This window comes from Ruegeria sp. BHSA118, from assembly GCF_059613405.1.
Map to the genome: position 1 here is coordinate 1 of NZ_JBXWSM010000026.1, position 52,324 is coordinate 52,324.

The following is a 52,324-nucleotide window of genomic DNA, read 5'->3' on the forward strand; positions in this document are numbered from 1 at the left end:
TCGACCTTGTCGGAATGCTCTTCCATCGACTTTTCGGTCGAATGGATAAGGCTTTCCGCCTGGTTCTTCGCCTCGATCAGCTCGCGGCGTTCCTTGTCGGCTTCCGCGTTCTCTTCGGCGTCCTTGACCATCTTTTCGATGTCTTCGTCGGACAGACCGCCCGATGCCTGGATGGTGATCTTCTGTTCCTTGCCGGTGCCTTTGTCCTTGGCCGAAACCGAGACGATGCCGTTGGCGTCGATGTCAAAAGTCACCTCGATCTGAGGCATACCGCGCGGTGCCGGTGGGATGTCTTCAAGGTTGAACTGACCGAGGATCTTGTTGTCCGCAGCCATTTCACGCTCACCCTGGAACACGCGGATGGTCACGGCGTTCTGGTTGTCTTCGGCGGTCGAGAAGACCTGAGACTTCTTCGTCGGGATCGTGGTGTTGCGGTCGATCAGACGGGTGAACACGCCACCCAGCGTTTCGATCCCCAGAGACAGCGGGGTCACGTCCAGCAGAACCACGTCTTTGACGTCGCCTTGCAGAACACCAGCCTGAATGGCGGCGCCCATGGCAACCACTTCGTCCGGGTTCACGCCCTTGTGGGGCTCTTTGCCGAAGAATTTGGTGACCTCTTCGATCACTTTCGGCATCCGGGTCATACCACCGACCAGAACAACTTCGTCCACATCGCCAGCCGACAGGCCCGCGTCTTTCAGAGCGGCCTGGCACGGCTTCAGCGACTTCTTGATCAGGTCGCCAACCAGCGATTCCAGCTTGGCACGGGTCAGTTTCATGACCATGTGCAGCGGCTGACCGTTCGAGCCCATCGAGATGAACGGCTGGTTGATTTCGGTTTGCGAGGTCGAGCTGAGTTCGATCTTGGCCTTCTCAGCGGCTTCTTTCAGACGCTGAAGGGCCATCTTGTCAGCAGACAGATCGACGCCGTGTTCCTTTTTGAACTCATCCGCCAGGTAGTTGACGATGCGCATGTCAAAGTCTTCACCACCCAGGAAGGTGTCACCGTTGGTCGATTTGACCTCGAACAGGCCATCGTCGATTTCCAGAATGGTCACGTCGAAAGTACCACCACCAAGGTCATAAACCGCGATGGTTTGGGTTTCTTGCTTGTCCAGACCATAGGCCAGCGCAGCCGCTGTCGGCTCGTTGATGATCCGCAGCACTTCCAGACCGGCGATTTTACCAGCGTCCTTGGTGGCCTGACGCTGTGCGTCGTTGAAATATGCCGGAACTGTGATAACCGCCTGCGTGACATCTTCGCCCAGATAGCTTTCGGCGGTTTCCTTCATCTTGCCCAGAGTGAAGGCCGAGATCTGGCTTGGAGAATACTTTTCACCGCGGGCTTCAACCCACGCATCACCATTGCCGCCATTCACGATGGAATACGGCACCATTTTCTTGTCTTTTTCGACTTCTGCATCATCCACGCGACGACCGATCAGACGTTTGACGCCAAAGATCGTGTTGTCGGGGTTGGTGACCGCCTGACGTTTTGCAGGCTGACCGACCAGTCGCTCATCTTCGGTGAAGGCGACGATCGAGGGCGTGGTCCGCGCCCCTTCGGCGTTTTCGATGACCTTCGGCTGCGAGCCTTCCATGATGGCCACGCAGGAGTTCGTGGTTCCGAGGTCAATCCCGATTACTTTTCCCATTTTTGCAATCCCTTTCTCTTCAAGGCGATGTCCCGAGGGTCGGACCCTTTATGGCATCCCACCCCCGATCTGATGTGCGCGACAGCACTACCATCGCGCGTCCCGGCGTATATAAGGGCGAGGCAAGAGGCCTGCAAGCACCGTAGAGTGCAGGTTTTCGGGAATTTGAGGTCTTTTTTGGCAAGGAATTGGAAAGGTTTGGGGTTTCCGGAATGACGCGGGTGATCTTGCGAGGGTTCGAAATCAGGAAAGGCTATATTGATCCTGCGGCCCAGGCACGGCTGATCGCGGCCCTTCGACCGATTCTGAAGGCAGCACCTTTGTTTCGACCCGTCACGCCGTCGGGCAAAGAGATGTCGGTGCGCATGACCTCGGCCGGGGATCTGGGATGGGTGACCGACAAGACAGGCTATCGCTATCAGGACAAGCACCCGAGAGGCGGGGTCTGGCCCGAAATTCCCCCGGTCATTCTTGATATCTGGGACGATCTGGTCAGCACCGAGCGCGCGCCGGATTGCTGTTTGATCAACTACTATGGGGAAGGCGCCAAAATGGGCCTGCATCAGGACAGGGACGAGGCAGATTTTTCCTGGCCCGTTCTGTCGGTTTCCCTGGGCGATGACGCCCTGTTCCGAATTGGCAACACGACCCGTGGCGGCAAGACCGAGTCGATCTGGCTGGGCTCGGGCGACGTGGTGATCATGGGCGGCCCGGCACGGCTGGCCTATCACGGGGTCGACCGGATCAGATACGGATCATCCCGGCTGTTGCCAAAAGGCGGACGGATCAACCTGACGCTGCGGGTCGCACGTTAGCGGCGCGCGTTCCAGCTTTGTGAAACATGCTGACGCGTGAAAAACTCACCCATCAAGCCGATCATCAGCAGCGCGATCCCCACCCACAATGCGTAATCCCAGCTCGTGTTTCGCGGAAAATAGTTTCGAAAGATGAAGCCCCGGCACTGGTCGATAATATGAAACAGCGGGTTCCAGGCGAACATCATCAGCAATCCGCCGCCCAGCGTGTTTGCGACGAACATCTTTCCCGAAAACACCATGTTCAGGCGACGGTAGATATTGGTGAGCATTCCCACGGTCGTCGGAAACCAGGGTTTCATCGCCATGAACACCAAACCCACGGCGCATCCGGTAAACCAGGCCAATATCAGCATCGCGAAAGCACCGCCGGGATCCTGCACCTCGATCGGGGCGACCGCGACGCTGTAGATGAACAGGATCACGAACATGGCCAGCAGTTGCTTGTAGAGAATACCGAGCGCCGCAGACAGGATCGTCACCATCACATTCATCGGCGAATGGAGCATCATCGGATTGTTTGCCGACCCAACCCCTGAAATTGCACCTATCGACTGGATGTGCAGCATAAAGGGGAACACGCCGGACAGAACATACAGCAGAAATTCGCCCCTGATCTTTGGAATTCCGCCCCGGCCCATCAATGACATGAGCAGGTAGAAAGTGGTTCCCATCACCACAAGCTGCAAGACATTGATCAGGATGGCGACTATTGCATTCGGATGTTGCGAGCGCACCTTTCGCACGGTGGCATGGAACACCAGCTCAGCCGTCGTGAAAGCGCCGCCCAGCAGCGTTTGGTTGCGCTTGAAATAGAACATTCAAAGGGTCTTTTCTGCTTCGTCGCCTCTAAACTGGCATGAATATCTTGCCGTTCCGTAACCGCCGCATCATAAGTCGATCGCGATTTTGGATCAACAAACCACAGGAACGGAGCTTTTTTGTGACCTACGACGCGCTTATTCCCGTCATCCGGCGACTGGCTCTGGAGGCGGGCGACAAGATCATGGAAATCTACGAGGCGGATGATTTCGATGTCAAAGTCAAATCCGACTCCAGCCCTGTGACCGAGGCAGACGAAGCCGCTGATGCATTGATTTCGGCAGGCTTGCGTGCGGCATTCCCGGATATTCTTCTGGTCACCGAAGAACAGGCCGCTTCGCATTCTGAAAAAGGCGACACTTTCCTCATTGTTGATCCGCTGGACGGCACCAAGGAATTCATCAACCGCCGCGGTGACTTTACCGTCAACATCGCACTTGTCGAGAACCGAGTGCCAACCCGGGGTGTGGTTTATGCCCCGGCGCGGGGTCGTATGTTCTTCACGCTGGCTGATGGACGCGCGGTCGAGGAAACGGGCGCTTTCGACAAAAACCAGACCGGTCCTTTGACGCCCATATCAGTCTCTGAACCGGATAATTCCGGGCTGCTGGTTGTGGCGTCGAAATCCCACAGGGATCAGGCCACCGAGGACTACATCAACAAATATCATGTGAAGGACAGCAAAAGCGCGGGTTCGTCGCTCAAGTTCTGTCTGGTTGCCACGGGCGAAGCGGATATCTATCCGCGCGTCGGACGCACGATGGAATGGGATACGGCGGCAGGCCATGCGGTACTGGCCGGGGCCGGTGGCCAGGTTGTGCGTTTTGACGACCATACTCCGTTGCTTTATGGCAAGGATGGCTATGCAAATCCGTTCTTTATTGCTTACGCTCCGGGTGTTGAATTGAAGGAAGCCTGATGTCTGTTCTGATTGCCATTCCCGCCCGCTATGCCTCGACCCGCTATCCCGGCAAGCCTCTGGTTCCCCTGACCGGTGCAAAAGGCGCGTCCATGACATTGATCGAACGGTCCTGGCGCGCAGCCATGTCAGTTTCAGGTGTCGATCGCGTTGTTGTTGCGACGGATGATGAACGAATTCGCGACGTGTCCGAGGGCTTTGGGGCCGAGGTCGTGATGACCTCGGAAAACTGTCAGAACGGCACCGAACGATGCGCCGAGGCACATGAAGTTCTGGGTAGCGGGTACGAAATCATCGTCAACCTGCAAGGCGACGCTCCGCTGACCCCGCATTGGTTTGTCGAAGATCTGGTTTCCGGCCTGCGCGAGGCCCCGGATGCCGGTGTTGCGACCCCTGTCCTGCGCTGTGACGGCAGTGCGTTGAACAGTCTGCTGAACGACCGCAAGCATGGCCGTGTCGGTGGCACGACGGCAGTGTTCGGACGCGATCACAGTGCGATGTACTTTTCGAAAGAGGTCGTGCCCTTCACGTCGCAGACATACGCCGGCGATGAAGCGACACCCGTGTTTCACCATGTCGGCGTTTACGCCTATCGGCCCGACGCCCTTGCGGCGTATCCGGGCTGGCCAGCCGGGCCTCTGGAACAGCTGGAAGGCCTGGAACAGCTCAGGTTCATGGAAAACGGGCGCAAGGTTCTGTGCGTCGAGGTCGAGGCAAGGGGCCGTCAGTTCTGGGAACTGAACAACCCGCAGGACGTGCCCAAGATCGAAGAGATGATGGCAGCCATGGGGCTGGAGTGACGTCTTTTCCCCATGACTCTGACGGCGCCCTTGGCGAAACTGTTCCTCAACCAGCCCCGATGGATATGCCATGAAGACAATTCTTGTCACCGGTGGTGCCGGGTATATCGGCTCACATGCCTGCAAGGCGCTTGCGCAGGCAGGCTATCTTCCTGTGACCTATGACAACCTGATCACGGGTTGGCAGGATGCGGTGCAATTTGGCCCTTTTGAACAAGGCGACCTTTTGGATCGGGACCGCCTGGATGAGGTGTTCGCGAAACACAAACCAGATGCGGTGATGCATTTCGCGGCGCTCAGCCAGGTTGGCGATGCCATGCGTCAGCCCGGCGTGTATTGGTCGAACAATGTCACGGGCTCACTGACTCTGATTGAAGCAGCCGTTGCGGCCGGCTGTCTGGATTTCGTATTTTCGTCCACATGTGCCACATATGGCGAGCACGACAATGTGGTTCTTGATGAATCCACGGCACAGCATCCGCTGAACGCCTACGGAGCATCGAAACGCGCGATCGAAGATATCCTCAAGGATTTCGAGGCGGCTCATGGGCTGCGCCATGTCATCTTCCGGTATTTCAACGTTGCAGGTGCTGACCCCGAAGGGGAGGTGGGCGAGTTTCACCGCCCTGAAACCCATCTGATCCCGCTGATGTTGGACGCGATTGACGGCAAGCGGGACGGCCTGACCGTCTTTGGCACGGATTATGACACGCCCGATGGCACCTGTATTCGCGATTATGTACATGTTTGCGATCTGGTTGACGCGCATATTCTGGGGTTGGGCTGGCTGGAACAGGGCAAAAGCAGCCGTGTCTTCAATCTGGGCACCGGGTCCGGGTTTTCCGTTCTTGAGGTGATCGAGCAATCCAGGTCCGTCACCAACCGTCCCGTGCCGTATACTGTGGGCCCTCGTCGGGCCGGAGATTGCACCAAGCTGGTATCCGGCTCTGTGCGGGCTGAAAACGAACTGGGATGGAAGCCCAAAAGATCAACGTTAGAGACGATGATTGCAGATGCCTGGCGCTGGCACCAGAACGGCCACTACGAAAAATGAGGACCCGGTGACATCCAGCACTGCGTTGACACTTCCCCGGATCGGATGGGAACGGAAGTACAGGATGCGCTGGAAACGCCGGCGGCTGCTCTGGAGGTCGCTGCGCAGCCGACATCAGTTGACCTGCCAGAAGGATCAGACATCCCAAATCCAGCGAGGTGACCTGTTGGCCTTTGTCACCTTGCGCAATGAAATCATCCGCCTGCCCTGGTTCTTTCGTCACTATCGCGCTTTGGGCGTCGATCATTTTCTGATCGTCGACAACGGCAGCCACGATGGATCATCCGAGTATCTGCAAGATCAACCGGATGTCTCGGTGTGGAGAACCCATTCCAGCTATCGTGGATCGCGGTTTGGCCTGGACTGGTTGACCTGGTTGCAGATGCGCTATGGCCACCGCCACTGGTGCCTGATGGTGGATGCGGATGAACTGCTGGTCTATGCCCATTGCGATACCCGGTCCCTGCATGACCTGACAGCCTGGCTGGACCGGCGCGGGAAGATCGGGTTCGGGGCGCTGATGCTGGACCTCTATCCCAAGGGCCCTTTGGGGGATGCGGCTTATGACCCGGACACCGACCCCACAAATCTGCTGTGCTGGTTCGATGCAGGACCGTATCGCGCGCAGCGGCAAAGCCCGATGGGCAATCTGTGGGTGCAGGGCGGCGCGCGGGAACGGATGTTCTTTGCGCAAACCCGGCAAAGATCACCCACGCTGAACAAGATCCCGCTGATGCGCTGGTCGCGGCGCTATGCCTATGTGAACTCATGCCATTCCGCCCTGCCGCGCCGCCTGAACGAAACCTATGATGGACCGGGCGGCGATACCCCGTCGGGCGTGTTGCTGCACACGAAGTTCCTGCCGGACGTTATCGAGAAATCCAATACCGAAAAGCAGCGACGCCAACATTTTCATGATCCGGACCAATTCGGGCCATACTACGATGGAATAATCAACCAGCCGGACATGTGGACCTCACAGTCGGTGCGCTACACCGGGTGGAGCCAGCTGGAACAGTTGGGTCTGATGAACGGCGGAGGCTGGGATTGAAAACGAAATCAAGGGCATCAACCGCACGTTTACAGTTTGCGGGTTTTAAAGACGTTGCGTCAGAAGATGCAAAGATGGCATAAACCGGTAATGCCATGTCGTGCCATCGGTCACGACTGGTTCGGGGAAAGCTCGCGTTATAAAAAGGTTGGGCAGTCACGTGAGCCTGTTTGAGTCCTACAAAATGAGATTGCGGCGCAAGCGCCGTATTCTGCGCTGCCTCAGACGACGCCGCGAGCTCAAGCCGGTCAGCAACAACACACAGGCCATACGGCGTGATGATATCCTGCTGATGAGCGTTGTGCGGAACGAGAAAATTCGCCTGCCCTTCTTTCTTGAATATTATCGCAAACTGGGCATCAACCATTTTCTGTTTGTCGACAACAACAGCGATGATGGCAGTTTTGAGTTTTTGAAAGAACAGGCTGACGTTTCGGTCTGGCGGACGACGACCAGCTACAAACGAGCAGGCTATGGTCTGGACTGGTCGAACTATCTGCTGCGCAAATACGCGCACGATCACTGGGTGCTGAGCGTCGATCCCGACGAATTCTTCATCTATCCGTTCTGCGACACCCGCCCAATCCGTGCCTTGACGGACTGGCTGGATGGCAGTGCCGTGCGCAGTTTTGGCACGATGCTGATCGACATGTACCCCGAAGGTCCGGTGGACGCCGAACCCTATGCCGAAGGTCAGAACCCGTTCGAAATCGCGCGCTGGTTCGACCCCGGGAATTACATGATCACCAAGAACCCCGAGTACAAGAACCTTTGGATTCAAGGGGGTCCACGGGCGCGCGTGTTCTTTCAGGACAACCCCTCCAAGGCACCGGCGCTGAACAAGATTCCGCTGGTAAAATGGAACCGGCGCTATGTCTATGTCAGCTCGACCCATTCGCTTTTGCCGCGCGGGCTCAATCAGGTTTACGACGAATGGGGCGGCGAAAAGGCCAGCGGGTCACTGCTTCATGCCAAGTTGATCAACACACTTGGTGAAAAAGCCCGCGAAGAATTGCAGCGCGGCCAGCATTACCGGGGCTCGGGCGAATACAAGGCATATGCAACCCGGCTTGAGGACAAGCCTGTTTTCGGGTGCGAATGGTCCGAGACCTATATCAACTGGCGACAGCTTGAGATCCTGGGCCTCATGTCGAAAGGAAACTGGGCATGAGCGGTCTGGGTATTGTCATGTTGGTTCATACCTCGCTGGACCGTGCCGAGCAGGTCGCGCGCCACTGGACAGCAGCGGGGTGCCCGGTGGTCATCCATGTGGATCGCAAGGTGCCAGACCCTGTTTATTCCCGGTTTGTCGCGTCCTGTTCGAACAATCCATCGATCGTGTTTTCTGACCGACATCGCTGCGATTGGGGTGGCTGGGGTATCGTTGCCGCCTCGCAAAGCGCATCCGAGTTGATGCTGGAGCGTTTCCCCGAGGTTCGGCATGTGTTTCTTGCCTCGGGGGCCTGCCTGCCCTTGCGACCGGTTCAGGAACTGATCGATTACCTGTCAGACCGGCCGCGTGTCGATTTCATCGAAAGCGCGACGACATCCGATGTCAGCTGGACCATTGGCGGGCTGGATCATGAACGGTTCACCCTGCGGTTTCCGTTTTCGTGGCGCAAGCATCGCAAACTATTCGACGCATATGTAAAACTTCAGCGTCTGATGGGGTTTCGCAGGAAAATCCCCGACGGCCTGGTTCCGCATATGGGAAGCCAGTGGTGGTGTCTGACCCGCCAAACGCTGTCGGCGATCCTTCAAGACCCCAGGCGCAAGCTGTATGACAAGTATTTCCGTCATGTCTGGATTCCGGATGAAAGCTATTTCCAGACGCTGGCGCGCTTGTATTCCACACATATTGAAAGCAGGTCCCTGACCCTGTCCAAATTCGATTACCAGGGCCGCCCGCACATCTTCTATGACGATCATCTGCAATTGCTGCGCCGATCGGATTGTTTTGTCGCCCGAAAAATCTGGCCCCGCGCAGAGCGATTGTACCAGGCATTCCTGACAGATCAGGCCGGGGCGATGAAACCGGCGGAACCCAATCCGGGCAAGATCGATCGCGTATTTTCCAAAGCGGTGGAACGGCGAACCCGTGGGCGCGACGGGCTGTATATGCAAAGCCGGTTTCCCCGTCATGGCAGTGAAAACGGTCTGACATCGTCACAATATTCCGTGTTCCAAGGCTTTTCGGAACTTTTCGAGGATTTCGAACCTTGGTTGGCCGCAACTACGGGAGCCAGAGTCCACGGGCATCTATTCGGGCCGGAACGCGCCGAATTTTCGCAAGGAGAAGCCATAACAAATGGTGCCCTCAGCGACAGTGCAGCGCTGCGGGATTATAACCCGACCGCCTTTCTGTCGAACCTGATCTGGAATACGCGGGGCGAGCGACAGTGTTTCCAGTTCAGTCCGCGGGACACTCAGGAAATCAACTGGTTTCTGGCGCGGGACAAGAACGCTCAGATTTCGGTCATCACTGGCGCTTGGGCGATCCCATTGTTCCGGTCCAATATGAATTTCTCGGAAATCCGGAGTGAGGCGGCGCGCCTGCAACAAATTGAAACCAAGCAGCTGGAGGTGCTGACTTCGGTCTGGACCAAGGCGCGGATGCGCAGTTGGACGCTGGCCGACTTCATTGAATCTCCGATGGATGCCTTGCAGGGCATCCTAGAAGAAACCGGCTTGCAGCAGACCAGCCATCTGACCGAAGTCCCGACCATGGTCGATCTGTCCGGATTCGGGAAGTTCCTGCAAAACCTCAAGAACCAGGGAATGCACCCATATCTGATGGGTGATTTCCCGGCGGACGATGTGTTCGGTCGCCAGCAAAAGCCATACCAAAAACCGTATCTGGTGCAGTGATTGCCCATGTCAGCCCATTTTGATTACTTCGTGATTCTGGCCGCCATGCGCACAGGTTCTAACCTGCTAGAAGCCAACCTGAACGCGCTGGACGGGGTCACCTGTCACGGAGAGGCGTTCAATCCGCATTTTGCGGGCAGCCTGAAATCCGATCGTTTGCTTGGCCTGGGGCTGGAAGACCGGGATGCGGACCCCACGCGAATGCTCAAGGCGATCAAATCAGCACCGGGTGACATCAATGGGTTTCGATATTTCGAAGACCATGACCCACGTGTCCTGAAACCCATGTTGAACGACCCGCGCTGTGCCAAGATCATTCTGACCCGCAACCCATTGGACAGCTACCTGTCGCTGAAAATAGCGCGGAAAACGCAGCAATGGCTGCTGAAGAACGTGAAACGCCGTGTCGACGCGCAGGTTGACTTCGACGCAAACGAGTTTTCGGATTACCTGAACCAGTTGCAAGACCATCAGCTTATGGTGCAACGGCACCTGCAAAAGACAGGCCAAACCGGGTTCTTCATTCACTATGACGACCTTACCGAGCTGGAGGTCATCAACGGGCTGGCTGCATGGCTGGGGGTTGAGGGGCGGCTGACCCGACTGGATGATACCCTGAAACCGCAAAACCCGGCGCCGGCTTTGTCGAAGGTCACCAATCCTGAAGAAATGAAGCAGGCCCTGTGCGATCAGGATCGGTTCGGATTGCATCGGTCAACAAGCTTTGAGCCACAGCGCGGCGCGGCTGTACCGCTTTATGTTGCCGCTGCAAGGTCTCCTTTGATGTATTTGCCCATTCGGGGCGGAATAGAGCCTGTTATCGTGCAGTGGTTGGCTGATCTGGACGGATGTCAGACTGACAAGCTGATCACGGATCGAAATCGCAAACAGGTCCGGTCATGGAAGCAGGGCCATCCCGGTCATCGGCAATTCACCGTCCTGCGTCACCCTCTGGCCCGGGCACATACGGCGTTTTGCAGTCATATTCTGAATACGGGGCCGGGCAGCTACAAGATGGTGCGGAATTATCTTCGCAACCGGCTCAAGCTGCCGATCCCGGGGCAAGTACGGGACAACAATTATTCTGTCGAACAACACCGCGAAGCGTTTTCGGGCTTTCTGGACTTTCTGCGCCTCAACCTCAACGGGCAGACACCGGTCCGTGTGGACGGCACGTGGTGCAGCCAGTCCAGGACGTTGGAGGGAATCGCATCCTTCACCCTGCCGGATCTGATTCTGAGAGAGGAGGATCTGATGACGGCCCTGCCGGATCTGGCGCGCAGCATGGGGCATTCAAACCCGCCTCAACCTGGCTGCTGCGCACCGGATGAACCCTACGCTTTGCACCAGATCTACGACGAAAACCTCGAAGCGCTGACGGTTGAAGCCTATCAGCGCGACTATGAAGCATTCGGGTTCAGTGACTGGGTGCCAAGATCGGCCTAAGGGCGCAGGGTAATTAGCGTACCTTTGTTGACCATCGCATAGATCTCTTCGATTTCGTCATTCTTGACCGCGATGCATCCTGCTGTCCAATCCCGCTTCTTTTTCGCGCGTCTCCGCTCGGAGCGCAGATTGGGTTCACCGTGGATGAAGATATCTCCACCCGGATCAACGCCCGCAGCCTTGGCTTTGGCGACATCCTGCGAGTTGGGATAAGAAATGCCCAAGGACAGATGATACCGGCTTCTGGGGTTGCGACGGTCGATCAGATAGGTGCCCTCGGGCGTTCGGCCGTCACCGCGCTGGTTCTTTGTTCCATTCGGCGCAAACCCCAAATCGACGTCATATTCCCGTAGGATCTTTTCGTTGTGTAACAAGTAAAGTTTGCGCGTGCCCTTGTTGACCACCAAAGAGGTCACCTCGGGTCCGTTATAAGTCAGAAATCTTGGGCTGCCAGAGGCACAAGCCGAAAGGCTAAGCGTTGCCAACGCCCCCAAACCGAATACTCGACGATCCATGTTTCACTGCCTGCTCTGCTTTTTTTCGATCATTATGCCAAAAATGGAAAAAACTGAAATCACTTTTTGATGTTCGACTGCTCCGCCAGTCGACGTTCAATGCTTTCCAGCCGCACAAGAACCTCATCACGATAGGCATCGGTTTTAACCTCATCCTCGGCGTGGTGGGCATCCTGCATCGAATTTACGATCAGACCCACCAACAGGTTCACCACGGCAAAAGTGGTGACCATGATGAAGGGAACAAAGAAGACCCAGGCATAGGGATAGACCTCCATCACCGGGCGCACGATGCCCATCGACCAGCTTTCCAATGTCATGATCTGGAACAGCGTATAAGCAGACAGGCCCAGATCGCCGAACCAATCCGGGAACGATGTCGAGAACAGCTTGGTCGAGATAACCGCCCCGATATAGAACAGAATTGCCATCAGCAGAAACACGCTGGCCATTCCGGGAAGGGCCGAGATGAACCCTTCGACCACGCGACGCAGACGAGGCGCCACGGAAATCACGCGCAATACCCGCAGAATTCGCAGGGCGCGCAGCACCGACAGACCTCCGGCGCTGGGAACCAGGGCAATTCCAACGATCAGGAAATCGAATATGTTCCAACCATTTGTGAAGAACCTGCGCCCGGTGGCAATCAGCTTCATGGAAATTTCAGCTACAAAGATCGCCAGGCAAAGCCTGTCCAGCGCCACGATCAAAGGGCCTGCCAGTTCCATCAGGGTCGGCGATGTCTCCATCCCCAAAAGAATGGCATTGAAAATGATCACGGCCGTAATGAACCGACCGAAAACGGGCGCTTCGATAATATTCAGCAAACGCTGTTTGGACCCCATGTGTCAGCTTCCCCAGTAAGATCAAGATGCGGCGTTCAGAACAAACCGCGCAGCGAGTTCCGTATGTGACGACCATCGAAATTGGTCAACGACCTGTACCCATTCAAGGGTGTAACCCGCGTTAACCAGTGTTTTTGCATCGCGCGCAAAGGTGACGGGATTGCACGAGACATAGGCGATCACCGGGCGTTGCGCCTGTGCTATCTCGTCTACCTGCGCTTCGGCACCGGCGCGAGGCGGGTCCAGGACAATGGCGTCGAAAGATTTCAGCTCGTCCGGCATCAGCGGGCGGCGGAACAGATCACGGGCCTCGGTCGTGACGCGTTTCAACCCCTGTGCCTTGCGCCAGCCCTGATCCAGCGCCTCGACCATGGCGGCCTCGCCTTCAACCGCGTGAACTTCGGCAATTTCCGCCAACGGCAAAGAGAACGTTCCGCTGCCTGCAAACAGGTCAATGATACGTTTCGCCCCCCGTGTAGCCGCGGAAACTGCCTTTAACAGAGCCTTTTCTCCGTCCTTTGTTGCCTGCAAGAAGGCTCCGGGAGGTGGCGTGACTCCGGCTGCTCCAAAGCGCTGAACCGGCGCATGCCGCATGGCAATAACCTCCTTATCCCAGCTGAGCCGGGCCAGTCCATGTTTCTCGGTCGCCTGCGCCAACGCCAGTTCCAAGGAGCCGTCCAGCGGTTTGCCACCTGTTACGGCCACATCCAGACCCCCTTCGGACAGCGTGAGTGTGACAGCCAGAACGCCCTTGCGGCTTGCGCCCAAGGTGGCCAGGGCCTCGGCCACGGGAATGGCCGCGATCAAGGCCGGGTCAAGCAACCGGCAATCGGGTATCTCGGTGATCGTGCCGGATGCACGACCGTGAAACCCCGCCAACGTGCCCTTTTTTGTGCGCCTTACAGCAATCGTAGCCCGCCGACGTGACCGTTCGGGCGATGTATGTATCGGGCGTACTGGTGCTTCGAGATCCTGCGCCATCAGCGCCTTGCGGACGATTTGCAGTTTCCAGTCGGCCACAAATGCATCGGATGCGTGCTGCAACTGGCAGCCACCGCACGCTTTGTAGTGGCGGCAAGGCGCTTTGACACGGTGTTCGGAAGGTGTCTCGACCCGGATATCGGTCAATTGCTGGCCAACAAGGGTGCCGCTGACGATTTCGCCGGGAAGGGTACGAGGGGCGTAAACAGGGCCATCGGCAATGCCGTCGCCCTGATGTCCAAGCCGTGTGATTGTGAATTGCTGCGTCATGAGAGGCCTGATAGCCGGGCTTTCGCAGCAAAAAAACCCTTATTCCGCAGCTTCTGCCTGAATGAACCCGCCCGACTGGCGGTGCCAGAACCGCGCATACAGCCCACCCTGGTCCAGCAGCGCCTCATGCGTTCCGGTTTCGGCGATCCGGCCCTGATCCAAAACAACAATCCGGTCCATTTCGCTGAGTGTCGACAGCCGGTGCGCAATGGCCAGCACTGTTTTGCCCTGCATCACCCGATGCAGCGCGGTCTGAATCGAAGCTTCAACCTCGGAATCCAGCGCCGATGTCGCCTCGTCGAGAACCAGAATTGGCGCATCTTTCAGAATGGCGCGCGCCAGAGCGATCCGTTGTCGCTGCCCGCCGCTGAGTTTCACGCCCCGCTCCCCTAGATGAGCATCATAGCCTTTTCGACCATGAGCATCTTCAAGACTCAGGATGAAGTCATGCGCTTCGGCCTTTTTTGCGGCTTCGATCATCTCGGCCTCTGAGGCGTCCGGCCGGCCATACAGAATGTTCTGACGAGCGGACCGGTTGAACATCGCCGTTTCCTGCGTGACCATACCGATCTGTCGGCGCAGGCTGTCCTGCGTCACCTGTGACACGTCCTGGCCGTCGATACGAATGGCGCCACTTTCCCTGTCATAGAGCCTGAGTAACAGCGAGACGAGCGTGGATTTCCCCGCCCCTGATGCACCGACGATGCCCAATTTTTCGCTCGGGTTGACGGTCAGGGTCAAATCCGTGACGCCACCGATATCGCGCCCGTAAGCAAAGCTGACGCCTTCGAAGGAAATCGACCCTTCGGTCACATCAAGGCCCTTCGCCCCGTGCATATCTTCGACCCGGTCACGCTTGGCCAGCGTTTTCATCCCGTTTTCGATTTCACCGACATTGGCATACAGCCCCATCAAGGTGAAACTGACCCAACCGGTCATCTGAGCAATACGGATCGAAACCGCCCCGGCAGCCACGATATCCCCGGCGGTCGCCATGCCGCCCTGCCACAGCCACAAGGTCGCGCCCAGCAGCAAGACGGGCAGGACACCGGCCAGTGTCATGAGGATGAACCGGAAACTGGCCGACAACTTGCCGAAGTCCAGCGATTTTTCACGCAGATCCACCATCGATTCACGCGCCGCCTGATCTTCGAATTCTGAGTGGGCGAACAGCTTCACGGTTTTGATGTTGGTGATCGTATCGACCACCTGCCCGGACACCATCGCCCGCGCCCCGGCCCGTGCTGCGGAACGTTTGCGGATGCGCGGCAGATACCAGCGTACCAGCATGAAATACACCGCCAGCCATGCCGCGAAGGGCAGCATCACCAAAGGGTGAATAGACCCTAACAAAAGCAAAGACCCCACCAGAGACGCCAGGGCAAACACAATCGCGCTGATCGTTTCCGACACAACCGAAGCCATGGCGTTCGATGTCTGCATCTGCTTTTGCGCGATCCGACCGGCAAAATCATCGTCGAAATAGGTCACCGACTGACCCAAGGTCCAACGGTTCAGCTTGGCCAGAACCAAAGGTGTGATGTTTGGCATGACAATGTAATTGTTCGACAAGGATGACAGGCCAAACAGGATCGGGCGAAGCAACATGAAGAAGGCGACCGCACCGAGGATCATCCACATATTGGCAGCGGTCAGAAAATTCTCGGGCCCGCTGGAGGTCGCCACATCGATCACGCGGCCCAACATCCATGCCGTGACCGCCTCCATCGCGCCTGCAATGGCCGAGAAGAACGCCGCAACAAACAACATCGGCCAAGCCCCGGACAGGCTCCAGCGGATGAACGCCCCCAACGTCTGCGGTGGGGGCGTTTCGATGTTCCTGAACGGATAGATGAGGTCGGCAATCCTCATTCAGCGGCCTCCGGGTTCATGAAACCACCAGATTGCCGTGCCCAGAATTGGGCGTAAAGGCCACCTTGCGCCAGAAGATCGGAATGCGTGCCTTCTTCGACAATACGGCCCGCATCCATAACCAGAATGCGATCCATCTGCGCGATGGTACTGAGCCTGTGGGCAATGGCAATCACGGTTTTTCCTTGCATCATGCCGTAGAGGGTTTCCTGAATTGACGCTTCGACCTCGGAATCTAGGGCGGATGTCGCCTCATCCAACAACAAGATCGGCGCATCCTTCAGGATCACCCGCGCCAGCGTCACGCGCTGCCGCTGGCCACCTGACAGTTTCACCCCCCGTTCACCGACATGCGCGTCATACCCGGTCCGACCCTGCGGATCTTGCAAATCGAGGATGAACTCGTGCGCTTCAGCCTGTTTGGCGGCGGCGATCATCTGCGCCTCGGACGCATCCGGACGGCCATAAAGGATGTTGTCTCGGACCGAGCGATGCAGCAAGGCGCTGTCTTGTTGAACCATACCGATATGGCTGCGCAGGCTGTCCTGGGTGACATGTGCAATGTTCTGACCGTCAATATAAATCGCACCGCGTTCGACGTCGTAGAACCGCAACAGCAGCTTTACCAGGGTCGATTTGCCAGCACCGGAGCGACCGATCAAACCAATCTTTTCGCCGGGTTGGACGGTCAGGTTGATATGGTCCAAACCGCCGGTCTCGCGACCATAGTGATGCGAGAGGTCGCGGATCTGGATCTCACCCTTGCCAAGCCGCAAGGGTTTCGCATCAGGCGCATCAAGCAAATCGATGGGCTGGGCAATGGTCTCCATCCCCTCGGACACGATACCAAGTTGTCGGAAAAAGCTGGTCAGGGCCCACATGATCCATCCGGTCATGGCATTCAGGCGCAGGGTCAAGGCCGTAGCCGCCGCAACCACACCGACCGAAGCGCTGCCTTGCATCCACAAGGCAATCGCCCAGCCCACAACACCCACGATCAGCATGCCGTTCAAAGTGACCAGAACGGCATCCATAATAGTGAAAATCCGCATTTCGATCTGAAATGTCCGACGGGTTTCCGCGATCGCCTCGCGGGCATAGTCCAGCTCTTGCGGGCCATGGGCAAACATTTTGACCGAATGGATGTTGGTATAGCTGTCCACCACCCGCCCCGTGACCGTCGAACGCGCATCCGAGGCCGCTTTTGACGCCGGACCAACACGCTGAACGGTCCAGCGCACCAGCATGGCGTAAAATCCGAACCAGATCAGCAACGGGATCAACAAACGCGGATCCGCCGCATACAGCAGGATCGCCGCACCGATCAAATAGGCCAGCGAAAAGGAAATCGCGTCAAAAACCTGAAACACCACTTCACCCGCCGCAGGAGGTGTCTGCATGATCCGGTTTGCAATCCGCCCGGCAAAGTCGTTTTCGAACCAGCCAACCGACTGACGCAACACGTGTTTGTGCGCACGCCAACGGATCAGCGTACCAAAGTTCGGCAAAATCGTATTGTTCAGTAGAAGTACGTCGACCAAATGCAGAAGCGGACGCAACAGCAACACAAAGGCTGCCATCATCAGCAACTCCGTTCCGTGATTTTGCCAAACCTCTGCCGGCGTGCCGCCCAGCAGATCCACTACACGACCCATGTAGTAGATCAGCCCGATTTCAACGCCCGCGACGATTATGGAAACCAGCGCCGCCCAGATAAAAACCCGAATGAAGGGCCGCGAATAATCCAGCATGAAGGGCCACAACCGCGTCGGCGGTGCGTCAGCCTCACGGTAGGCAACAAAAGGGTCAACAAGGTTTTCGAAATAGCGAAACATGGAAAGTGCTCCGATTGAGCAGGAAAATAGACGTGCGAAGAAAGATGGCGCCTGAACACCACCCTTTACGGGGCAGGTGTCCCGGCTTTAGCCGAACCAGATCCCGTAATACATTCGCATTCCTCCATCCATGTGACAGGCGCACCTAAGCACAATGAATCCGAGTTGTCATCCCTTTTTGAGACTTCGCGCTAATGTGCCAGCAACTCTTCGCGTGACAGTGCAAAACCGGATGCGATCCAGCGTTTTTCCAACTCGGCCAGCTTCTTGCCCAGCGCCGGGCCGGTGAAGTTGGGGATCAGATCCCTGGCCTGGACAGGGAAACGCGCTGCTGCGCCTGCATACAGATCGCGCCGCATATCTTCGGACCAGGGTTGTTCCAGAAAGGCGCAGCGCAAAAGCGTCTCGTGCAATCCCCCTTCATCGCCATAGCGGTATCCCAGTTCAGCAATACTGGTTGTCGCCTGTGCCTCTTCACGCATCCTGATCAGGCGTTGCAACTGCGAACGGCTCAACCGCAATGTCGCGGCATCATCGGGCGTGGCAATAGCTGCCAGGCGACGCACCGGATCGGGATCGGCGCCAGCCGCCTGTTCCAGCGCAATCAAAGGGGCCAAAGACCGATCGTCCGCACCCGGCAACACCCGGGCCAAAACACCGGTACTGCGCATGGTCGCAATGGCGGGGGCCGGATCAGGCGATGCCAGCAATTTCAGCAGCTCTGCCCCGACCCGCTCGCGCGACAACGACTCCAGCCCGTCAAGATTGGCGCCGATGGCGGCCAGCGCATCGGGGTCGAAACCGCCATCCGGATTCCCGTACCAGGCGTGAAAACGAAAGTAGCGAAGCGAGCGGAGATAGTCCTCGCGAATGCGGTTCTCGGCGGTTCCGATGAACCGCACCAACCGGGCCTCGAGGTCGGGAAAACCACCGAGAGGGTCCAGCACTGTGCCATCGGGTTGGGCGTAGAGCGCGTTCATGGTGAAATCCCGTCGCGCCGCGTCTTCTTCGACGTGATCGGAAAAAGCCACGACCGCGCGGCGGCCATCGGTTTCCACGTCACGGCGGAAGGTGGTGACCTCGTGCGGGATGCCCCCGCTGACCACTGTGATCGTCCCATGCTCGATGCCGGTCGGAATGGCCTTGAGCCCGGCAGCCTGCGCCAATTCGACGATCTGCCCGGGCTTTGCATCGGTGGCAATGTCGATATCCGACACTGGTGCGCCAAGCAGCGCATTGCGCACGCATCCACCCACGAAAAGCGCCTGGGCCCCGGATGAGGTCAGCGCCGAACAGACCTTTTGGGTCGCTGGTTCACTGATCCAGGCTTCGTCAATCAGCATCATTCATTCACCCGTGCTGCAAGCCCGCGCAATATGCGGGCGGTCGCGCCCCAAATGTAATAGGGGCCGTACGGAACTGCGTAGTATCTGCGTCTCTGGCCGCGCCATCGGCGCGACTCGACCAGATAATTCTCAGGTTTCAAAAGATGGGCAAGAGGGGTCGAGAAAACTTCGTCCACTTCGCCGGGTTCAGGCACGGGTTGGAACCTGTCCCGCAAAACTGCGACAACCGGTGTCACCGTGAACGAGGTCACGGTTTCATGCGTCGGCAGAAACCCCAAAACCTCGGGCATTCCCGGGGGCAGGCCGATCTCTTCCTGAGCTTCCCGCAGAGCCGCAGCCGTAACATCAGCATCGGTTTCGTCCTGTTTGCCACCGGGAAAGGCGATCTGGCCCGGGTGATGTTTCAGCGCGGATGAGCGTTTGGTCAGGATGACCTGCGGTGTGTCATCAGCCAGGGAAATGGCCACCAGAACACCGGCGGGTCGCAACCTTCGTCCGGGCGGCAGAACGGTATCCGGGTTCAGGTCAAAGTCGCTGGACCCTTGACCGGGGCGGCGCAGGGCCGCCCGGATCTTTTCCACCGGGTCATGCACCTTTGGGGTCTTCGGCATCGAACCCGACAGTTGCCGGGTCCAACACATAATGAGCCCCGCAGAACTGACAATCCGCGGTGACCTCGCCCTCGGGCGTTGTCATTTTTTCGATATCCTTGGCCGAATAGATCGACAGGCTCTGTCGCACACGATCCTCGGAACAGGTGCAGCCAAATTGCACAGATTGCGCATCATAGACACGTGGCTGTTCCTCGTGAAACAGGCGAACCAGAAGGTCGGTCGGCGCAACAGAGGGGCCGATCATCTCCAATTCCTCGACAGTATCCAGCAGGATATTGACGCGACCCCAGTTTTCGCCTTCTTCGCCATCGACCAGGTCGGCAGCCGTCAGGATGTCGCCGGTTCCTTCGCCCGACGCGGCAAAGGGCGACGCTTTGGGCATGTGTTGCAGCATGATGCCGCCTGCACGCCAATGCTCGCCCACGCCCGGCTCGGTCGATTTGCCGAAGCTCAGCGAAAACCGCGTCGGCAGCTGTTCGGATTGTGCAAAATACGCCTCGGCGCAGGCACTCAGCGATCCACCGGCCAGTGGGGTAATGCCCTGATACGGCTGCGTGCCCTCACCCTGATCGATCATGATGGCAAAATACCCTTCACCCACCTGATCGAAAGGCGCGGAATTGGAAAGCCGGTCCCGGTCAAAGCTGGCATAAGCCCGAATCTGGGCGGGCTGGCCCTCTTCCCGCGGCGCATAATAGTCGGTTGCGATCATGCGCACCGCCCCTTTGGACTGTACCTGCAACGACAGTTTCCAGCGCAGCGCAACCGTTTGGCCGATCAACGCGGTCAGCAAAGCCATCTCGGCCACAAGCGCCTCGACCTGCTCGGGATAGTCATGCTGTTTCAGGATACCATCCAGCACACCATCCAGACGGGCCACGCGACCGCGCATGTCGGATGCATCAAGTTGAAAGGGCAGGACAGTATCGTCCCACGCGATTTTTGTTCCAAGAGACATGGGGTTTCCTTACACGCCGCGGGTTGGCATACCGGCACCATATAGGTCGTACAGATCGGGTTGAAAGGGGCCATACATGATCAGGCGGTTCGGTGAAACCCCCGAGACGGGGCGGAAATACACCCGAAGGGTTGGCGTATATGCCCTTTTGCCACGTGGCGGCCAGTTGCTGTTGACCTGTCAGACCGAGCCGGGCCCGGATCTGCAATTGCCGGGCGGAGGCATCGATCCGGGCGAATCACCGATTTCGGCCTTGCATCGCGAAGTCTATGAAGAAACCGGGTGGCACGTTGCCAACCCGCGTCGCGTCGGTGCTTTTCGCCGGTTTACCTATATGCCCGAATACGATCTGTGGGCCGAAAAGGTCTGCCTGATCTACCGCGCCCGTCCCGTACGCCGCAAAGGCCCGCCGAGCGAGGCATTCCACGAAGCACTGTGGATGGAAACCGCCGATGCCGTTGAATTGCTGGGCAATGACGGTGACCGGCACTTTGCGGAAATGCATCTCAGTTCGCTTTAAGGCCCGTTATATTCAAAGAAAACGGCGGATACGTCATCCCCAATGCCATCTTTGGGCGAAATCTCCTGGGTCAATCGCCAGAACATGTCGTCCAGAAACTCCGACCCGCCCTTTTCAGAAATGCACTGCTGGGCCATCTGTCGCAAACCGTCTTCCTCCAGCAAACCGCCTTCGGCAAGCTGACATTCGGTAAACCCGTCCGAATACACCAACAGCTTGTCGCCGGGTTTCATGTGAATCTCGATTTGCTGAAAGCTCGCGTCTTCGATCAGCCCGATCGGCAACCCGCCATCACCCAGAAATTCAGTGCTGCCATCCTGCCGCAGCAGAAGCGGATGCGGATGCCCGGCCTGCACCATCTTGAGATGCCCGTTTCGAAGATCCACTATGGCGTAGACCATCGTGAAATATTCCTCGATCCCTTCATCCGCCATCAATCGGGAATTGAGCATGCTTGCGACGTCTTCCGGAGGCAGCAATGCGTAGAATTTGTTGAACCTCTTCTCCATTGCGACATTTTGATCGAAATGCTTGCTGGAAAGATAACCGCCCAGACGCGCCGTCATCATGGCCGAAGTGATACCATGCCCGGATACATCTATGCTGTAGAACCCCAGCCGATTGACCCCGGGCGAGAACATGCCAACAAGGTCCCCACCGATATGGCCACAGGGTTTCAACAACAGGCTGACCCGGGATTTTCCAAAGCTCCGCGTAAATTCCGGGACCAGCGATTCCTGGATTTTACGGGCCTGCATGAGGTCCTTGTCGATCGCGTCATGCGCCAGCCTGAGTTCTTCCAGCGCGGATTCGATCAGGCGGTTTTTCTGTGAAAGCTCGCGCTGCATATCCAGAATACGCGCACCTGCGGATATGCGCGCCCGCAACTCATCGGCCTCAAGGGGTTTGATCAGAAAATCGTCCGCCCCGGCATCCAGTCCGCGCGCAACCTCCTGCTTTTCACTTTTGGAAGTCAGGAGGATGAAATAACAATATTGATCGGTATCCAGGGCGCGAAACGCATTGCAGAACTCAAGCCCGCTCATCCCCGGCATGACCCAATCGCTGAGAACAAGATCGGGCGGATCGTCCAGACAATGCGCCAGGGCGGCATCGCCCGTATCGGCCTCAACCACCTCAATGCCCCATTTTCTGAGCGATGCGACCAGGATGCGCCGCTGCAGACGGCTGTCATCAACCACCAGCACCTTACGGATTGCGCCGAAATCCAGATCTGATCTGGTTTCCTCAAACCTCGCCCTTGGCACCATTTACCCTCTGACCTGATGCATCCATTCACACAAGGCGATCCTAATGGCGACGGTTTTAACATCCGGTGAAGACCGAAGGCAGCAATCCCGCTTGGCCGTTAACCCGGTTTTTACTGGTGTTGCCTATTCCAGAAAACGCATGTTCAACGGCAGGTGACGCAGTATGATCCATTGGGGCAGAGTCCGACAATTGCGGGACGAGGTTGGCCCGGATGAGTTTGATGAGGTGGTCGACATCTTTCTGGAAGAAGTGCAGGAGGTCATCGCCCGCCTGCATCAGGATACAAGCCGGTCCGAACTGGAACAGAATCTGCATTTCCTGAAAGGCAGCGCGCTCAGTCTTGGATTCGACCAGTTCTCGAAACTCTGTCAGGACGGCGAACGGCAGGCGGCCGCGGGTCAGGGCAAGGATGTCGATCTGCCCGCTATTCTGACTGTATTTGACAGCTCGAAACAGAAATTCGAGGCTGAGCTGCGCCAGAACCTGGATTAAATCACGAACTGCGCCAGCGTTTCGTCTTCGGTTATATCGGTGTAGGTGAACCCCGCCTCATCCAGATGCGCGAACAGACGCATGAAGTTTTCAGGCTTGCGGGTTTCAATCCCGATCAGGACCGAACCGAAATTGCGCGCCGATTTTTTCATGTATTCAAAGCGGGCGATATCGTCCTCGGGGCCGAGAATACCCAGAAACTCTTTCAACGCGCCGGGGCGCTGCGGCAGACGCAGGATGAAATACTTCTTCACACCGGAATACCGTTGAGCACGTTCCTTGACCTCGGGCAGGCGTTCGAAATCGAAATTGCCACCAGATGTCACACAGACCACAGTCTTGCCCCGCACAAAGCTTTGAATATCGCCCACCGCTTCGATCGCCAGCGCGCCAGCGGGCTCAAGAACGATGCCTTCGACATTCAGCATCTCGATCATGGTGGTGCAGATTCGGTCCTCGGACAGAACTAGCACATCCGACAGATGGCGTGATTTCAACAATTCGAACGGTTTCTCGCCAATGCGGCCGACCGCAGCGCCATCGACGAAGGTATCCACATGATCCAGCGATACAGGATGCCCCGCAGCCAAAGCAGCGCGCAAACAGGCACCTCCGGCCGGTTCGACAAACAGACAATGGCTGCGATCCCCGAACCACGTGGCCACGCCCGAGGACATGCCGCCGCCGCCAACCGGCAAAACGACGTGGTCCGGTACACCGCCCAATTGCTCTTCGATCTCGACCGCCAAAGAAGCCTGGCCTTCAATGACATCAGCGTCGTCAAAAGGAGACAGGAAATACCCGCCCTGCTGCGCGCACCATGCTTGCGCGGCGGCCAAAGTGTCGTCGAAATAGTCGCCGGTCAGGTGGATCTCGATATTGTCGCCGCCGAAGATCCGGGTCTTTTGAATTTTCTGCTGCGGAGTGGTAACCGGCATGAAGATCACGCCTTTCACCCCCATATGCTGGCACATATAGGCCACGCCCTGCGCGTGATTGCCCGCGCTGGCACAGACGAACAGCTCCTGTCCCTGTTGCTTGCGCATGGCGTTAAAGGCACCGCGAATCTTGTAGGAGCGCACCGGGCTCAGGTCTTCGCGCTTGAGCCAGATATCCGCCCCATAACGTTCGGACAGGTGGGCATTGCGCTGCAGCGGCGTTGCCGGGAAGACAGAGCGCATCGCCTCTTCGGCGGCGCGGGCGCGGGTCATGAAATCTCTCATGCCGGTTTCCCTGCCCCATCACCAACGAAAGGGCAAGGAATACATATGTGTACGGGCGTCAGGCGAGTTCGCGCTTTTCGATGAAGACGCCATAAATCGTTGTCAGGATGCTGACGTTGATCAGTGGCACAATCAACATGTTTGCGAACACAACGATCAACACGCCAATGATCGGGATGAACAACAACAATGACGATAGAAATTGGAGAAGCATTTGGAACAACACGGACAAGATAACCAATACTGCAATTGCTCCGCTTGCCCCAGCGGTCGATTGCCAAGCTTGGGAAAGTGTCAAAGTATTTCCGATGGCTGCACCGGGTAGGATGGGTGATACCCGATAGAATCCGATGGATAGAAATATGACCAAGGCCAACCAGAACAGGATTCCCATCAGGACGGAAGTCTGAGCCATTGCTCCCATAATCAGTGACGCAGGGAAATATATGATCGCCGCCAATACACCAAGCATCAAAAGGCGGCCGAAATACGCCAGTACTCTATCGAACCGGAATGGTGGGAACATTCCGGTTGGATATTCTTCAAGCAGCACGAACCTATGCCAAGATACGACGATCCAGAGCATGACGACTAGCATCACAATCAACAAACAAAACAAGAACCCGAGTATCGTCGCCACCGCAGCGGGGTCTGGTGATGAAGCCGTGGCATCCGCGAATTGCTTTTGAGGATTGTCGAATAAGAAAAACAATAGAACGGCAACCACACTCCCCATCAATGCCGGAACCAGCGATACCTGCATTGCCTCTTTCAGGTTTCGCAGAACCATCCGCACCGAATGCACAAATATTTGCCATCCCAACATATGAATCCGCCTCTTCAACCAATGCTTGTTATTCTCTGCACCCGTTTCACCCCAATTCAGGTACTGCGTCAATCCTCACAACTTGCCCCCGCGCGTAAAACCCGCTAGGGGCCAATCGTCTTACGCATAAGGGGAAGTCAGATGTCCGCGCCCAAGAAAGTTGTTCTGGCCTATTCCGGTGGCCTTGATACCTCGATCATTCTGAAATGGTTGCAGACCGAGTATGGCTGTGAGGTCGTGACCTTCACTGCCGACCTGGGTCAGGGTGAGGAGCTGGAGCCCGCGCGCAAAAAGGCCGAGCTGCTGGGGATCAAGCCCGAGAACATCTATATCGAGGATATCCGCGAGGAATTTGTCCGCGATTTCGTCTTCCCGATGTTCCGCGCCAACGCGCAGTACGAGGGTCTGTACCTGCTGGGCACGTCCATCGCGCGGCCGCTGATCTCGAAACGCTTGATTGAAATCGCCGAGGAAACCGGTGCCGATGCCGTTGCCCATGGTGCAACCGGCAAGGGCAACGATCAGGTGCGGTTCGAACTGGCGGCTTACGCGCTCAACCCCGACATCAAGGTGATCGCACCCTGGCGCGAGTGGGATCTGACCAGCCGCACCAAGCTGCTGGAGTTTGCCGAACAGAACCAGATTCCGATTGCCAAGGACAAGCGTGGTGAGGCCCCGTTCTCGGTCGATGCCAACCTGCTGCACACCTCGTCCGAGGGCAAGGTTCTGGAAGACCCCGCCGATATGGCGCCCGACTATGTCTATCAGCGCACCGTCCACCCCGAGGATGCGCCGAACGAACCGGAATTCATCGAGATCGGCTTTGAAAAAGGCGACGCGGTCAGCATCAATGGCGAGGCGATGAGCCCGGCCACCATCCTGACCAAGCTGAACGAATATGGCGGCAAGCACGGCATCGGCCGCCTGGACCTTGTTGAAGGTCGCTTTGTTGGTATGAAGTCGCGCGGCATCTACGAGACGCCGGGCGGCACCATCCTGCTTGAGGCGCATCGCGGCATCGAATCCATCACCATGGACCGCGGCGCGATGCACCTGAAAGATCAGTTGATGCCGCAATATGCGGAACTGATCTATAACGGCTTCTGGTACTCGCCTGAACGTGAAATGCTGCAAGCCGCCATCGACAAGAGCCAGGAACACGTCACCGGCACCGTCCGCGTGAAGCTGTACAAAGGTCTGGCCTCGACCGTGGGCCGCTGGTCGGATCACTCGCTGTATTCCGAGGCGCATGTGACCTTCGAAGAAGACGCGGGTGCCTATGATCAGAAAGACGCCGCGGGCTTCATCCAGCTGAACGCGCTGCGGCTGAAACTGCTGGCCGCGCGCGACAAGCGGTTGTCCAAGTGACCGAAGATGACGGTCTGAACGATGAACTGGAAATGTTCATCGAAGCGCAGGATACGGTCTGGGCCGATGTCTTGCGCGAACTGGAACAGGGGCAGAAGACCAGCCACTGGATGTGGTTCGTGTTTCCGCAACTGGCCGAGCTGGGCCAATCGCATATGGCGCAGCTTTATGGCATCGAAGATCTGGACGAAGCCACGCGCTATCTGAACCACCCGGTACTGCGCCACCGTCTGACGCAAGCGGCCTCGTTGATGTTGCAGCATCAGGGGCGCGACGCCAGCGACATTCTGGGCGGGGTTGACGCGAAAAAGCTTCGCTCTTCTATGACATTGTTTTCCTCGGTGGCAGATGCTCCGGCAGAGTTTCAGACCGTTCTTGACGCTTTCTACGATGGCAAGCCTTGCGCGCGAACCGCTCAGAGCCTTGGCGCATCGTGATCGGAAGTTCCAGTCGGGTCAGCCTTGCCTGTTCGATACCTGACGTTTTACGCATTCGGAAACTGCGAAAGGGACCCGGATGCTTCAGCATATCGCCGACGAAATTCAAAAAGGCCTGAACGGCAAAACCTTTGACGGCTCGTTGAAATTCGATTGTGGCGCGGACGGCGTGATTGTTCTGGCCGACAGTCAGGCATCGACACAGGACCAGGAAACGGATTGCACGATCCGCATCTCGCAGGACAACCTGACCAAGCTTTTGACCGGAAAACTGAACCCGATGACAGGTGTCGCTTTGGGCAAGCTCAAAATCTCGGGCAATATGGGCGTTGCGATGAAACTGGGGCAGCTGCTGGGTTAAGCCAAAGGCAGGTTCACCGCGGAATTCCCCCTTGCCGGGGCGCCCTGTCCCACCGCCAAGACGGCCCGGCGCAAGGTGTTCCACCGACATCCTCCGCCGATAAACTTGCCTCACCAGCCCGTGACATCAGATGTCAGGCAATTGAATGTCATGCGGGTTCGGGTCACCTTGGTGCCGAAAGGAGACCCGACATGTCACGGACTGCTTATCTGGATGCCTTCAAACCGGCCATTCTGTTTACGCTGATCACATTTGCGATGATGCTGCGCGCCCTGCCCGCCCCCGCAGCAGGGGCCGAAACGCTGACAGTTGCGGGGGGCTGTTTCTGGTGTGTCGAGTCCGATTTTGAATCGGTACCGGGCGTTGTCGGGGCCGTGTCGGGCTATACCGGCGGCAACTCCGCCAACCCCACCTATGATCAGGTCTCCAAAGGTGGCACCGGCCATTACGAAGCGGTTCAGATCACTTTCGATCCGGCCCGGGTGTCACGTGAAACGCTTCTAAACATGTTCTTCCGCTCGGTTGACCCCACGGATGCCGGTGGTCAGTTCTGCGACCGGGGCGACAGCTATCGAACCGCAATTTTCGTCTCTAACACGGGCGAAAAGGCGTTGGCGGAACAAGCGAAGCATGACGCAGAACGTGCATTGGGCCAAAAGGTGGTCACCCCGATCCTGAATGCGGGCACGTTTTACCCTGCCGAGGCCTACCATCAGGATTACTACAAAGGGAACAAGCTGATCTTTACCCGCTTTGGGCCCAAACGTCAGCACAACGCCTATAAAGCATATCGCAAAGCCTGTGGCCGTGATGCGCGTGTCAAACAGCTTTGGGGTTCAGATGCGCCTTTCGCCGGTTCTTAATCGAAGGACGCGTCGCGTACTTCTCTCAGATCGGGAATGACATCCGCTGTCCCGTGCCGCGTGACCATCAGGGCAGCGGCGCGGTTCGCTTGCAGAATGGCCTGCTCCATCGGCATTCCGCGATCCATTCCAGCCAGTACGTATCCGGTAAAAGTATCACCTGCGCCTGTGGTATCCACGGCCTGCACCTTGTGGGCTGAAAACTCTACCGGGTCACTGCCCTGCTGCAAATACCGGGCACCTTTTGAACCCAGCGTGACAATGACATGCCGCACGGGCAGGTCAGCCGCACCCATCCCGGTTTCCTGCCGCAATTGTTCGGCCTCGATCTCGTTCAGGATCAGGAAATCCAGATAAGGCAGAACCGCCTGAACCGCCTGTGCCTGAAACGGTGCGGCGGCATAACACACGGTCAATCCAAGTTTGCGCCCGAATTGCACGGCTTCGACCTGTGCGTTGGTTTCATTCTGCAAGATCAGCAGATCACCGGTGCTTGCCGATGACAGAGCCCGCCCCAGATCGCTGATATCCAAGGCATGGTTGGCCCCCGGATACAGGATGATCAGGTTCTCACCCTCGGCGTCCACCGCAATGATCGCGTGGCCCGTCGGCAGATCCACCTCAGAGATATAACGTGTATCCACGCCATATTCCGTCAGTCGATCCTTCGCCCAGCGCCCATCATGCCCGACGGCGCCGATATGGCTGACGCGAGATCCGGCCCGCGCAGCCGCCACTGACATATTGGCACCTTTTCCGCCAAGGAACCGGTCCAGCCCGCAGGCGGCCAGAGTTTCCCCTGGCGCAGGCAGATGCGGCAGGTCATAGACCATATCCGCGTTGATCGAGCCGAGGTTCCAGATTGTCATGGGTTACCCGATGTCGCACGAGGCCAGAATGGCCATGTTCAGAATATCGTTCGCGGTCGAGACGGTCGAGCAAATCTGAATCGGCTTGTCGACGCCCGACAGAATCGGCCCGATCACGGTGGCACCGCCCATTTCCTGCATCAGCTTGGTCGAGATGCTGGCCGAGTGCCGTGCGGGAACGATCAGGATATTCGCCGGACCGGTCAGACGCGAAAACGGATAGGCCGCTTGCTGTTCGACGTTCAGGGCAACATCCACTGTCATTTCACCCTCGTATTCAAAGTCGACGCCGCGCCGATCCAGAACAGCCGGGGCGCGGTGCATCTTTTCAGCACGTTCTGACACCGGATAGCCAAAGGTTGAGAAGCTGACAAAAGCCACGCGCGGCTCCAGCCCCATATGCCGGGCAACTGCGGCCGAACGCTCGGCAATATTCGCCAGATCGTTTTCGTCGGGCCATTCATGTACCAAAGTGTCGCCAATCAGGACAATCCGACCTTTATGCAGCAAAGCTGTCACACCAGCGGCACCGTTGGCGGCATCGGCATCAAACACATGGTTGATCCGGTCGAGCACATGCGCGGACTTGCGGGTTGCGCCAGTGACCAGACCATCACCATGCCCATGGGCCAGCATCAGCGACGAAAACACGTGCCGGTCCCGTGCAGCCAGACGGTGAATATCTTTGCGGTCAAAGCCCTTACGCTGCAAGCGCTGATACAGGAAATTCGAATAGGTTTCGAGATGCGTGGTATTGGCCGCATTCACGACTTCGATTTCACGCACAGCGTCGCCCAGGCCCGTGGCTTCCAGTTTGGTCTTAACATCGTCTGGCCGACCCACCACAAGCGCCTTGCCGAAACCTGACCGCTGATACATGACCGCTGCACGCAGCACGCGGGGATCATCGCCCTCAGCAAAAATCATGCGGCTTTGCGCCTGTCGCGCCCGAGCGTTCAGCCCGCGCAGAATGCTTGCGGTCGGGTCCATCCGGGACTTCAGGCTCAGCTCATACGCGTCCATGTCGATGATCGGACGGCGGGCTGCGCCAGTATCCATTCCTGCCTTGGCAACAGCGGGCGGGATACGGTGGATCAGGCGCGGATCAAAGGGCGTGGGAATGATGTAATCGCGCCCAAAGGTCAGCGATTTGCCATAAGCCATCGCGACCTCATCCGGTACGTCTTCGCGCGCCAGATTGGCCAGTGCATGGGCGCAGGCGATCTTCATCTCGTCATTGATGGCGCGGGCGTGAATGTCCAGCGCTCCGCGGAACAAATAGGGAAAGCCCAGTACGTTGTTGACCTGATTCGGATAGTCGCTGCGCCCGGTGGCGACAATCGCATCCACGCGAACCTCGTGCGCTTCTTCCGGAGTGATTTCCGGATCGGGATTGGCCATTGCAAAGATGACAGGATTGTCGGCCATGCTGGCAACCATATCCTGTGTGACCGCACCCTTGACCGATACGCCCAGGAACACGTCCGCGCCCTTCATCGCGTCTTCCAATGTGCGCAGGTCGGTTGTGATCGCATGCGCCGATTTCCACTGGTTCATGCCCTCAGTCCGGCCCTGATAGATCACGCCCTTGGTGTCGCAGACGATGCAGTTTTCATGGCGGGCGCCCATCGCCTTGAGCAATTCGATACAGGCGATTCCTGCCGCCCCGGCCCCGTTCAGAACGATCTTCACATCCTCGATCTTCTTGCCCGAGATATGCAGCGCGTTCAGCAGGCCCGCAGCACAGATCACGGCCGTACCATGTTGGTCATCATGAAAGACGGGAATGTCCATCTCTTCCTTCAGGCGCTGTTCGATGATGAAACACTCGGGCGCCTTGATGTCTTCCAGATTGATGCCGCCGAAGGTCGGCCCCATCAGCCGCACGGCGCGGCAGAACTCATCCGGGTCCTCGGTATCCAGCTCGATATCGATCGAGTTCACGTCGGCGAACCGTTTGAACAGAACGGATTTCCCCTCCATCACCGGTTTCGAGCCCAGCGCACCAAGGTTGCCAAGACCCAGCACCGCCGTCCCGTTCGAGATCACAGCGACCAGATTGCCCTTGTTGGTATAGTCATACGCGGTTTCCGGCGCCTCGGCGATGGCTTCACATGGGACGGCCACGCCTGGGCTGTAGGCCAATGACAGATCCCGCTGCGTGGTCATCGGGACGGTGGCCTGCACCTCCCACTTGCCGGGGGTCGGGTCGAGGTGAAAGGCCAGCGCCTCTTCTTTGGTGATCTTCGCTTTGGGCATCGGATATGTCGTTTCTTTACATCTGTTGGGCTTTTGCCTCATAGCGCAGGCAAAGGCGCGTCTCAACGACAATACGTTTTCACCTTTCGTCGCAGGGGCCGGGTTTGTAAGGTCGCGCCGGAATACGCCAGAGGGGAGCAGCCTTGTCCAACGTCACGCCGATGATGGCGCAATATCTGGAAATCAAAGATGCACACGCGGATGCCCTGCTGTTCTATCGCATGGGCGATTTCTACGAGATGTTCTTTGAGGATGCCGTCGACGCCGCCGAGGCGCTGGACATCGCCCTGACCAAACGCGGCAAACACAATGGCGAAGATATTCCGATGTGCGGCGTGCCGGTGCATTCCGCCGAAGGCTATCTGCTGACGCTGATCCGCAAGGGCTTTCGCGTTGCCGTCTGCGAACAGATGGAAAGCCCGGCCGAGGCCAAGAAAAGAGGCTCTAAATCAGTCGTAAAGCGCGATGTCGTGCGACTGGTGACACCCGGCACCCTGACCGAAGACGCCCTGTTGGAGGCCCGCCGCCACAACTTTCTGGCCGCCTATGCCGAGGTACGTGATGAGGCCGCGCTGGCTTGGGCCGACATCTCGACCGGGGCGTTTCACGTGATGCCGCTGACCTCGGTCCGGCTGAGCCCCGAGCTGGCCCGGCTGGCCCCGTCGGAACTGATCGTGGCAGACAGCGTGCAGGAAAAACTGAATGAGCCGGTCCGTGATTTGGGTATTTCTCTCACCCCTGTCGGACGGGCCAGTTTCGACAGCACGGCGGCTGAAAAACGTATCTGCGGGTTGTTTCACGTGGGCGCACTGGATGCGTTCGGAAGCTTTGGACGCGCCGAAGTGTCTGCGATGGGCGCACTGATCGACTATCTGGAGATCACTCAGAAGGGCAAATTGCCCCTGTTGCAAACGCCGCTGAAAGAATCCGAAGATCGCGTCGTGCAGATCGACGCGGCCACCCGCCGGAACCTGGAACTGACGCGCTCGCTTTCAGGCGGGCGGGCCGGATCGCTGCTGTCGGTTGTGGACCGCACTGTGACCCCGGGCGGCGCGCGCCTGTTGGAACAGCGCCTGTCCAGCCCCTCGCGCAATCTGGATGTGATCCACGCGCGACTGGATGCGGTCGATTTTGCCGCCCAGGACAACCTGATCGCCACCGATCTGCGCGAAGCGCTGCGCAAGACGCCCGATCTGGACCGCGCGCTGTCGCGCCTGTCGCTGGACCGAGGCGGCCCGCGCGATCTGGCCGCCATCCGCAACGGGCTGGCGCAGGCGCAGGCAATTGCCGAGCTCTGCGCCGATCAGGATCTGCCCGTGCTGCTGGCGACCGCGGTGCAGAACCTTGTGGGCTTTGACGATCTGCTCGACCTGCTGGATCAAGCACTGGTCGCCGACCCGCCGCTGCTGGCGCGGGATGGCGGCTTCATCGCGCCGGGATTCGACGCCGAACTCGACGAGGCCCGCACCCTGCGCGACGAAGGCCGCTCGGTCATTGCCGGGTTTCAACAGAAATATGCCGAACATACCGGCATCACCTCGTTGAAGATCAAGCACAACAACGTACTGGGCTATTTCATCGAAACCACGGCCACCCATGCCGAAAAGATGCTGAACCCGCCCTTTTCCGAGACCTATATCCACCGTCAGACCACCGCCAACCAGGTGCGTTTCACCACGGTTGAACTCAGCGAGATCGAAACCCGCATCCTGAACGCCGGCAACCTGGCGCTCGAGATCGAAAAACGGCTCTATAACAGGCTTTCTGGTGAAATTTTGAACCTCGCTGCGCGCCTGAACCAAGCCGCCCGAGGGCTGGCCGAACTGGATCTGACCACCGCGCTGGCAGATCTGGCGCGCGGAGAAAACTGGTGCAGACCGCTGGTGGACGCCTCCCGGGCGTTCAACGTTCAGGGCGGTCGCCATCCGGTGGTAGAGCACGCGCTGCGCCAGCAAAGCGGTGATGCCTTCATCGCCAATGACTGCGACCTCAGCGCCGAGGACGGTGCGGCCATCTGGTTGCTGACCGGCCCCAACATGGCCGGTAAATCTACCTTCCTGCGCCAGAACGCATTGATCGCCCTGTTGGCCCAGATGGGCAACTACGTCCCGGCCGAGCAGGCGCATATCGGCGTGGTCAGCCAGCTTTTCAGCCGTGTGGGCGCATCCGACGATCTGGCACGGGGCCGGTCGACCTTCATGGTCGAGATGGTGGAAACCGCGGCCATCCTCAACCAGGCCGATGACCGGGCGCTGGTGATCCTCGACGAAATCGGACGTGGCACCGCCACCTATGACGGCCTGTCCATCGCCTGGGCCACGCTGGAACATCTGCACGCCGCCAACCGCTGCCGCGCGCTGTTCGCCACCCATTACCACGAGCTGACCGCGCTGGCCGGCAAGCTGGAAGGCGTCGAAAACGCCACCGTCGCGGTCAAGGAATGGGAGGGCGAAGTGATCTTTCTGCATGAGGTCCACAAGGGTGCCGCCGACCGCTCCTATGGCGTGCAGGTCGCGCAATTGGCCGGGCTGCCCGCATCCGTGGTCGAGCGCGCACGCGTGGTTCTGGACCAGTTGGAGAAGACCGAGCGCGAGGGCGGCAAGCAGAAGGCGCTGATCGACGATCTGCCGCTGTTTTCCACCGCACCGCCCCCGCCGCCTGTCCCGAAAACGTCGCCCGCCACCGATATGCTGGACCAGATCCTACCGGACGAGCTGACCCCGCGCGAGGCCTTGGATCTGATCTACAAATTGAAAGAGGCGGCCAGATCCTGACCGCCCCTTCATCTTTTCCCAAATCCTCTCGCCGAAGGCACGCGCCCAAAGGGCGCGTTTCAGCTTGCCGGGGTTGACGACACGCCCACCTGTGCCGGCCGCAGCAGGCGATCGTGCAACATAAATCCTTCGGCGGACACCTGAATGATGTCTCCTGCCTTGGTTCCGGGAACAGGCGCCTCGAACATGGCCTCGTGCACGTTGGGATCAAACCGGTCGCCCACTTCGGGTGTGATCACTTCGATTCCGTGCTTCTGGAACACGTCCTTCAAAGCGCGCATGGTCAATTCGACGCCTTCCAGCAGACCGGCAGCCACTTCTTTCTGCTCATCCGTCGCAGCTTCTAGGGCGCGTTTCATGTTGTCATAGACTGGCAGCATATCGCGGGCCAGCTTGGACCCGCCATACTGTTCCGCATCGCGGCGCGCCTTGTCGCTGCGCTTGCGCATGTTTTCGGCATCCGCCAGCGCGCGCATGAACTTGTCTTTATAGTCATCCCGTTCGGCCCGCAGCGCGTCCAGTTCCAGCTCTTCTTCGCTGATATCCATCAGCTCTTCGGCCAGCTCCTCGGCCTCGGCGGTTGCGATATCGTCCAGAAAATCTTCGTTCTTCGGCTCTGCCATCTTTTACCCTCTAGCTCCGGTCGGATATCAGCTTGCCGACCAGTTGCGCCGTATAATCCACAATCGGTACGATCCGCCCATAATTCAGACGTGTGGGTCCGATAACCCCCACTGCACCGATTATCTTTCGATCAGCGTTCATATAAGGAGACACCACCAAAGAGGAACCCGAAAGTGAGAAAAGTTTGTTCTCAGACCCGATAAAAATGCGCACACCCTCGCCTTCCTCGGTCAATTCAAGGAATTCGGCGATGTCTCGCTTGCGCTCAAGGTCATCGAACAGAGTGCGGATGCGGTCAAGTTCCTCGGCCTGACCGGGTTCGTTCAAAAGATTCGCGCGCCCGCGCACGATCAAACGGGCCGAGTCGCTTCCGTCTCCGTCCCAAACGGCCATTCCGCTTTCGACCATCTCACGCGCCAGAGTGTCGATTTCCTGCTTGCGCGCATCGATCTGCGTCTGCATTTGCCGCCGCACTTCGCTGAGTGTCCGCCCCTCGATAAGTGCGTTCAGGAAGTTCGCGGCCTCGCGCATTGAACTGGGTGTTTGCCCTGGCGGCGGCGTGAACAGCCGGTTTTCCACATGTCCGTCCGAAAAAACCAAAACCACCAAAGCCCGATCATGGCCTAGAGAAACAAATTCGATATGTTTGATTTCCGATTCATGCTTGGGCGTCAGAACCAGCGAGGCCCCTTGTGTCACGTTTGACAAGGCAGAACCGACACGGTCCAGCATTCCACCGACATCACCCGTGTTAGAGCCTAATGTCTGCTCCAGTTTCTGCCGGTCATCGGCACCCAGATCGCCGACCTCAAGCAATCCGTCCACAAACATTCGCAGGCCTTGCTGCGTCGGGATTCGGCCCGCGCTGACATGGGGACTATCCAGAAGGCCCAGAAACTCCAGATCCTGCATCACATTGCGGACAGTTGCGGCGCTGACTTTTTCTGACAATGTACGCGTCAATGTACGGCTGCCGACGGGCTCTCCGCTTTCCAGATAACTCTCGACAATCAGCCGGAACACTTCTCGTGACCGGTCGTTCATCTCGTCCAGAATCTTGCTCGCTTCGCTCATCCGTGTTCCCCTGCTCGTTCGTCATTAAATAGCAGGCAAATGAAAGGTCAATCGGGGTTGCATCGTAACGCTGCGGGGCGTTATCCCCAACCTAGCAAACAAAGGAATTCCGATGCGACCCTCAGGACGTGACTTAAACGAAATGCGCGCCGTTTCAATCGAGACGGGCTTTACCAAACATGCCGAAGGTTCGTGCCTGATTAAGATGGGCGATACCCACGTGTTGTGCACCGCAACGATCGAGGATCGGGTGCCGCCGTTCATCAAGGGTTCGGGCCTGGGTTGGGTCACCGCGGAATACGGCATGCTGCCCCGCGCGACCAACACCCGGATGCGGCGAGAAGCGGCCAGCGGGAAACAGGGCGGCCGCACCGTCGAAATCCAGCGCCTGATCGGTCGCGCCCTGCGCGCGGGCGTCGATCGCGTTGCCCTGGGTGAGCGTCAGATCACCGTAGACTGTGATGTGATCCAGGCAGATGGCGGCACCCGCTGCGCCTCGATCACCGGCGGCTGGGTTGCGCTGCGTCTGGCGGTGAACAAGCTGATGAAGACAGGTGACGTGATCACTGATCCGCTGGTCGACCCCGTGGCCGCGGTGTCTTGCGGTATCTACGCCGGACAGCCGGTGCTGGATCTCGATTATCCCGAAGACAGCGAAGCTGGTGTTGACGGCAACTTCATCATGACCGGATCAGGCAAGCTGATCGAAGTTCAGATGAGCGCCGAAGGCTCGGTCTTCAGCCGCGCCCAGATGGATCAACTGATGGACCTCGCTGAAAAAGGCGTGGCCGAGTTGGCCGCTGCGCAAAAGGCCGCCACCGCATGACCCGCAGGTTCGACGGCGACAGGTTGCTGGTCGCCACCCACAACAAGGGCAAGCTTGAGGAGATGGCGCATCTGCTTGAGCCCTTCGGAGTGACGGTCGTGGGCGCGGCCGAGATGGACCTGCCCGAGCCGGAAGAGACCGAGGATACATTTGTCGGCAATGCCCGGATCAAGGCCCACGCCGCCGCAAAAGCCACCGGGCTGCCTGCCCTGTCGGACGATTCCGGGATCACCATAGACGCGCTGGACGGCGCGCCGGGCGTTTACACTGCCGATTGGGCCGAGACCGGAAATGGCCGTGATTTTCTGATGGCCATGACCCGCGCCCACAATGAGCTCGAGGCGAAGAACGCACCGCATCCGCGCCTGGCTCAGTTTCGCAGCACGTTGGTTCTGGCCTGGCCGGATGGCCATGACGAAGTGTTCGAGGGTGTGGCCCCAGGCCATCTGGTGTGGCCTATCCGTGGCGAGGGTGGTTTCGGCTATGACCCAATGTTTGTCCCCGACGGCTACGACATTACCTTTGCCGAGATGGATCGCTGGGAAAAGAACAAGATCAGCCATCGCGGCCGCGCGGTGGAGATGTTCGTGAAAGGCTGCTTTGGCGGATGATTGGCGCAACGGGGGCTTTGGCCTGTACGTGCATTGGCCCTTTTGCGAGGCCAAATGCCCCTATTGCGACTTCAACAGCCATGTTTCAAAAAATATTGATCAAAAACAATGGCTTGACGCCTATCTGTCCGAGCTTCAGCGATCTGCTGCCGAAACGCCCGATCGGGTCCTGAACACGATCTTCTTTGGCGGCGGCACCCCGTCGCTGATGGCGCCCGAAACCGTCGCCGCCGTGATCGACACCGCCCGCGCCCTGTGGCGGCCCGCCAATGACATGGAAATCACGCTCGAGGCCAATCCCGGTTCGGTCGAGGCCGGACGGTTCGCCGCCTATCGCGATGCGGGCGTGAACCGGGTTTCGATGGGCATTCAGGCGATGGATGACGAAGATCTCAGGCGGCTGGGTCGCATCCACACCGTGGCCGAGGCACGCGCCGCCTTTGACATCGCCCGCAACTGTTTCAACCGGGTCAGCTTTGACCTGATCTATGCGCGCCAACACCAGACATTGGACGCCTGGCAAGAGGAACTGACCCAAGCGCTATCGATGGCCGTCGATCACCTGTCGCTCTATCAACTGACGATCGAAGATGGGACGGCCTTTGGGGATCGATACGCCGTAGGTAAGTTACGCGGCTTGCCCGAAGATGACAGTGCCGCCGACATGTATCTGATCACTCAGGAAATCTGCGAAGCACATGGCGTACCGGCCTATGAAGTTTCGAACCATGCTCGCCCGGGCGCAGAATCGCAGCACAACCTGATTTACTGGCGGTATGGCGACTATGTCGGCATTGGCCCTGGCGCCCATGGGAGGATCACACTGAAGGGTCAGAAATACGCGACCGAAACCTATCTGAACCCCCAGCGTTGGCTTGATGCCGCCAATCAAGGCAATGGTGAAAAGAACCGCAGCGCGTTGCCACTTGAAGATCAGGCAAACGAATACCTTATGATGGGTATGAGAATTGCTGAGGGACTAGATATGGATAGATGGCAAGCCTTGTCTGGCGGCTCTCTTCCCTCTGAAGCCATAGATCATCTGACGGACATTAACATGGTTCGGCGCAGCAATGGGCGCCTCATCGCCACATCAGACGGTCGCGCCGTATTGAACGCAGTCATCCGGGAGCTGTTGAGCTGAGCATGCAGTATCTTTGGGCCGGACTGGGATTGCTTTGTGTTGCCATGGCGGCTGTCGGGGTTGTCCTGCCCCTTCTTCCAACGGTGCCTTTTCTTCTGCTTGCCGCGTTTTTCTTCGCCCGCTCATCCTCGCGGCTGCACAATTGGCTTGTGAGCCATCAGCTTTTTGGGCCACTGATTCTTGATTGGCAAAGTTCCGGCGCCATTCGACCAGCCGCAAAAAAGGCGGCAACCGTCTCGATCGCCGCCGTTTTCGGAATTTCTGTTTTGCTGTCCGCACCGCTTTTCGTGTTGATCATTCAGGCGGTTGTGCTGGGCGGTGTCATGATCTTTATCTGGTCACGGCCTAACGGCTGAGCTTGGCGCACAAGTCGTCCAGCTGATCCAGGTTTTCGTAGGTCAGAACAACTTGTCCCGTTTCCGTTCCGGCCTTGTGATTGATCGACACTTTCATCGCCAGGATCGCCGACAGGTCTTTTTCCAAGGCACGTGTGTCTGCATCCTTTCCAGCATCCAAATTTCTGGAGCGAGGTGCAGAGCGCTCGGCAGTGCCTTGCTGCTGTTTTTTAACCAAAGCCTCGGTTGCGCGCACCGACAAGCCATCCTTGACGATCTGTTTCGCAAGTTCCGACGGATTTTCCGCCGTAATCAGCGCCCTGGCGTGTCCCGCAGATAATTTACCTTCAATAACAAGGGTTTGAACATCCAACGGCAAGGACAGAAGCCGCAGAAGATTTGCGATGTGGCTGCGACTTTTACCCAGGGCCTCGGCGAGCTTTTCCTGTGTGTGACCAAACCGGTCCATCAACTGCTTGTAGCCGGCAGCCTCTTCCACCGCGTTCAGATCCGCGCGTTGGATGTTTTCGATAATCGCAACTTCCAACACTTCCGTATCATCGAAATCACGTACGATCACCGGGATATCATGCAGCTGCGCCATCTGCGCCGCGCGCCAACGGCGTTCCCCCGCGACGATTTCGTATTCATCGGAACCTGTCGCGCGAACGATCAACGGCTGAATGATACCTTTTTCCTTAACCGACGCTGCCAGCTCGTCCAACTGCTCGGGCATGAATGTCCGGCGCGGCTGGTTGGGGTTGGCTTTCAGCTTTTCAATCGGGACTTTCAAATCCGGTCTGCGTGCATCCGCCGAAATCCGACCTTCTGATTCGGGATTCACATCCGCCATAAGGGCAGACAGCCCCCGCCCCAATCCTCTGGACTTTGCTTTCTTGACGCTCATGTCGCCCTCCTCGTTCCCGCTCAGGCAGCGGTCTTATTGTTCTTGTGCAAGATCTCACGAGCAAGATGCCGGTAGGCCATGGCCCCAAGCGATCCCGAGTCATATTGCAAAACAGGCAGCGCATATGACGGCGCTTCGCTGACCCGCACATTTCTGGGTATTTTCGTCTTAAAGACCATCTCACCCAGATTGTCACGCGCGTCCTTTTCAACCTGGCGGGACAAGTTGTTGCGGTTGTCATACATGGTCAACACAATACCTTCGATTCTCAGATCTGGATTCGCTGTTTGGCGGACCTCTCGAATCGTCAACATCAACTGTGAAAGCCCTTCAAGGGCAAAGAACTCGCTCTGCAACGGCACAAGCACAGAATGCGAAGCAACCATGGCATTCACGGTCAGCAAGTTTAAGGACGGCGGGCAGTCGATAAGCACAAAATCCAGTTCAAACGCATCTATGGCTGTCTGCCTCAAAGCATCATGCAAAAGATAGCTGCGTTTTTCGTTGGAGATCAGTTCGATATCGGCAGAGCTCAGATCAACGGTCGCCGGGACAACGAAAAGACCTTCGATTTCAGTCTCTTGAACGACGGCCTCCAATGGCGCGTCGTCGAGGATCAGATCATAAGTTGTCCAGTCTCGATCTTCGACACCCAAACCTGTCGAAGCGTTCCCCTGCGGGTCAAGGTCAACCACCAGAACCCGGCACCCGGATTCGGCCAATCCTGCTGCAAGGTTGATCGCTGTGGTTGTTTTTCCGACCCCGCCCTTCTGATTGGCAACAGCAATTATCCGAGGCCCTGAAGGTCGAGACAAATCAACCACGTGATACTCCATTTATCTTAAGGATAACGGCTTGAGGTTCAGTTAAACTTGTAATCGCCTCAGCCTCGAAATTCCATTCCTCACGTGCGTCTTCCAGCTCTTTTTTCCAATTTGCGCCTTTGGGCAACAACGCTGTCCCGTTGGTGTGTAAATGTCTGTCACAAAAGGACAACAAGGTGCGCAAGTCAGCCAGCGCTCGGGCGGAAATTATGTTTGCCGCCAAAGGTTCTACCGATTCAATCCTTTTTGAAGTCACTGTGCATTTTATGCCGCATTCCCGCGCAACGCTGCGTAAGAAAGCTGATTTCCGCTGGTCACTTTCGATCATGTTGAATGAGGCGCTTGGGTTATCTTCCGCAGCGATGATGGCGCAGACCATACCGGGGAATCCGCCTCCGCTTCCCAGGTCTGCCCAGGTGTCAAACCTGCCAGCGCACCGATAGACTTGCACGGAATCAAGAATATGCCGGTCCCAGATATGCTCCAAGCTGTTCCGCGACACGAGGTTGATCTTAGGATTCCAACGCTTCACCAGATCAACATAGGTCACGAGGCGCTCGAATGTTTCACGTGAAACATTCATGTCCTCAAACTTCGAATAATCAACGATCATGCCTGACGAGCTCTTTGATCCCGGCGCAGTTTTGCCAGAACGAGCGTCAGCGCTGCCGGCGTGACCCCCTCAACTCGGCTTGCCTGAGCGATATTTGCGGGTTTCGCTTGCGATAGCTTCTGTTTCATTTCCGAAGACAGACCATCCAAAGCAAAATAGTCGAACTCATGCGGAATGACATAGGATTCATCCCGCTTCATTGCTTCGACGTCCCGCTTTTGTCTGGCAATATAGTTGGCATACAAGGCGTCCCGCTCGATCTGGAGCCTGATTTTTGGGTCAACGTCCTGCAAATCAGGAACGAGAGGCAACAAATCTTCTAATGAGGTATCAGGGAATGCCAGAATTGCCATCCCATCCCTACGGTTTCCATCCTGATTAACGTTTATACCAGCGGCTAGAACTTCCTTGGGTGTATAAGTCCGTTCCGTCAGCTTTGACTTCACACTCTCTAGTTGGTGCATTTTGTCTTCGAACTGAACTTTGCGCCCTTCTCCGACGCACCCCAATTCCAAACCAAGCGGTGTCAGACGTTGATCAGCATTGTCGGCGCGCAGAGATAACCGGAACTCCGCGCGTGACGTGAACATGCGGTAAGGTTCGGCAACACCTCGAGTTGTCAAATCATCGATCATTACGCCAATATAACTGTCGGATCGCGTAAAATGGATGGGGTCTCGCCCTTGAGTCTCCAACGCCGCATTGAGGCCGGCCACCATGCCCTGAGCCGCGGCTTCCTCATATCCTGTGGTCCCATTTATCTGGCCCGCTAGATATAGTCCGGGAACAGCCGGCAAGGATAATGAAGCGCTCAGGACGCGCGGATCAACATAGTCGTATTCGATTGCATATCCCGGTTGCAGAATCTCTGCATTTTCCAAGCCTTTGATCGACCGCACATAGTCCAGCTGAACATCCTGGGGCAGAGATGTCGATATACCGTTCGGATAGATCGTGTGATCGTTGACCCCTTCGGGCTCAAGGAAGATTTGATGCGATTCCTTGTCGGCGAAGCGAACGATCTTGTCTTCGATCGAGGGGCAATAACGCGGACCTACCCCATCGATGTGACCGCCATACATAGCAGATTTCGAAAGATTCGCCGCAATGATCTCATGTGTTCGCGCATTTGTATGCGTAATTCCGCAAGAAATCTGGGGCGCGACAACGGATTTCGACATGAAAGAAAACAGGGTTGGCTCATCGTCTCCGTCCTGCTTTTCAAGATCCGACCAATCAATGCTCCGCCCGTCCAGACGCGGCGGTGTTCCGGTTTTCAATCGCCCCATGGGAAGATCGTATCCATCCAACCGCTCAGCTAGTTTGATGGAAGGCCGATCCCCCATTCTCCCGCCTGGGCGGGACACGTCACCGATATGGATGACGCCCCTTAGAAACGTACCGGACGTCAGAATAACGGCGCGCGCGGAAAGTTCGGATCCATCGGAAAGAACAACACCTGCAATCTTTTCGCCGTTCAACAGGAAATCGACAACCTCTCCGACAACGACGGACAGGTTATCCTGCTTCTTGGTTACCTGTTGCATGGCAAGACGATAAAGGGCGCGATCCGCCTGCGCTCTTGGCCCCTGAACGGCGGGCCCCTTTCGACGGTTCAATAATCGAAACTGAATGCCCGCCTGATCCGCCACGCGACCCATAACGCCATCCAAGGCGTCAATCTCACGCACAAGATGGCCTTTCCCCAAACCGCCAATCGCTGGATTGCAGGACATGACGCCAATGTCCGTTGCAGACAGCGTTACCAGCGCAGTTGTCGCGCCTATTCTGGCTGATGCATGAGCAGCCTCGGTTCCGGCGTGACCTGCGCCGATAACGATGACATCAAACTTCGAATGTTTCACGTGAAACACTCCTTATTTTCCCAAACAGAAGCTGGAGAAGATTTCATCCAACAGAGTTTCCACGTCTATTCTGCCCACCAGGGATTCCAGGGCGCGTATGGCGGTTCTCAGCTCCTCTGCCGCGATATCATACAGGTCTGGGCCTGATTCCAGAACCGCGATTGCAGATGTGAGTGAGTCCAACGCTCGGGTGATTGCAATGCGGTGACGTTCCCGAGTTGCAATACCATGAGTAGTGGTTCGCTGACGCAGAACACGCGATATCTGGCCTACTAACGCATCTATTCCCTGACCTGTTTTCCCTGACACACCCTTCCCCTCGATCCCCCGAAGGTCTGCTTTGGGCAAAACATGTATATCATCTTCCCGCATCTCCACCCCCAGGTCCCTCGGCGTTTCAGACAGGAAAACGCGAAGATCGGCGGCCTCCGCTCTGTTGCGCGCAAGCTCGATACCCAGGTTTTCGACATGATCTTCGGTCTCTCGCAGTCCTGCCGTATCCAGCAAGGTCACCGGTAATCCAGCCAGATCCATTCGAACTTCGATCACATCGCGCGTGGTCCCGGCATATTCCGAAGTAATGGCCGCCTCACGGCCCGCCAAGGCATTCAAAAGAGTGGACTTTCCCGCATTTGGAAGGCCGACGATCGCAACCTCGAACCCTGTACGGATTCGCTCGGCAATTTTGACGCCATTTGCTTCACGATGTAGGTCTGACATGACGCCTTGAATCAGCTCGCGCACTTCCGGCGTCACATCGGTTGGAACTTCTTCATCAGCAAAGTCGATGACTGCCTCCAACAGGGACGCAGCCCGTATCAGATCCCGACGCCACCGTTCAGCCAACGTGCCCAGCTCGCCCGCCAGAATGGTCTGAGCTTGCTTACGTTGTGCTTCCGTTTCTGCATCGATTAGATCGGCCAGACCTTCAACCTGAGTCAGGTCCATCTTGCCGTTTTCCAGCGCCCGGCGTGTGAACTCACCCGGTTCAGCGATGCGCAACCCTTCCATATCAGACAGGCAGCGCAGCACGGCGTTGACAGAGGCTGTGCTTCCGTGAATCTGAAGCTCGGCCACGTCTTCACCGGTAAAACTGGCCGGGGCCTGAAAGGTCAAGATCAATCCGTCGTCCAAACGTGATCCGCCATGATCGGTCAGAGTGCGCAGGACCATGCCACGCTTTGGCAGCGCACCACCTGTCAGGCGCGCCGCTGCTAAATGGGAGTCTGGACCCGAGAGGCGGATGACCGCCACCCCGGCTTTGCCCTGCGCGCTGGCCAAGGCGAATATCGTATCCATTCGAAGGCCTCGCTAGAGTTAAAGACCAGTGTCAGGTGTTCATGGAATCGAAGAATTCGCTGTTTGTCTTTGTCTGCTTCAACTTGGACAACAAGAACTCGATTGCGTCGGTCGTGCCCATCGGGTTGAGGATACGCCGCAGAACGAAAGTCTTGGCCAGATCGCCCTTGTCGACCAGCAGGTCCTCTTTCCGCGTGCCGGATTTGAGGATGTCGATGGCCGGGAACACACGCTTGTCCGCGATCTTGCGATCCAGAACGATTTCCGAGTTACCAGTACCTTTGAATTCTTCAAAGATGACCTCGTCCATCCGGCTGCCGGTATCAATCAGTGCGGTTGCGATGATGGTCAGAGACCCACCCTCTTCGATGTTCCGTGCGGCACCGAAGAATCGCTTGGGACGCTGCAAAGCGTTGGCGTCCACACCACCGGTCAGAACTTTACCCGAGGATGGGACCACTGTGTTAAAGGCCCTACCAAGTCTTGTGATCGAATCAAGAAGAATAACAACATCTCGTTTGTGTTCGACCAAACGCTTGGCTTTTTCGATGACCATTTCCGACACGGCCACATGGCGCGTCGCGGGTTCATCAAAGGTCGAGGATACCACCTCGCCCTTCACCGAACGCTGCATGTCGGTAACTTCTTCCGGGCGTTCGTCGATCAGCAGGACGATCAGGTAGCATTCCGGGTGGTTGCGCTCGATCGAATGCGCGATGTTTTGCAGGATCACCGTCTTACCGGTGCGCGGCGGCGCCACGATCAACGACCGCTGGCCCTTGCCGATCGGCGCGACCAGATCGATCACCCGTGCGGACTTGTCCTTTATGGTCGGATCCTCGATCTCCATCTTCAGACGCTCATCCGGGTAGAGCGGGGTCAGGTTGTCGAACAGGATCTTGTGCCTGGCTTTCTCGGGATCTTCAAAGTTGATCTTCGTGACCTTCGTCAGCGCGAAATAGCGCTCATTCTCATCCGGGGCTTTGATCTCGCCTTCCACGGTATCCCCTGTCCGCAATGAGTGCTGGCGGATCATCTCGGGTGAGACATAGATGTCATCCGGGCCGGGCAGATAGTTCGCCTCGGGCGAGCGCAGAAAACCGAAACCGTCCTGAAGCACTTCAAGCACGCCATCGCCACCAACGGTCCAGCCTTCATCCGCGCGTTCGCGCAGGATCTGGAACATCATCTCGCCCTTGCGCATGGTCGAGGCGTTTTCGATCTCCAGTTCTTCGGCCATCGCCAGAAGGTCTTTGGGGCTTTTGGCTTTCAGATCGGCAAGATTCAGGGATTCGGTTGTCATGATATATACCTTCACCGCAGGCAGCGCGGCACGAAGTGGAATTTCAGTATGGAAGATACGCCGCCCGGACGGGCGTGTTGATCCCTACATAAGCGCAGTGCGGGGCGGAGTCAAACAGGCCCTCAGAACTTCAGAACAACCGCCAGAACGATGGCAACCATCAAAACGGTCGGGACCTCGTTCATCATGCGAAACTGCCGCCCACTGAGCGTGTTTCGCCCTTCCAGAAAATCCTTGCGTCGCGCCATCAGCCAGTGATGAAACCAGGTCATGCCGATCACCGCCGCGCCCTTGACCCAGGGCCAGCTCCAATCCCATCCCACGATGCCTGGCGTGAACACCATGATCAAACCACAAACCCATGCAACTATCATCGCCGGTCTCATGATCACACGCAGCAGCTTTTCTTCCATTTCAAAGAAAATGTCCTGTGCGCCTTCGACGGCCTGCGCCTTTTCGACGTGATAGACGAACAACCTGGGCAGATAGAACAGGCCGGCCATCCACGAAATCACAGCCATGATATGGAGCGATTTCACCCATGGGTACAAAGTGAACAGAAGATCGGTCATTTCGGCTCCGGGCGTAGTTCGAAACCCTCCCTAATAAAAAAATAAGAAAAGAAAAAGGATGATGGTTTTGTAGGGTGAGTAAAATCCGTGGATTACTTTTTTACACAAGTGTTTTCCCCAGGTGGACAGAACACGGAAATTTTCAGGTGATTCTGTTGGTGGATATTTTTATCATTTAAAATCATAAAGTTATTATCAGTATTCCTTGTCCCACTTGGGGATAACTGGTAGGAGAGTTTGGGATATCGGGGTTTTCCAGAGAAACTGACTTATCCTTGTCCGGACGGGATGGGGTTTGAGCGACTCGGGGATCTTTGGCGCGAAATCCACGGGGTTGCGTGTCAACCGGAAAACCATACAAAGCACCCCTGAACTCTCAATGATTTGCGCACGGGGTTTTCCACATGTCTGTCCCCATTCTTCTTGCTTCCGGGTCCGCCATTCGCGCGCAGCTGCTTGAAAATGCAGGCGTACCTTTTGTGGTTCAAACCGCGCGCGTGGATGAAGAGACGGCCAAACGCGCCCTGCTGGCTGAAAACGCGTCACCACGGGACATTGCCGACACCCTCGCAGAAATGAAGGCGCGGAAGGTCAGCGACAAAAACCCCGGTGCCATGGTTCTGGGATGTGATCAGGTTCTGGATTTTGACGGTCAGCTGATGTCAAAACCGGAAACCCCCGAACAGGCGTTGGCCCAGCTGAAAGCCATGCGAGGCAAGCGTCACATGCTTTTGTCCGCAGCGGTGATCTATCAGAATGCTCAGCCGATCTGGCGGCATGTGGGGCAGGTACGATTGCGGATGCGGGCCAGCTCTGATGCCTATCTGAAAGACTATGTTGTGCGGAACTGGGACAGCATTCGCCATGCGGTCGGAGCCTATAAGCTGGAAGAAGAAGGCGTCCGCCTGTTCGCCACCATTGACGGCGACTATTTTAACGTTTTGGGTATGCCCCTGTTGGAGTTGCTCAACTTTCTGGCTGTCAAAGGGGTAATCGATCAATGACGGACTATCGGGTTCCTTTGGCCGGTGTGATTGGACATCCCATTGGTCACTCACGATCCCCCAAACTGCATGGCCATTGGCTGAAGACATATGGTCTTGCCGGTCATTACATCCCGATGGATGTGGCACCCGCTGATCTGGAAACTGTACTGCGCACCCTGCCCAAGGCGGGTTTTGTCGGCGCCAATGTGACCGTTCCCCACAAGGAAGCCGCTTTGAAGATCGCGGATCATGCGTCTGACCGTGCGACGGTGATAGGTGCGGCGAACACTCTGGTGTTTCGCGACGACGGCTCGATCCACGCGGATAACACTGACGGGTACGGGTTCATGGAGAATCTTCGCACCGGTGCGCCGGACTGGAATGCAAAGGACGGGCCCGCTGTTGTCTTCGGGGCCGGAGGGGCCGCGCGCGCCGTGTTGCAGGCATTGTCTGACGCGGGTGTTCCGGAAATCCTGCTGACCAACCGAACCCGCGCCCGAGCGGATCATCTGAAAGAGGAATTCGGTCAACGTATCCGCGTGGTGGATTGGGTTCAGGCCGGAAATGTCATCGAAAACGCAGAACTCGTGGTCAACACCACCTCGTTGGGCATGCAGGGCCAACCGGAATTGCGGGTTCCGCTTGACGGGTTGCAGCCCGGTGCCGTGGTGACGGATCTGGTTTATGCCCCGTTGAAAACCCGCCTGTTGCAAACCGCTGAACAGGCAGGTTGCACCGCAGTCGATGGCCTGGGCATGTTGTTGCATCAGGCCGTGCCCGGTTTCGAACGCTGGTTCGGCGTGCGCCCCGAAGTTGATGCTGATGCGCGTGCGGCGGCCTTGGCATGAGTTTTGCGCTTGGCCTGACCGGTTCTATCGGCATGGGGAAAAGCACGACGGCGCAGATGTTCGTCGAAGAAGGTTGTGCCTTGTGGGATGCGGATGCGGCGGTGCATCGCCTGTACGCCATTGGTGGAGCAGCGGTTGAACCAATGCGGGCAGCCTTTCCCGATGCGTTACGTGATGGGGTGGTTAGCCGAGACGCGTTGAAACGGATCATCGCGGATGACCCGGCCACGTTGAAAACGATTGAGGCGATTGTGCATCCTCTGGTCGCTGCTGACCGCGCAGCATTTCGTGAAGCCGCGACAAACGACATCCTGGTGTTCGACATTCCGCTTTTGTTTGAAACGGGCGGTGACGCGGCGATGGACGCGGTGGCGTGTGTTTCGATCCCGGCCGACGAGCAAAAGCGGCGCGTCATGGAACGCGGAACAATGACCGAGGCGCAGTTCGAGCAAATCCGCGCCAAGCAGATGCCGAACGACGAAAAATGCGCGCGGTCGGATTACGTCATCGTGACCGACACTCTGGACCACGCCCGCGCACAGGTGCAGGATGTGGTCAGGCAGATACGGTCGGGGATGGCAGATGCGTGAAATTGTACTGGATACCGAGACCACCGGGTTTGACCCCGAAAGCGGTGATCGGATCGTGGAAATCGGCGCCGTTGAACTGTGGAACCACGTCGCAACCGGTGAGACGTATCACGTTTACATCAACCCAGAACGTTCGATGCCGGAAGAGGCATTTGGCGTGCATGGCATCGGCCCGGATTTGTTGGAGAACCCGCGGCCGCCGGAAAAGGGTGAAGTGACGCTGAAAGACAAACCGGTTTTTGCCAAAGTCGGTCACGCATTTCGCGAATTTGTCGGCGATGCGCGGCTGGTGATCCACAATGCATCTTTCGACATGAAGTTCCTGAATGCCGAACTGAAATGGATGGGTGCCCCGCTCATCCCGATGGAACAGGCGCTGGATACGCTGGCGATAGCGCGCAAACGGTTCCCCGGTTCCCCGGCCTCACTGGATGCGCTGTGCCGTCGCTTCAATATCGACAACTCGAACCGTGTGCTGCACGGCGCGTTGCTCGACTCTGAAATCCTGGCCGAGGTTTATCTTGAGCTGATCGGAGGACGACAGCCCGATTTTGGCCTGTCAACATCTGCATCATCCGTGGCAGGCGGCGGCGATGATTGGCGCCCGGCACCACGAGCCACGCCACTGCCGTCTCGTATTACCGAGGATGAACGCGCGGCACATGACGCATTCATAGAAAAACTGGGCGACAATGCCCTGTGGACCCGCACCTGATCCCGTCAGGCACGGGCCAAACCCTCAGGCGTCTGTCTTCTGGGACTGTTCGGCCTGACGACGCATCAATTCGTTGCGATACAGGGCGACAAAATCGATATTGTCCAGATTCACCGGTGGGAAACCGCCGTCCCGGGTGATGTCGCTGACGATGCGGCGCAGGAACGGGAACAGCATCCGCGGGCATTCGATCATCAGGAACGGGTGTAGCTGGTCTTCCGGCACACCTTCCACGTGGAACAGGCCGCAATAGTCCAGCTCACACAGGAACAGAACGTCTTCCAGGCCTTTGGCTTTGGATGTCAGGTTCAGCTTGATTGACACTTCGAACTGGTGGTCTGCCGGGCGCTTCTTGGCGTCCAGATTCACCTGAACGGCGATTTCGGGCTGTACGTCACCGGAAACACCCTTCTGGGCCATCACGTTCTCAAAGGACATGTCGCGGATGAACTGCCCCAGAACACGCATCTGAACTTGCGGGGCGGCTTTGGCCGCAGTGTTTTCTGCAGCGTTTTCTTCGGCCATGGATCTACTCCAAAAATGAAATTCGCCACTGCTTATCAAGTTGGGCGCGGCACCTCAATGCCGGTGGGGGCCTTCCACCCATTTAGACGGCTTTGACGGATCATTTTTCGGGCGGACCTCGGTAAAGTCGCCGTCTATGATGTCACCCTGATCGAACGGATTTCCCCGTGACTGAAAACCGGGGCCCTGACCCATTTGAAACTGGGTAACGGTGACTTTCGATCTGAGATACCTGAAAACCGCAACCCGCACGTCGGGAACAAGCAACGCAAATCCAATGGCATCAGTGAAAAATCCCGGTGTAAGCAACAAAGCGCCCGACAACAGGATCATCGCACCATGCGCCAGCGGCTCGGTCGGGTCGTCCAGTTCGGCAAACGACCGTTGCAGGTTTCCCAACGCCATGCGACCTTGTGTCCGCACCAAAACAGTGCCCAAAACCGCCGTCAGTACTACGATGGCAAGAGTTGGCCACAAGCCGATCAGCCCGCCAACCTGAATAAACAGCGCGATCTCGATGATGGGCACCAACAAAAATGCCAAGAACAGATACATTTGCGTTATCCTTTCCCTTAGGCCGGGCTGTGGACTTGCCACCTACGGTCACCTACATAGTGGCATGAGGCCGCGTATACAAAGCCGCGGTCCTGAAAAGAGGATGAAATGAACGAACCCATGATCCAGTTGCTGGTCCTGGCCGGAATTGCCGTTTTCCTGATCCTGCGCCTTAAGAGCGTATTGGGCACGCGTGAAGGTTTTGAAAAACCGCCTGTGCAGCAGCAGCCCGAAGCGCATAAATCGCGCCGCGATTTCGAAGTGATCGAAGGCGGCCCGGATCATGACATCACAGACCATGTCCCGGAAGACAGCGAGCTGGCACAGACGCTGGCGGCGATGAAACGCGTTGAACCCGGTTTTTCCGTCACCGAGTTTGTTCAGGGTGCCCGCGGTGCCTATGAAATGATCGTGATGGGGTTTGAGAAGGGAAACCTGGACGAGATCCAGCCATTCCTGTCGGAAGAAGTTTTTGAATCCTTCGTTGCGGGCGTCGCCGCACGAGAAGATCAGGGCCTGACGATCGAGGCCGAGTTCATCGGTGTCCGAGAGACGACCCTGACGGATGTGAAATTCGACAAGGATACCAATCAGGCCGAGATTACCATGAAATTCGTGGGTGAACTGACTTCGGTCGTGCGGGATCGCGGTGGCGATATCGTCGAAGGCAGCCCCAACACCGTGAAACGCCAAAAGGACAGCTGGACCTTTGCCCGTGTGATGGGCAAGGACGATCCGAACTGGCTGCTTGTTGCCACGGACGCATGATTGCCACGCTCCGGTCGCTTTTACTGGTGGGTGCAATGACCACTGCCAGCGCTGCCGGGGCCGAGGCAACGCGATCCATTCTGTCGTTCGATGATCTGCGTGGCTGGGCCGAGGATGACCATGGTGCAGCCCTGTCAGTTTTTCTGAACACCTGCGGGGATCTGAAGGATCCCGATTGGCGGGCCCTGTGCGGTGTGGCAAGAACCTATGATGCTGAAGCGGCACGGTCGTTCTTTGAGCTCTTTTTTCGCCCTGTTCTGGTCGAGGATGGTGAGGATGCCCTGTTCACGGGGTATTTCGAACCCGAACTTGATGGTGCGCGCACCCGGACGGATCGTTTCAAATACCCCATCTACAAAATGCCGTCCGAGGCCCGCGCTGAGGGGCCCTGGCTGAGCCGCCGAGAAATCCTGACCAGTGATGTCATGCAGGGCCGCGGGCTTGAGATCGCCTGGGTCGATGACCCCGTCGAGTTGTTCTTTCTGCAAATCCAGGGTTCCGGCCGCGTTCGATTGCCGGATGGCGGCGCTTTGCGCGTCGGGTATGGCGGTGCGAACGGGCATCCCTACAGGTCAATTGGCGTGGAACTGGTGCGGCGTGGCATTCTTGGCGCGCATGAGGTCAGCGCGCAGATGATCCGCGCCTGGGTGCGCAAGAACCCCGAGGCCGGTGCGGAAATGCTGCTCCACAACCCATCATACGTGTTCTTCCGCGAAGTTTCACGTGTCGCGCCTGAACTTGGGCCGCTGGGCGCCATGAACCGATCTGTCACGACGATGCGCAGCATTGCGGTTGACCCGGCCTATACCCCGCTGGGCGCGCCGGTTTGGGTGGAAAAAGACGGCAAGAAACCGATCCGCCGCCTGATGATTGCGCAGGATACAGGTGCGGCCATCAAAGGCGCACAGCGGGCCGATATCTTTTTCGGAACGGGGGACGAAGCCGGACAGGCCGCGGGCAAGCTGAAGGATCCGGGTCGGATGGTGCTGTTGCTGCCCATCCAGCGTGCCTATGCCCTGCTGCCGGATGAATTCTGATGACCCGGCGCAAACTGACAAGCGAAGAGATCGAGCTGTGGCGCAAGGTCGCCAAACAGGCCGAGAGGCTGCACCCCGAGATCCCGCAGGCGATCCATCCGACCACTTTGCCGAAACCCAAGCCCAAGAAAACGCCGAAACCCCGTTTTCAGGCATTCGAACTTGGACAGACCCATCAGTCGAAACCGAAACCGAATGACCTGAAACCTTCGGTGACGGATGCGTTGCGCAATACGCCGGTTCAGATGGACAACAAGGCCTTTGGCCGGATGAAGCGCGGCAAGTTAAAACCCGAAGGCAAGCTGGATCTGCACGGCATGCGGGTGGCTTCGGCCCATCCGGCGCTGATCCGATTTGTCCTGAGCGCGCA

Annotated in this window: 52 protein-coding genes; 26 read left to right on the forward strand and 26 right to left on the reverse strand. The window is 57.5% G+C overall.

The annotated features are described in order from the left end of the window. The coding region (gene dnaK / locus AC2FNN_RS09960; RefSeq protein WP_496758279.1) for a molecular chaperone DnaK at positions 1 to 1,658 on the reverse strand (1,658 nt) is incomplete at its 3' end. Between the two features lie 212 nt (positions 1,659 to 1,870). Here dnaK and AC2FNN_RS09965 point away from each other — a divergent pair. Further along, the gene (locus AC2FNN_RS09965; RefSeq protein WP_496758280.1) at positions 1,871 to 2,473 is read left to right on the forward strand and encodes an alpha-ketoglutarate-dependent dioxygenase AlkB family protein; all 603 of its coding nucleotides are present in this window, start codon (positions 1,871 to 1,873) and stop codon (positions 2,471 to 2,473) included. On the opposite strand, the gene AC2FNN_RS09970 is transcribed toward AC2FNN_RS09965, so the two are convergent. Continuing rightward, positions 2,470 to 3,294: an ABC transporter permease gene (locus AC2FNN_RS09970; protein WP_224858561.1), complete on the reverse strand. Its 825-nt coding sequence runs from the start codon at positions 3,292 to 3,294 to the stop codon at positions 2,470 to 2,472. The genes AC2FNN_RS09965 and AC2FNN_RS09970 overlap by 4 nt on opposite strands. 122 nt (positions 3,295 to 3,416) lie before the next feature. Here AC2FNN_RS09970 and cysQ point away from each other — a divergent pair, with 122 nt between their 5' ends. From cysQ to AC2FNN_RS10005, 7 genes are all read left to right on the forward strand, one after another. Then, on the forward strand, positions 3,417 to 4,214 hold the full coding sequence (gene cysQ, locus AC2FNN_RS09975) for a 3'(2'),5'-bisphosphate nucleotidase CysQ (RefSeq protein WP_496758281.1): 798 nt from the start codon (positions 3,417 to 3,419) through the stop codon (positions 4,212 to 4,214). Further along, positions 4,214 to 5,014: a 3-deoxy-manno-octulosonate cytidylyltransferase family protein gene (locus AC2FNN_RS09980; protein WP_496758282.1), complete on the forward strand. Its 801-nt coding sequence runs from the start codon at positions 4,214 to 4,216 to the stop codon at positions 5,012 to 5,014. The genes cysQ and AC2FNN_RS09980 overlap by 1 nt, the downstream gene beginning before the upstream one ends. Positions 5,015 to 5,084: 70 nt before the next feature. Further along, positions 5,085 to 6,068, forward strand: a complete 984-nt coding sequence (gene galE, locus AC2FNN_RS09985) for a UDP-glucose 4-epimerase GalE (RefSeq protein WP_496758283.1) — start codon at positions 5,085 to 5,087, stop codon at positions 6,066 to 6,068. A gap of 64 nt (positions 6,069 to 6,132) precedes the next feature. Continuing rightward, positions 6,133 to 7,119 carry a glycosyltransferase family 2 protein gene (locus AC2FNN_RS09990; RefSeq protein ID WP_496758284.1) on the forward strand — a complete coding sequence of 329 codons (987 nt, stop codon included), beginning with the start codon at positions 6,133 to 6,135 and terminating at the stop codon, positions 7,117 to 7,119. Positions 7,120 to 7,303: 184 nt separating this feature from the next. After that, positions 7,304 to 8,290: a glycosyltransferase family 2 protein gene (locus AC2FNN_RS09995; RefSeq protein WP_496758348.1), complete on the forward strand. Its 987-nt coding sequence runs from the start codon at positions 7,304 to 7,306 to the stop codon at positions 8,288 to 8,290. Beyond that, positions 8,287 to 9,987 (forward strand): DUF5927 domain-containing protein, encoded by a 1,701-nt coding sequence (locus AC2FNN_RS10000; protein WP_496758285.1) that lies wholly within the window; start codon positions 8,287 to 8,289, stop codon positions 9,985 to 9,987. Before AC2FNN_RS09995 ends, AC2FNN_RS10000 begins: the two co-directional genes overlap by 4 nt. Before the next feature lie 6 nt (positions 9,988 to 9,993). Continuing rightward, a complete protein-coding gene (locus tag AC2FNN_RS10005) occupies positions 9,994 to 11,433 on the forward strand; it encodes a nodulation protein NodH (RefSeq protein ID WP_496758286.1) in 1,440 nt (479 codons plus the stop codon). Here AC2FNN_RS10005 and AC2FNN_RS10010 read toward each other — a convergent pair. The 8 genes from AC2FNN_RS10010 to hslO all read right to left on the reverse strand — a co-directional run bounded on the left by AC2FNN_RS10010 (position 11,430) and on the right by hslO (position 20,669). Further along, entirely contained in the window at positions 11,430 to 11,948 is a 519-nt protein-coding gene (locus AC2FNN_RS10010) for a L,D-transpeptidase family protein (protein ID WP_496758287.1), read from the reverse strand. The genes AC2FNN_RS10005 and AC2FNN_RS10010 overlap by 4 nt on opposite strands. Before the next feature lie 59 nt (positions 11,949 to 12,007). Beyond that, on the reverse strand, positions 12,008 to 12,793 hold the full coding sequence (locus AC2FNN_RS10015; RefSeq protein ID WP_224858546.1) for an ion transporter: 786 nt from the start codon (positions 12,791 to 12,793) through the stop codon (positions 12,008 to 12,010). 21 nt (positions 12,794 to 12,814) lie between these two features. Then, complete coding sequence (locus AC2FNN_RS10020) at positions 12,815 to 14,044, reverse strand: class I SAM-dependent RNA methyltransferase (protein ID WP_496758288.1); 1,230 nt, start codon at positions 14,042 to 14,044, stop codon at positions 12,815 to 12,817. 39 nt (positions 14,045 to 14,083) lie between these two features. Then, entirely contained in the window at positions 14,084 to 15,916 is a 1,833-nt protein-coding gene (locus AC2FNN_RS10025; protein WP_496758289.1) for an ABC transporter ATP-binding protein, read from the reverse strand. Beyond that, positions 15,913 to 17,751, reverse strand: coding sequence for an ABC transporter ATP-binding protein (locus tag AC2FNN_RS10030; RefSeq protein WP_496758290.1), 1,839 nt, complete (start codon positions 17,749 to 17,751; stop codon positions 15,913 to 15,915). Before AC2FNN_RS10030 ends, AC2FNN_RS10025 begins: the two co-directional genes overlap by 4 nt. 191 nt (positions 17,752 to 17,942) lie before the next feature. Continuing rightward, complete coding sequence (locus AC2FNN_RS10035) at positions 17,943 to 19,097, reverse strand: CCA tRNA nucleotidyltransferase (RefSeq protein ID WP_496758291.1); 1,155 nt, start codon at positions 19,095 to 19,097, stop codon at positions 17,943 to 17,945. Then, complete coding sequence (locus AC2FNN_RS10040) at positions 19,094 to 19,708, reverse strand: CoA pyrophosphatase (protein WP_496758292.1); 615 nt, start codon at positions 19,706 to 19,708, stop codon at positions 19,094 to 19,096. The genes AC2FNN_RS10035 and AC2FNN_RS10040 overlap by 4 nt, the downstream gene beginning before the upstream one ends. Beyond that, on the reverse strand, positions 19,683 to 20,669 hold the full coding sequence (hslO, locus tag AC2FNN_RS10045; RefSeq protein WP_496758293.1) for an Hsp33 family molecular chaperone HslO: 987 nt from the start codon (positions 20,667 to 20,669) through the stop codon (positions 19,683 to 19,685). Before hslO ends, AC2FNN_RS10040 begins: the two co-directional genes overlap by 26 nt. A gap of 76 nt (positions 20,670 to 20,745) precedes the next feature. On the opposite strand from hslO, the gene AC2FNN_RS10050 reads away from it, so the two are divergent. Further along, positions 20,746 to 21,189 carry an NUDIX hydrolase gene (locus AC2FNN_RS10050; RefSeq protein WP_496758295.1) on the forward strand — a complete coding sequence of 148 codons (444 nt, stop codon included), beginning with the start codon at positions 20,746 to 20,748 and terminating at the stop codon, positions 21,187 to 21,189. Here AC2FNN_RS10050 and AC2FNN_RS10055 read toward each other — a convergent pair. Next, positions 21,186 to 22,460, reverse strand: a complete 1,275-nt coding sequence (locus AC2FNN_RS10055) for a PP2C family protein-serine/threonine phosphatase (RefSeq protein ID WP_496758297.1) — start codon at positions 22,458 to 22,460, stop codon at positions 21,186 to 21,188. The two genes, AC2FNN_RS10050 and AC2FNN_RS10055, sit on opposite strands and share 4 nt — an antisense overlap. 163 nt (positions 22,461 to 22,623) lie before the next feature. Between AC2FNN_RS10055 and AC2FNN_RS10060 the strand changes: the two genes are divergently transcribed. Then, positions 22,624 to 22,953 (forward strand): Hpt domain-containing protein, encoded by a 330-nt coding sequence (locus tag AC2FNN_RS10060; RefSeq protein WP_496758299.1) that lies wholly within the window; start codon positions 22,624 to 22,626, stop codon positions 22,951 to 22,953. On the opposite strand, the gene ilvA is transcribed toward AC2FNN_RS10060, so the two are convergent. Next, positions 22,950 to 24,176, reverse strand: coding sequence for a threonine ammonia-lyase IlvA (gene ilvA / locus AC2FNN_RS10065; protein ID WP_496758301.1), 1,227 nt, complete (start codon positions 24,174 to 24,176; stop codon positions 22,950 to 22,952). The genes AC2FNN_RS10060 and ilvA overlap by 4 nt on opposite strands. 58 nt (positions 24,177 to 24,234) lie before the next feature. Beyond that, positions 24,235 to 25,074 carry a hypothetical protein gene (locus tag AC2FNN_RS10070; RefSeq protein ID WP_496758303.1) on the reverse strand — a complete coding sequence of 280 codons (840 nt, stop codon included), beginning with the start codon at positions 25,072 to 25,074 and terminating at the stop codon, positions 24,235 to 24,237. A gap of 69 nt (positions 25,075 to 25,143) precedes the next feature. Between AC2FNN_RS10070 and AC2FNN_RS10075 the strand changes: the two genes are divergently transcribed. The 4 genes from AC2FNN_RS10075 (at position 25,144) to msrA (ending at position 28,031) form a co-directional block, all read left to right on the forward strand. After that, on the forward strand, positions 25,144 to 26,370 hold the full coding sequence (locus tag AC2FNN_RS10075; protein WP_496758304.1) for an argininosuccinate synthase: 1,227 nt from the start codon (positions 25,144 to 25,146) through the stop codon (positions 26,368 to 26,370). 32 nt (positions 26,371 to 26,402) lie between these two features. Beyond that, positions 26,403 to 26,807 carry a DUF1810 domain-containing protein gene (locus AC2FNN_RS10080; protein ID WP_496758350.1) on the forward strand — a complete coding sequence of 135 codons (405 nt, stop codon included), beginning with the start codon at positions 26,403 to 26,405 and terminating at the stop codon, positions 26,805 to 26,807. A 79-nt stretch (positions 26,808 to 26,886) separates the two neighbouring features. Beyond that, positions 26,887 to 27,168, forward strand: a complete 282-nt coding sequence (locus tag AC2FNN_RS10085; RefSeq protein WP_496758306.1) for an SCP2 sterol-binding domain-containing protein — start codon at positions 26,887 to 26,889, stop codon at positions 27,166 to 27,168. 191 nt (positions 27,169 to 27,359) lie between these two features. Next, on the forward strand, positions 27,360 to 28,031 hold the full coding sequence (msrA, locus tag AC2FNN_RS10090) for a peptide-methionine (S)-S-oxide reductase MsrA (protein ID WP_496758308.1): 672 nt from the start codon (positions 27,360 to 27,362) through the stop codon (positions 28,029 to 28,031). Here msrA and AC2FNN_RS10095 read toward each other — a convergent pair. Together AC2FNN_RS10095 and AC2FNN_RS10100 are read right to left on the reverse strand one after the other, a co-directional pair. Continuing rightward, complete coding sequence (locus AC2FNN_RS10095) at positions 28,028 to 28,900, reverse strand: ribokinase (protein WP_496758310.1); 873 nt, start codon at positions 28,898 to 28,900, stop codon at positions 28,028 to 28,030. The genes msrA and AC2FNN_RS10095 overlap by 4 nt on opposite strands. A 3-nt stretch (positions 28,901 to 28,903) precedes the next feature. Next, complete coding sequence (locus AC2FNN_RS10100; RefSeq protein ID WP_496758312.1) at positions 28,904 to 31,159, reverse strand: NADP-dependent malic enzyme; 2,256 nt, start codon at positions 31,157 to 31,159, stop codon at positions 28,904 to 28,906. A gap of 161 nt (positions 31,160 to 31,320) precedes the next feature. On the opposite strand from AC2FNN_RS10100, the gene mutS reads away from it, so the two are divergent. Beyond that, positions 31,321 to 33,933: a DNA mismatch repair protein MutS gene (gene mutS, locus AC2FNN_RS10105; RefSeq protein WP_496758352.1), complete on the forward strand. Its 2,613-nt coding sequence runs from the start codon at positions 31,321 to 31,323 to the stop codon at positions 33,931 to 33,933. 59 nt (positions 33,934 to 33,992) lie between these two features. On the opposite strand, the gene AC2FNN_RS10110 is transcribed toward mutS, so the two are convergent. Together AC2FNN_RS10110 and hrcA are read right to left on the reverse strand one after the other, a co-directional pair. Beyond that, positions 33,993 to 34,556 carry a nucleotide exchange factor GrpE gene (locus tag AC2FNN_RS10110; RefSeq protein WP_171116719.1) on the reverse strand — a complete coding sequence of 188 codons (564 nt, stop codon included), beginning with the start codon at positions 34,554 to 34,556 and terminating at the stop codon, positions 33,993 to 33,995. 10 nt (positions 34,557 to 34,566) lie between these two features. After that, positions 34,567 to 35,631: a heat-inducible transcriptional repressor HrcA gene (gene hrcA / locus AC2FNN_RS10115; protein WP_152459604.1), complete on the reverse strand. Its 1,065-nt coding sequence runs from the start codon at positions 35,629 to 35,631 to the stop codon at positions 34,567 to 34,569. Between the two features lie 112 nt (positions 35,632 to 35,743). Here hrcA and rph point away from each other — a divergent pair, with 112 nt between their 5' ends. The 4 genes from rph to AC2FNN_RS10135 are packed head-to-tail and all read left to right on the forward strand — an operon-like array spanning position 35,744 to position 38,568. Next, positions 35,744 to 36,457: a ribonuclease PH gene (gene rph, locus AC2FNN_RS10120; RefSeq protein ID WP_496758315.1), complete on the forward strand. Its 714-nt coding sequence runs from the start codon at positions 35,744 to 35,746 to the stop codon at positions 36,455 to 36,457. Then, positions 36,454 to 37,068: an RdgB/HAM1 family non-canonical purine NTP pyrophosphatase gene (gene rdgB / locus AC2FNN_RS10125; protein ID WP_496758317.1), complete on the forward strand. Its 615-nt coding sequence runs from the start codon at positions 36,454 to 36,456 to the stop codon at positions 37,066 to 37,068. Before rph ends, rdgB begins: the two co-directional genes overlap by 4 nt. Then, a complete protein-coding gene (gene hemW, locus AC2FNN_RS10130; protein ID WP_496758319.1) occupies positions 37,058 to 38,212 on the forward strand; it encodes a radical SAM family heme chaperone HemW in 1,155 nt (384 codons plus the stop codon). Before rdgB ends, hemW begins: the two co-directional genes overlap by 11 nt. A gap of 2 nt (positions 38,213 to 38,214) precedes the next feature. Next, positions 38,215 to 38,568 carry a YbaN family protein gene (locus tag AC2FNN_RS10135; protein ID WP_496758321.1) on the forward strand — a complete coding sequence of 118 codons (354 nt, stop codon included), beginning with the start codon at positions 38,215 to 38,217 and terminating at the stop codon, positions 38,566 to 38,568. Here AC2FNN_RS10135 and AC2FNN_RS10140 read toward each other — a convergent pair. The 7 genes from AC2FNN_RS10140 to AC2FNN_RS10170 form a co-directional block, all read right to left on the reverse strand. Continuing rightward, entirely contained in the window at positions 38,558 to 39,454 is an 897-nt protein-coding gene (locus AC2FNN_RS10140) for a ParB/RepB/Spo0J family partition protein (protein ID WP_496758323.1), read from the reverse strand. The genes AC2FNN_RS10135 and AC2FNN_RS10140 overlap by 11 nt on opposite strands. Before the next feature lie 20 nt (positions 39,455 to 39,474). Then, complete coding sequence (locus AC2FNN_RS10145) at positions 39,475 to 40,278, reverse strand: ParA family protein (RefSeq protein ID WP_496758325.1); 804 nt, start codon at positions 40,276 to 40,278, stop codon at positions 39,475 to 39,477. Next, positions 40,271 to 40,891, reverse strand: coding sequence for a 16S rRNA (guanine(527)-N(7))-methyltransferase RsmG (gene rsmG / locus AC2FNN_RS10150; protein ID WP_496758327.1), 621 nt, complete (start codon positions 40,889 to 40,891; stop codon positions 40,271 to 40,273). The genes AC2FNN_RS10145 and rsmG overlap by 8 nt, the downstream gene beginning before the upstream one ends. Next, a complete protein-coding gene (mnmG, locus tag AC2FNN_RS10155; protein WP_496758328.1) occupies positions 40,888 to 42,756 on the reverse strand; it encodes a tRNA uridine-5-carboxymethylaminomethyl(34) synthesis enzyme MnmG in 1,869 nt (622 codons plus the stop codon). The genes rsmG and mnmG overlap by 4 nt, the downstream gene beginning before the upstream one ends. A gap of 12 nt (positions 42,757 to 42,768) precedes the next feature. Beyond that, entirely contained in the window at positions 42,769 to 44,055 is a 1,287-nt protein-coding gene (mnmE, locus tag AC2FNN_RS10160) for a tRNA uridine-5-carboxymethylaminomethyl(34) synthesis GTPase MnmE (RefSeq protein ID WP_496758330.1), read from the reverse strand. A 31-nt stretch (positions 44,056 to 44,086) separates the two neighbouring features. Beyond that, complete coding sequence (gene rho / locus AC2FNN_RS10165; protein ID WP_171635359.1) at positions 44,087 to 45,358, reverse strand: transcription termination factor Rho; 1,272 nt, start codon at positions 45,356 to 45,358, stop codon at positions 44,087 to 44,089. 122 nt (positions 45,359 to 45,480) lie between these two features. Beyond that, positions 45,481 to 45,930, reverse strand: a complete 450-nt coding sequence (locus AC2FNN_RS10170) for a CopD family protein (RefSeq protein ID WP_171171524.1) — start codon at positions 45,928 to 45,930, stop codon at positions 45,481 to 45,483. A gap of 404 nt (positions 45,931 to 46,334) precedes the next feature. On the opposite strand from AC2FNN_RS10170, the gene AC2FNN_RS10175 reads away from it, so the two are divergent. Genes AC2FNN_RS10175 through dnaQ form a run of 4 tightly spaced genes read left to right on the forward strand, consistent with a single transcriptional unit; the run spans position 46,335 to position 49,069 of the window. After that, the gene (locus AC2FNN_RS10175; RefSeq protein ID WP_496758333.1) at positions 46,335 to 46,934 is read left to right on the forward strand and encodes a Maf family protein; all 600 of its coding nucleotides are present in this window, start codon (positions 46,335 to 46,337) and stop codon (positions 46,932 to 46,934) included. Continuing rightward, positions 46,931 to 47,764, forward strand: coding sequence for a shikimate dehydrogenase (locus AC2FNN_RS10180; protein ID WP_496758335.1), 834 nt, complete (start codon positions 46,931 to 46,933; stop codon positions 47,762 to 47,764). The genes AC2FNN_RS10175 and AC2FNN_RS10180 overlap by 4 nt, the downstream gene beginning before the upstream one ends. Then, on the forward strand, positions 47,761 to 48,354 hold the full coding sequence (coaE, locus tag AC2FNN_RS10185) for a dephospho-CoA kinase (protein WP_496758337.1): 594 nt from the start codon (positions 47,761 to 47,763) through the stop codon (positions 48,352 to 48,354). Before AC2FNN_RS10180 ends, coaE begins: the two co-directional genes overlap by 4 nt. Further along, positions 48,347 to 49,069 (forward strand): DNA polymerase III subunit epsilon, encoded by a 723-nt coding sequence (gene dnaQ / locus AC2FNN_RS10190; RefSeq protein WP_496758339.1) that lies wholly within the window; start codon positions 48,347 to 48,349, stop codon positions 49,067 to 49,069. Before coaE ends, dnaQ begins: the two co-directional genes overlap by 8 nt. A 24-nt stretch (positions 49,070 to 49,093) precedes the next feature. On the opposite strand, the gene secB is transcribed toward dnaQ, so the two are convergent. Further along, complete coding sequence (secB, locus tag AC2FNN_RS10195) at positions 49,094 to 49,594, reverse strand: protein-export chaperone SecB (RefSeq protein WP_496758340.1); 501 nt, start codon at positions 49,592 to 49,594, stop codon at positions 49,094 to 49,096. A gap of 54 nt (positions 49,595 to 49,648) precedes the next feature. Then, entirely contained in the window at positions 49,649 to 50,149 is a 501-nt protein-coding gene (locus AC2FNN_RS10200) for an FxsA family protein (protein WP_496758342.1), read from the reverse strand. 108 nt (positions 50,150 to 50,257) lie between these two features. Here AC2FNN_RS10200 and AC2FNN_RS10205 point away from each other — a divergent pair, with 108 nt between their 5' ends. From AC2FNN_RS10205 to AC2FNN_RS10215, 3 genes are all read left to right on the forward strand, one after another. Beyond that, positions 50,258 to 50,917, forward strand: a complete 660-nt coding sequence (locus AC2FNN_RS10205; RefSeq protein WP_152459622.1) for a Tim44/TimA family putative adaptor protein — start codon at positions 50,258 to 50,260, stop codon at positions 50,915 to 50,917. Further along, positions 50,914 to 51,954 (forward strand): murein transglycosylase A, encoded by a 1,041-nt coding sequence (mltA, locus tag AC2FNN_RS10210; protein WP_496758344.1) that lies wholly within the window; start codon positions 50,914 to 50,916, stop codon positions 51,952 to 51,954. Before AC2FNN_RS10205 ends, mltA begins: the two co-directional genes overlap by 4 nt. Beyond that, a partial coding sequence (locus AC2FNN_RS10215) for a Smr/MutS family protein (RefSeq protein ID WP_496758346.1) occupies positions 51,954 to 52,324 on the forward strand: 371 nt, incomplete at its 3' end. The genes mltA and AC2FNN_RS10215, both read left to right, overlap by 1 nt.

Excerpts from the sequence above, each read along its gene's own strand:
- AC2FNN_RS09965 (WP_496758280.1), top strand. The coding sequence starts at position 1,871 with ATGACGCGGGTGATCTTGCGAGGGTTCGAAATCAGGAAAGGCTATATT.
- AC2FNN_RS09970 (WP_224858561.1), bottom strand. The coding sequence starts at position 3,294 with ATGTTCTATTTCAAGCGCAACCAAACGCTGCTGGGCGGCGCTTTCACG.
- AC2FNN_RS09980 (WP_496758282.1), top strand. The coding sequence starts at position 4,214 with ATGTCTGTTCTGATTGCCATTCCCGCCCGCTATGCCTCGACCCGCTAT.
- galE (WP_496758283.1), top strand. The coding sequence starts at position 5,085 with ATGAAGACAATTCTTGTCACCGGTGGTGCCGGGTATATCGGCTCACAT.
- AC2FNN_RS09990 (WP_496758284.1), top strand. The coding sequence starts at position 6,133 with ATGCGCTGGAAACGCCGGCGGCTGCTCTGGAGGTCGCTGCGCAGCCGA.
- AC2FNN_RS09995 (WP_496758348.1), top strand. The coding sequence starts at position 7,304 with ATGAGATTGCGGCGCAAGCGCCGTATTCTGCGCTGCCTCAGACGACGC.
- AC2FNN_RS10000 (WP_496758285.1), top strand. The coding sequence starts at position 8,287 with ATGAGCGGTCTGGGTATTGTCATGTTGGTTCATACCTCGCTGGACCGT.
- AC2FNN_RS10005 (WP_496758286.1), top strand. The coding sequence starts at position 9,994 with ATGTCAGCCCATTTTGATTACTTCGTGATTCTGGCCGCCATGCGCACA.
- AC2FNN_RS10010 (WP_496758287.1), bottom strand. The coding sequence starts at position 11,948 with ATGGATCGTCGAGTATTCGGTTTGGGGGCGTTGGCAACGCTTAGCCTT.
- AC2FNN_RS10015 (WP_224858546.1), bottom strand. The coding sequence starts at position 12,793 with ATGGGGTCCAAACAGCGTTTGCTGAATATTATCGAAGCGCCCGTTTTC.
- AC2FNN_RS10020 (WP_496758288.1), bottom strand. The coding sequence starts at position 14,044 with ATGACGCAGCAATTCACAATCACACGGCTTGGACATCAGGGCGACGGC.
- AC2FNN_RS10025 (WP_496758289.1), bottom strand. The coding sequence starts at position 15,916 with ATGAGGATTGCCGACCTCATCTATCCGTTCAGGAACATCGAAACGCCC.
- AC2FNN_RS10030 (WP_496758290.1), bottom strand. The coding sequence starts at position 17,751 with ATGTTTCGCTATTTCGAAAACCTTGTTGACCCTTTTGTTGCCTACCGT.
- AC2FNN_RS10035 (WP_496758291.1), bottom strand. The coding sequence starts at position 19,097 with ATGATGCTGATTGACGAAGCCTGGATCAGTGAACCAGCGACCCAAAAG.
- AC2FNN_RS10040 (WP_496758292.1), bottom strand. The coding sequence starts at position 19,708 with ATGCCGAAGACCCCAAAGGTGCATGACCCGGTGGAAAAGATCCGGGCG.
- hslO (WP_496758293.1), bottom strand. The coding sequence starts at position 20,669 with ATGTCTCTTGGAACAAAAATCGCGTGGGACGATACTGTCCTGCCCTTT.
- AC2FNN_RS10050 (WP_496758295.1), top strand. The coding sequence starts at position 20,746 with ATGATCAGGCGGTTCGGTGAAACCCCCGAGACGGGGCGGAAATACACC.
- AC2FNN_RS10055 (WP_496758297.1), bottom strand. The coding sequence starts at position 22,460 with ATGGTGCCAAGGGCGAGGTTTGAGGAAACCAGATCAGATCTGGATTTC.
- AC2FNN_RS10060 (WP_496758299.1), top strand. The coding sequence starts at position 22,624 with ATGATCCATTGGGGCAGAGTCCGACAATTGCGGGACGAGGTTGGCCCG.
- ilvA (WP_496758301.1), bottom strand. The coding sequence starts at position 24,176 with ATGAGAGATTTCATGACCCGCGCCCGCGCCGCCGAAGAGGCGATGCGC.
- AC2FNN_RS10075 (WP_496758304.1), top strand. The coding sequence starts at position 25,144 with ATGTCCGCGCCCAAGAAAGTTGTTCTGGCCTATTCCGGTGGCCTTGAT.
- AC2FNN_RS10080 (WP_496758350.1), top strand. The coding sequence starts at position 26,403 with ATGTTCATCGAAGCGCAGGATACGGTCTGGGCCGATGTCTTGCGCGAA.
- AC2FNN_RS10085 (WP_496758306.1), top strand. The coding sequence starts at position 26,887 with ATGCTTCAGCATATCGCCGACGAAATTCAAAAAGGCCTGAACGGCAAA.
- msrA (WP_496758308.1), top strand. The coding sequence starts at position 27,360 with ATGTCACGGACTGCTTATCTGGATGCCTTCAAACCGGCCATTCTGTTT.
- AC2FNN_RS10095 (WP_496758310.1), bottom strand. The coding sequence starts at position 28,900 with ATGACAATCTGGAACCTCGGCTCGATCAACGCGGATATGGTCTATGAC.
- AC2FNN_RS10100 (WP_496758312.1), bottom strand. The coding sequence starts at position 31,159 with ATGCCCAAAGCGAAGATCACCAAAGAAGAGGCGCTGGCCTTTCACCTC.
- mutS (WP_496758352.1), top strand. The coding sequence starts at position 31,321 with ATGATGGCGCAATATCTGGAAATCAAAGATGCACACGCGGATGCCCTG.
- AC2FNN_RS10110 (WP_171116719.1), bottom strand. The coding sequence starts at position 34,556 with ATGGCAGAGCCGAAGAACGAAGATTTTCTGGACGATATCGCAACCGCC.
- hrcA (WP_152459604.1), bottom strand. The coding sequence starts at position 35,631 with ATGAGCGAAGCGAGCAAGATTCTGGACGAGATGAACGACCGGTCACGA.
- rph (WP_496758315.1), top strand. The coding sequence starts at position 35,744 with ATGCGACCCTCAGGACGTGACTTAAACGAAATGCGCGCCGTTTCAATC.
- rdgB (WP_496758317.1), top strand. The coding sequence starts at position 36,454 with ATGACCCGCAGGTTCGACGGCGACAGGTTGCTGGTCGCCACCCACAAC.
- AC2FNN_RS10135 (WP_496758321.1), top strand. The coding sequence starts at position 38,215 with ATGCAGTATCTTTGGGCCGGACTGGGATTGCTTTGTGTTGCCATGGCG.
- AC2FNN_RS10140 (WP_496758323.1), bottom strand. The coding sequence starts at position 39,454 with ATGAGCGTCAAGAAAGCAAAGTCCAGAGGATTGGGGCGGGGGCTGTCT.
- rsmG (WP_496758327.1), bottom strand. The coding sequence starts at position 40,891 with ATGATCGTTGATTATTCGAAGTTTGAGGACATGAATGTTTCACGTGAA.
- mnmE (WP_496758330.1), bottom strand. The coding sequence starts at position 44,055 with ATGGATACGATATTCGCCTTGGCCAGCGCGCAGGGCAAAGCCGGGGTG.
- rho (WP_171635359.1), bottom strand. The coding sequence starts at position 45,358 with ATGACAACCGAATCCCTGAATCTTGCCGATCTGAAAGCCAAAAGCCCC.
- AC2FNN_RS10170 (WP_171171524.1), bottom strand. The coding sequence starts at position 45,930 with ATGACCGATCTTCTGTTCACTTTGTACCCATGGGTGAAATCGCTCCAT.
- AC2FNN_RS10175 (WP_496758333.1), top strand. The coding sequence starts at position 46,335 with ATGTCTGTCCCCATTCTTCTTGCTTCCGGGTCCGCCATTCGCGCGCAG.
- AC2FNN_RS10180 (WP_496758335.1), top strand. The coding sequence starts at position 46,931 with ATGACGGACTATCGGGTTCCTTTGGCCGGTGTGATTGGACATCCCATT.
- coaE (WP_496758337.1), top strand. The coding sequence starts at position 47,761 with ATGAGTTTTGCGCTTGGCCTGACCGGTTCTATCGGCATGGGGAAAAGC.
- dnaQ (WP_496758339.1), top strand. The coding sequence starts at position 48,347 with ATGCGTGAAATTGTACTGGATACCGAGACCACCGGGTTTGACCCCGAA.
- secB (WP_496758340.1), bottom strand. The coding sequence starts at position 49,594 with ATGGCCGAAGAAAACGCTGCAGAAAACACTGCGGCCAAAGCCGCCCCG.
- AC2FNN_RS10200 (WP_496758342.1), bottom strand. The coding sequence starts at position 50,149 with ATGTATCTGTTCTTGGCATTTTTGTTGGTGCCCATCATCGAGATCGCG.
- AC2FNN_RS10205 (WP_152459622.1), top strand. The coding sequence starts at position 50,258 with ATGAACGAACCCATGATCCAGTTGCTGGTCCTGGCCGGAATTGCCGTT.
- mltA (WP_496758344.1), top strand. The coding sequence starts at position 50,914 with ATGATTGCCACGCTCCGGTCGCTTTTACTGGTGGGTGCAATGACCACT.